Source organism: Flavobacterium sp. AK-301, from assembly GCF_058310215.1.
The window spans coordinates 230686-288356 of the sequence record NZ_JBZEES010000003.1; the positions used below are offsets into that span (position 1 = coordinate 230686).

The window sequence follows — 57671 nt, forward strand, 5'->3', positions numbered from 1 at the left end:
AATAGTTGCTGATCAGCAATACTTTCTTTCCAGCTATTCTGAATTTCTCCTTCAAAAACTTTTGACTTTGATCCGCTTCCGTATGCTAAAAAACCAAATTTACTTCCACTGATTTCATTTTGGTTTTTATAATGATAACACAAAGTAGATAATAAAGCCATAAATATAGATCCGGTGTATAGATTTCCAATATTTGAAGAAGCTATTTCAGCAGGCATTAATTTTTCTTCAACAAAATCTTTATAGATCTGTGTTTTGCTGATACTTTTCAGTTGATTTGGGTAGTCAGGAGTATTGGTAGTTATTTTTGTAGTTTCAGAATTGCTGTCTAAAGCAAAGATCTCCGATAACATTCGTCTTCCCTGAAAAGAATATGGAAGGTGCATTATAATACTTTTCCAGTCTTTATATAAAGTTTCTTTGGTATTTTTTAATTCTTTAAAAGAAAAATAAGCTTGACGTGTTCTGTCCATATAACACTGGTTAGAATATTGTCCGTCAAAAACGGGTTGATCCTGATGTACTTCAATTTCATTTTCTAATATTCCGAACCAGACGTCATTATTCGAATTCCCTGTAATGGTCTCTTTGTTGATAGATCGTCTCGGTTTAAAGAAATCAAAAACACCTTTCGTACTTGTCGCCCAGAGATTATCAAAAGCAATTAGTTTTGGATCTTTTGAAAGAAGTATGGCAACAGCACCAGCTCCCTGAGTATATTCTCCGGTAGATTCAAGATCATATTTAGCAATATCAGTTGTAATAACAATTGCTTTTTTACTTGGGTTTACACGAATAAAATCAATGCAATTCTGTAAAGCATCTACACCCGCAATACATGCAAATGTAAAATCAACAACATCACATTCAGAAAAACTGTTTTCTCCAAACTGTTGTTCCATTAAAGCAACAATATAAGAAGCTATAGGTTTAGCACTATCAACCGCACTTTCGGAGCCAACATAAATTCTTGCTATTTCTTTCGGATTTATTTTTTCTGTGGTAAGCAACTTACTTATCGCATTCGCTCCAAATACTACTGAATCCTGATGAGCATCTGGGATAGTCATGTTTAAAAGCCCAAGTCCTTTTTCCAGTTTTTCAGGTTCTATATTTCTTGCTATAGCTAACGTTTTGATTGGCAGATGTATTTTAGGTAGATCAAATGCCAAAGAATCAATTCCAATTTTCATTTCTATTCTGTTCTTTTTGTGAAGATAAAAATAACACATAATAAGCAGAATCCGGTTAAATGAACTATAAAAAGAGAATATTTTTAATTCAGAACAGAAAAACTTATTTAGTTTCATTATAAATAATAAAGAAATCCTATTTTTGTCACTCAATCTATTAATTTGATTTCCATGAAAATAAATAAGACTTTACTGATATTTTTATGTTTGATAACAACAATAATTTCTGCTCAGAATAAACAGGCTTATCAACTATTTGATAAAAAAGGGAAAAAAATAAGTTATGAAAAAATGCTTAGAAGTATATCAGGTTCAGATGCAGATGTGCTTTTGTTTGGAGAGTTTCATGATAATCCAATCGCGCATTGGCTACAATTTGAATTAACAACTGATCTGATGAGATCAAAACATTTGATTCTGGGAGCAGAGATGTTTGAAGCAGATAATCAGCAGGTTTTAAATGATTATTTAGCAAACAAAATAGATCAGAAAGGTCTGGATACATTAGCGAGACTTTGGAATAATTATAAAACAGATTATAAACCATTAGTGGATTTAGCAAAAACAAATAAAATTCCTTTTATTGCTACGAACATACCCAGAAAATTTGCCAGTCTGGTTTATAAAAAAGGTTTTTCTGCTTTAGATACATTAAGCAGTACAGAGAAAAAATGGATTGCTCCTTTACCAATAGCTTATGACGCTACATTGCCCGGGTATGTCAGAATGTTAGAAATGATGGGTGGTCATGGTGGAGAGAATTTACCAAAGGCTCAGGCAGTAAAAGATGCTACGATGGGCTATTTTATTTTAAAGAATATTCAGGAAAACACGCTCTTTATTCATTATAACGGTTCTTTTCATAGTGATTATTTTGATGGAATAAACTGGTATTTAAAGAAAGGAAATTCAGATATAAAGAGAAGAACAATTGCTACAGTTTCTCAAAAAGAAGTATCAAAATTAGCAAAAGAAAATATAGGTAAAGCAGATTATATTATTGTTGTAAATGAAAATATGACAAAAACATTTTAAAAAGGGTTTACATTGGTTTGAGGTTTTTATAATGGATATAATTCAATTTGAAAAGGACAAACTTAAAAACAGGTTTGCCCTTATTTGTTTAAGACTGTTGTTTACCTAAAATAATTAAAGGTATTATTCTTGATTTTGTAGTAAAAAACCCGTTAACGAAATGTCATTTTTAAAGTTAGCTAAGTTCATTTTTGTAACTTTGCCCATTAAAACAAGATAGGATATGACTGATATAAAGGTGTCGAAATGGCTTCCATGGGTGGCTGCTATGGCGATGTTTATGCAGTCTTTAGACGGGACAATATTAGCAACAGCTTTACCTTCAATAGCAAAGGATCTTAATAAGTCTCCATTAGAAATGCATTCTGTTATCATAGCTTATATGATTACTTTGGCATTATTAATTTCTCTAAGCGGATGGCTTTCTGACAGATTTGGTTCAAGGAATATTTTTATACTCGCAATAAGTATTTTTACTTTAGGCTCTTTATTCTGTGCTTTAGCAACCACACTAGATATGTTAGTTTTGGCAAGGGTTGTACAGGCTGTTGGAGGTTCCATGATGGTTCCTGTTTCAAGACTGGCACTTATTTATTCCTATCCAAAAAATCAATTATTAAAAGTAATTAATATTGTTACAATACCCGGGTTAGTTGGTCCTGTGATAGGTCCGACATTGGGAGGATGGCTGGTACAGGTTGCTACCTGGCACTGGATTTTTTTAATCAATATTCCCATTGGAATTATCGGAGTCTTTTTTGCATGGAAAATAGTTCCAAATTACAAAAGAGAAAATGGTAAGTTTGATTTTATGGGGCTGATTCTCTTTAGTGTAGGACTAGTTGTCCTTTCTCTGAGTTTGGAACTTGCCGGAGACGGGGTTTCAACATTACAGAACAGTATTATATTGTTTCTCGTAGGATTAGGTTTGTTGGTTTCTTATGTTTTATACTCTAAAAGAAAAAAGAACCCTTTGATTGATCTGAATTTATTAAAAATAAGAACTTTAAGAGTAGGACTTTTAGCCAATTTATTTACTCGTTTGGGAATTGGAGGTATTCCTTTAATGTTACCATTAATGCTTCAGCTCGGATTTGGCAGATCACCATTTATTTCAGGAATGATGCTGATTTTTTCTGCAGTGACGACTATGGCTGTAAAATCGATTGTAGTACCTCTGGTGCGATATTTTGGGTATAAAAAACTATTGATCTATAATACAATTGCTTTAGGGATTACCATTGCCCTGTTTGCTTTGCCTGATAAAGAAACCCCTTTGGTTTGGTTGATCCCTGTTTTAGTGATATACGGAGGATTTAATTCTGTTCAGATGACTTCAATGAACAGTATTTCTCTTGCTGATTTAACAATGAACAATGCCAGTGGAGGAAATACAATGCTTTCTATCACTCAGCAGCTTTCTATGAGTTTTGGAATCTCTTTCAGTTCCATGCTGCTAATGAGTTTTAGTGCTTCCGATTTGTTCGATGACCTCAGTATCGCTTTTAAGGTTACTTTCTTAGTGCTTGGACTGGTAACAATATTTTCTTCAGTAATATTCCGGTTTTTAAAACTAAATGATGGTAGTGAAATGTCCGGAGTTAAAGTAGAAGAGGAATAAAATACCTGTTTTATTATTTGATTTATCTACATTGAAGAAGATATTTTTCAGACGATAAATCTGTTTTAAAGAATAATTAAGAATTCTCCGTTGAAAGTTTATTATCTTGTGTATCCAACTTTAAAAATTTCAACGTAAAATGAAAAACAATATATTATTTAATCCGTTCAGTATTAAAAATGTAGTACTAAAGAACAGAATAGTAATGGCTCCCATGACCCGTTCTTTTTCTGTTAATGGTGTTCCGAGAGAAGATGTTGCAGAATATTATAAACGACGAGCACAAGGAGATATCGGTCTGATCATAACCGAAGGAACAGTTATTAACAGACAGGCTTCGTCTAATGATCCCGACATCCCTCATTTTTATGGAGAAGAAGCATTAAACGGGTGGAAAGCTGTCGTTGAAGCAGTGCATAAAGAAGGAGGGAAAATCATGCCTCAGTTATGGCATATGGGAATTGTCTCGAAAATAAAAAAATGGGATCCTCCTTTTGAATTTGAAGGACCTTCAGGATTAATCATGCCAGATGTAAAAGGCGGTCATACAATGACCGAAGAAGACATACAGGATACTATTCGGGCTTTTGCAGAAGCAGCACTTAATGCAAAGAAATTAGGTTTTGATGGTATTGAACTACATGGAGCACATGGTTATTTAATCGATCAGTTCTTTTGGGAAGGTATGAATAAGCGAAAAGACCAGTGGGGAGGCAGTACCATAAAAGAACGTAACCGATTTGCAGTAGCTGTAATAAAAGCAGTTCGTGAGGCTGTGGGAGAAGATTTTCCTGTCGGGATCAGACTATCTCAGTGGAAACAACAAGATTACACGGCTAAAATTGCAAAAACTCCCGAAGAAATGGAAGAGTGGTTGTTGCCATTATCAGAAGCCGGAGTAGATTTGTTTCATTGTTCACAAAGGCGTTTTTGGGAGCCTGAATTTGAAGGTTCAGATTTGAATTTTGCCGGATGGGCAAATAAAATAACCGGAAAATCTTCCATTAGTGTTGGTTCCGTTGGACTGAGTGGTGAATTTACAGGAGCTTTTAAAGGAGAAGGTTCTTCCCCTGAATCTATTGATAAATTGCTGAAAAGAATGAATAATAATGAGTTTGATTTAGTAGCAGTAGGAAGAGCATTACTTGCAGATCCAGAGTGGTTGATAAAAATAAAAACAGAAAAAACAGATCAGTTAAAAGGATTTAAAAAAGAAAACCTGATGGAATTGTATTAATTGAGATTCGTTTTTCTGTTTTCTAAAAAAACATTAGATTGTCAAATTTTCGATTAATAAATAAGTACAGAAAATAAATAAAAGCCTGTTTTAAAATCCTTAATATCCGGATTTTAAAACAGGCTTTTATTATGATATTGTTTTTTGTTCTGACCATTTATCTGTTGTGTTTAATCACAAAAGATTTTCAATTTAGTGAAATTATAAAAAACACATAACAAAGATTTTTTTTTAAAGATTATTCTATATGCTATGGTTTTTTTCTTTTTCCACGTAAGTTTTTTTGAACAAATAAGATAATCTTTTTCTTGTTTTTCCAGTATAATAATTCTTAATTTCAGTATAATATAAGCCTTACAGGTAGTACTTTATATTCATTATAAATTAGCTGTGGTGTTTTGAAATAAGGAGGGATATACCGTACTTTTGTGAGTAATCTTATTTTATAAATAACACAATCAAAATATTTATGGCAAAATCTGCACTTTTAAAGTCATCATTAGCAAAGAAATATTGGATGGCTTTTACAGGTTTATTTTTATGCTTGTTTTTAGTTGGGCATTTAGCTGGAAATCTTCAGTTAATTTTCGGGACTGCATTACAGTTTAACGAATATGCATTATTCATGACAACAAATCCAGCTGTAAAAATATTATCTTACGTAACTTATATCTCGATTATTTTCCATGCTATTGATGGAATAGTTCTGACTATTCAGAACAAAAAGGCAAGACCAATTGGGTATGCGAAAAACAATGCAGCTGCAAATAGTGCTTGGTCTTCAAGAAATATGGCAGTTTTAGGAACGCTATTATTAGTCTTTATCGTAGTTCACATGGCTAACTTTTGGGCTAAAATGCATTTTGATGAAAAAATGCCTCTGCAAACTATCAGTATTGAACAACAAGGTCAGAAATTTGATCTTTATCTGACACCAACAGTTGGAAAATTTATTCCGCTTTCAGATTTTCATGAAAACGGTCTTGTGATTAAAAACAGAACTGAATTTTACGATGCTCAGGCAAATGTAAAAGTAGCAGAAGGATTAAAAGATTTACATAAAATAACAATAGCATTTTTTAAGGATGCTAAATTTGGATTAATTGCTACTATATTATATGTTTTGGCAATGGGTGTCTTGGCTTTCCACTTATATCATGGTTTTTCAAGTGCTTTCCAATCTATTGGATTAACAAAATATAATTCATTCATTAAAGGGTTTGGAAAAGGGTTCGCTATAATTGTGCCGATTCTTTTCGCTATTATACCTTTATATATTCATTTTATTTTAAAAGCATAATTATGGCATTAGATTCAAAAATTCCAAAAGGTCCTATTGCTGATAAATGGACAGACTATAAAAACCATATCGATTTAGTTAACCCTGCTAATAAACGTAATATAGACGTTATAATTGTTGGAACAGGACTTGCAGGAGGTTCTGCCGCTGCAACATTAGCTGAGTTAGGTTATAACGTAAAAGCATTTTGTTTTCAGGATTCTCCACGTCGTGCACACTCAATTGCTGCACAAGGAGGTATCAACGCTGCAAAAAATTATCAAGGAGATGGTGACTCTACATTCCGTTTATTTTACGATACCGTAAAAGGAGGAGATTACCGTGCTCGTGAAGCTAACGTTTATCGTTTAGCTGAGGTTTCTGCAAATATTATCGACCAGTGTGTGGCTCAGGGAGTTCCTTTTGCTCGTGACTATGGTGGATTATTAGATAACCGTTCTTTTGGTGGTGTGTTAGTTTCAAGAACTTTTTATGCAAAAGGTCAGACAGGACAACAATTACTTTTAGGAGCTTATTCTGCGATGAACCGTCAGATTGGTCGTGGAAAAATCCAGATGTATAACCGTCATGAAATGCTTGATCTGGTTATTGTTGATGGTAAAGCAAGAGGTATTATTGCAAGAAACTTAGTAACAGGAGAAATAGAACGTCATTCAGCACATGCTGTAGTAGTTGGTTCAGGTGGATACGGAAACGTATTTTATCTTTCAACAAATGCTATGGGAAGTAATGCAACTGCTGCATGGAAAATATATAAAAAAGGAGCGTTTTTTGCTAACCCTTGTTATACACAAATTCACCCTACCTGTATTCCGGTTTCAGGAGATCATCAGTCTAAATTGACGTTGATGTCAGAATCGTTAAGAAATGATGGACGTATCTGGGTTCCAAAAGAAAAAGAAGATGCAATAGCAATTCAGGAAGGTAGACTGAAAGCGGTAGATTTACCGGAAGAAAAAAGAGATTACTATTTAGAGCGTCGTTACCCGTCATTTGGTAACTTAGTGCCTCGTGACGTTGCTTCACGTGCTGCTAAAGAACGTTGTGATGCAGGCTACGGAGTAAATAAAACAGGACAGGCTGTATTTTTGGATTTTGCAACTGCAATTTCAAGATATGGTCATGAACAGGCTCATATCAAAGGATTGGATGAAAACGATAAAGTTTTGGTTAAAAAACTGGGAACAGAAGTAATCGCTAATAAATACGGTAACTTGTTCCAGATGTATGAAAAAATCGTTGATGAGAATCCATACGAAATGCCAATGAAAATTTATCCTGCCGTTCACTATACAATGGGTGGAACATGGGTAGATTATAATCTGATGACGACTATTCCGGGATGTTATTCAATCGGAGAAGCAAACTTCTCAGATCACGGAGCAAACCGTTTAGGTGCTTCAGCATTAATGCAGGGATTAGCAGATGGTTATTTTGTATTACCGTATACAATTGGTGATTATTTATCAAAAGATATCAGAACAGGAAAAATTCCAACAGATTCACCAGAATTTGATGCTGCTGAGAAAAATGTAAGAGATCAGATCGAAAGATTAAGTAAAAATAACGGTAAATACTCTGTAGATCATTTCCATAAGAAATTAGGAAAAATCATGTGGGATAAAGTAGGTATGGCGCGTAATGCACAAGGACTTACTGAAGCAATAAGTGAAATTGCTGCTTTACGTGAAGAATTCTATAAAGAAGTAAAAGTACCTGGAGATATTAATAGTTTCAACCAAGAGTTGGAGAAAGCAATGCGTGTAGCTGATTTCATTGAATTAGGAGAGTTATTCGCTAAAGATGCTTTACACAGAAACGAATCCTGTGGAGGTCATTTTAGAGAAGAATACCAAACAGAGGACGGTGAAGCATTGAGAGATGACGAGAACTTTGCTTATGTTGCGGCATGGGAGTATAAAGGAGATACAAGTGAGCCGGTATTACATAAGGAAGACTTGGTTTATGAAAATATTAAATTAGTAACTAGAAGTTATAAATAAGATTTGAGTATAGCGAATTGAGAGTATTGTAAAATACTTCTCAGTACCCAATACTAAATACTAAAATCTACAGCGTTATGAAACTTACATTAAAAATATGGCGTCAGAAAGATGCTAAAACAGAGGGGAAAATTGTCGAATATAAAATTGACAATATTGAACCGGATATGTCTTTCCTTGAAATGTTAGATATATTAAATGAAGATTTAATTAATAAAGGAGATGAGCCTGTTGCTTTTGACCATGATTGTCGTGAAGGAATTTGCGGAATGTGTTCTCTTTTTATTAATGGAGAAGCACACGGACCGGATAAAGGTATTACAACCTGCCAGTTACACATGAGAATGTTTAAAGATGGTGATACGATCTTTATTGAGCCTTTCCGTGCAAAAGCTTTCCCAGTCATAAAAGATTTAGTTGTTGACAGATCAGCATTTGAAAGAATTCAGCATGCAGGTGGATTTATTTCGGTAAATACATCAGGAAACACACAAGATGCTAATAATATTCCAATTCAGAAACATGATGCAGATACAGCATTTGATTCAGCTACCTGTATTGGTTGCGGAGCATGTGTTGCAACCTGTAAAAACTCTTCTGCTATGTTATTCGTTTCAGCAAAAGTATCTCAGTTTGCATTATTACCACAAGGTAAAGTAGAAGCTGCTGACCGTGTGTTGAACATGGTACATCAAATGGATACAGAAGGCTTTGGTAACTGTACAAATACAGGAGCGTGTGAAGTAGAATGTCCAAAAGGAATCTCTCTTGAAAACATTGCACGTATGAACCGTGAGTTCTTAAAAGCAAGCTTTTAAGTAATAAGAAAAGAGTAAATTTGATAAAAAAAAGAGACTGTTGTAAAACAGTCTCTTTTTTTATTGTGAAAAGTGAGAGGTTGCCATTAAATACAATTCAGATACTACCTCATTTTCAAATCTTCAAATCTTCAAATCAATAAATATTTTGTAGATTCGTAATTACGATACTTTGTATGCAGGAGATTAACAGAATGTATGTATTGTTTTATTATAATTAAAAAACGAAATCTTTATTTATGAAAATAGCTTTAATTCAGAGTTCTTTAGTCTGGGAAAATCCGGAGGTCAACAGAAATTATTTTGAAAATAAAATTACTGCTTTAACCGAAAAAGCGGATCTGATTGTATTGCCGGAGATGTTTACCACAGGTTTTACAATGCATCCGGAAGCCGTAGCAGAGACCATGGACGGAGTAACCATAAACTGGTTAAAAGAGATGGCTGTATCAGGTTCTTTTGCAATAACAGGCAGTATTGTGATTAAAGAAGCAGGAAACTATTATAATCGATTGTTTTTTGTTTTCCCTGACGGTACTGTTGAGTATTATGATAAAAGGCACCTGTTTACTCTCTCAGGAGAAGAAAAAGTATATAAGGCAGGAGATAAAAGATTGATAATCGATTATTTAGGATATAAAATATGTCCTCTTATCTGTTATGATCTTCGCTTCCCTGCCTGGGCAAGAAATACAGAGGACTATGATCTTTTGATTTATGTAGCAAACTGGCCACAGGTTCGTGTTAAAGCATGGGATGCTTTATTACAGGCAAGAGCTATAGAGAATGTATGTTATGTAGTAGGAGTGAACAGAATAGGGAATGATATTCATGATTATTTCCATTCCGGTCATTCACAGGTAATTGATTATTTAGGAGAATATCTGGTGGCACCTAGTGAAAAAGAAGGTGTTTTTATAACTACTATAGATCGTTCAAAAATGTTGCAACTCAGAGAAAAGACCAGTTTTTTAAAAGACAGAGATACCTTTAGTCTGAGCTGAGGCTAAAAGGCTGATCAATATCCCAGTTTGCCCGTACATCTACTTCTTTCGGGAAGTAGATCACTTCTTCCGGCTGACGTTTTTCAAGATAGCTTCCCGTATCCCATATTCCGTTTTTATTCTCATCATAGATGATTCTGATGGTGTACAGTTCAGGGGTAATATTGTTGAAATTAATTACCGATTCATTTTCACTGTAAGCAGAAGCCAGTATATCCCCTTTTTTATTGGTCAGTTCTATAATAACAGGAAAACTTTTTACATTCAGTAAAGTAAGTATGAGATTACCGTAATCAGATGTACTCTTTGTAGAAAATTTATAAATCAAACTGTCGTTTTTCTGTTCGAGATAATCTGTTAAAGCTCCCGGTAAAAGAGTCAGTGTATATTTTTCCAGAGGCTCAGGGATAAAATCAAAAGTCAGTTTCTGATTAGACACCTCATATTTAGTTGTAAAAGGAACTGTTAAGGAGTCTTTATTAATCAGGTTCATTTTAGTAGAATCAAAATGAATCAAAGGAACAGAAGATATGATTGCAAATCGGTCTCTCAGATTTAAAGTTGATTGTTGGTCGGCATTCAAATTCAGAGTGTCTTTTTTCTGATCTTTTATTTTCACGGTAAAATCGGCGGTATAGTCCTTTTTCGTAACCTGAAAATGTAAAGAATCTGCTTTTATTGCCGGATACCAGACCTGAACAGAATCTTTTCCTTTAAAATCAGTAATGATAGTCGGAAGAATAGTGCTACCATTTTTCAGTGTTACTTTTACATCCTTTTGATTTCCTTCATATCCCATTAACAGACGGTTTCCCGAAGCCTGAGAAGGGCGGACAGCTTTAAATTTCAGTTCTTCTTTAAATAGTTTTACCTCATAAGAAGTTTCGCTTGGTATAGTAATATATTCTTTTAGAAAACCAATTTTATCCTCTTTTGGGTCAAACTTATGATTGCCATTTTTGTCTTTCATGGCGATCAGAAGATATTTCCCTTCTTTCAGGTTTTCCAGTTTAAATGTTTTTAAACTGTCCAGTGTATTGGTAATATATCTCGGGTTCTTTTTAAAAATAACAGAGTCATTAGTGTTCTCATTTATTTCATAGAGCATAACAGAAATAAATGATTCCGGGTTTTTTTCAAAAGCATCTTTTACAGAACCACTTAAAGAAAGAGAATCAATATAAGTTCCTGTAGAAAAGATATATTTGAACTGTTGCAGAATATTCCCTTCATTATTATCCTGAATACTGTTACCAAAATTAAAACTATAGGTCGTATTAGGCTGTAAAGTGTCTGCTAACTTTATTGTAATATATTTACTGGCAACCGTTGGTGTTATAAGAGGCTGTTTCTCTAAGGGAGGAGAAATGATTAGTTGTTTCTGTACATCTTTCAGTTTGATATATTCATCAAAGGTCAACTTAATGGTATTACCTTTAAATCCGGTACTTCCGTTTTCAGGAGAACTGTATTTCAGAATAGGAGGAGTAATATCTTTTTCTCCTCCGGTAATAGTACCTCGCTTAGCACATCCGGCAATTAAAATTGACAGAATAATAAAAATATATAGATTTCGGGTATTCAGCATGAAAGTTTATTTAACAACTTACAAAATAACAATTATATTTAGTCTAAATGAAATGTTTTTTGAAATGTTTACCATGACAGAATCGATTTTATCTAAAATCAGGACTGAGACATTGCGATTGTGATAATACTAAGTTTTGCATCAGGAATTTTCAGTAGTGCTTTTCCGCAGTTTTCCAGTGTAGAACCAGTTGTTAAAACATCATCAATTAACAGAAAGTGTTTACCGTGATCTTTCTCCATAAACTGTACTTCAAATATTTCAGAAGTGATTTCAGATCGGTTTAGCAGTGATTTTTTGGTTTGTGTGTCGGAATATACTTTTCGGAATAAAAGAGCTTCATTCAGAGGGATATTCAGCCCTTTTGTAATAGACCGGGCAAATGTGGTCACCTGATTATATCCTCTTTCTTTTAATCTCTTTTTATGAAGAGGTACAGGAATCACTTCATCAATAGAGTTTAATAAATGTTTAATATCATTACAATACCAGTCACCAAGTAAAGTGCCTATTTCCTGATGTCCCCGATATTTCAGGTTATGAATGAGTTGTTGTACAATTCCTTTTTTATGAAAATACAACATAGCAGAAATATACTCCAAAGGCAGTCTGCCGTAGAATTTTCTGAAGGCAATATTTTCAGCATTAGTATGAAGCAGAGTTAAAGGCAGTTCATGCCTGCAGGAAGTACATAGTACGGTTTCATTTAGCACTAGAAAAGCATTACATCCAGTACAGGTTTTTGGAAAGAACAGATCGGTTAAAAAGTGAAGCATTAAAAAGAAGTTCAGAGTTATAAAGTTACAGCAGTTTAGAGAACTAAAGAGGGAAAGTTACAAAGATTCTCAGAATACCGGGATAAAGTTTTGAGTTTAATTGCTATATGAATGTGAGTTTGCGTTAAGAAAAGAAAAATTAAAGAGGTTGTTTCAAAACTTGTGAAACAACCTCAAATGAATTATTTTATTTTGTCAGATGCTTTACTGCCAGTGAAAAAGCATGTTTTACACAATAATTCTGAAAAATTGGATGAAGATCGTTTGTATCCGTTTCCGCAATTTGTGTTTCCCATGAATATATTGGAGTTTCATTATTATCTATATAACCGTAAGATAAAATGTAGTTTTTCTTTGTCATATTATGAATAATACGACATCGAATATTAAATCCGTTGGTATAAGTATAACTGATTTCTCGTAGCTGATCACCATTCCATTCCTGATAAAAACAAGTGATATTTTTAGTCTTTTTCAGAATGTGTTTGTGTCCTTCTTCCTTTATTTCAGGGAGACTGAATACTTTTTCAAAACCGTCTTTAAGTTGTTTACAAAAATCAGCATGAGTAAAAATCGGTATTTTGGTCTCGTCTACAATAGATTTTCCCTGTAAAATAGAATTAATCACTCCTGTTTTCCCATTTTCTTTTAAAATTGTTTTCCCGTTCTTTTTTACTTCATAAAGTTTGTCTTTAATAATGTCCTGAACATTACAGGTAGATGTAATGTAGTTCTCATCATAAATTATAGTATCATTTTCATCAGTATATCGATTCAGGAGCAGAACATCAGGATGGTGAAGATTCAGAACTGCTCTGATCTGCTGGAAATGTTCAAAAGACATTTGCATATCATCCGCAAGGACTAGCAGACACTGTGTTTCCCCTTTTACATAGAGTCCCCCATGATTATATTTGCCATAAATCGTTTCACAGTTTAATCCATTACCAATATAGTGTGTACAGCCAAACAGATGTACATTTTTACAGACAACCTTTCCTAATACGATTAGAGGAGGAGAGAAATCCAGATCTAAAGCCATAATATAGGACTTTGCTACTAGATTCTTACTGAAAATAAACCCTAGAATTTCCAAAGCTTCTGTTTCTTTCTCTAATTTCAGCTCTAATTTATCTGTTTCTGCATTCTCTTCAGCCAGCAGAAAAAAACCGGTTTTCATACTTTCCTTATCTCCGTCTGTAGAATGCATTTCATAAGGATCATAAAGAGTATTACCTGAAAAGTCAGTTAAATTACCTATCAGAACTTCTGCTTCCTGTCGATTAATCACTTTAAAATCTATTCCGTAATGTGTAATTCTTTCAATCGGTTTTAAAGGAGGATTCTTTTGATATTTCTTTCTTCTTTTGGCTTTGTTATCAGCTTCTTTTTTTTGTTTTTCTTCTTTCTTTTTTTGTTTCTGTAGATATTTTTTGTTTTCTATTCGGGTTGAATAATCTGCTTTATTGTACCATTTAACAGCTTCCATATAATATTCCCAGTCATAAAGAAAAACAGCTTCACTACTTTTATTATAACGATCTTCATTCTGCCCAGTTTGACTGGAACAGTATTTCAGTAGTACTGAGGAAGGATTATCAATCTGATTTAAATGAAAATAATATTTTCTGTAATCATCAGAATCGTCTCTAAAAAACTGTCGAGCTATAACCAGTATGCCGGGAAGTTCTCCTTCTCCGCTACGATTAAATATAAAGTTAAAGTTATGTAACCAGAAACCATTTTTATCGCTGTCCCAATAATCATTGTATTTTTTCTGTACAACCGGCAAGTTCAAAAATCTTAAAATATCAGCTGTTTTTACTGTTTTTTGAAACTCCTGATAATAATATATTCCTTTTTCAGTCCGGTTCAGTAATTCTGCCCAGATTCTTTCTAACTCTTTTATAATAGATCCAGGAGTTTCTGGTCTGAACACGTCTTCAAATTTTTCGGTTGTGCTATCCTTATAAATACAGTAAAGACCTTCCTGAATTTCGTCAGATTTAAATATTTTATTCAGAAGTCCCTTTTGTTTTTCTTTCCATTTTATGAGCTGAATAAAGAATTGTAAACCATTTTTATGCTGTACTTTTATATGATTGGTTTTATAGAGGCCTTCACCTTCTTTATCTTCATGATGAACAGTAATAAGATAATCTTTCCATTCAAATTCCTGATCATTCTCAGGATGTACTTTGGTTATTTCAAATAATTTATTAAAATTATCCAGCTGATCTTTAGTGCTTTCTCCATCTGTAAAATGGCTGTTTTCAAAAATAACAGGAATTGTTTCTGTTGTTTTTTGTGCGTTTAGTATAGTGTCCGGTCTGATAATCGTTTTTCCTTCTTGTATCAGTTTTATTATTTTTGTTCTGTTCAGCCATTCTCCCCATGAATTTAAGAATCGTTTGTCTGAGTCTTCAGTCGGGATCACCACTTCTTTTGTAAAAATAGCAGAAGGGACTGACTGGTCAAAATTATTAGAGGAATGAGCCTCTTCCTGATCGGATAAAGTATATTGTGCAGAAAAGTGATCTTTATTATAGTAGAATTCTCCGGTTATCAGGTTTACTTTACAATCTGACTTTCCTTTTATAATTAAACTTCCGTATCGATTCTTTCTCCAGGAAGATTCAGAATAAAGAATGTCATATTTTTTTTCAACAGGGTCTATTTCCATAAAAACATCAACAGAATTACCATCATCATAGTGTCCCCAGAAACAGTTTTTTACAGATAAGTTTTTTTCGATGTAAATTTCCTGTCCACCTACAATCATATTAGTAACCTCAGCATTTCCCAGAACGGCAAGCCCTGTGCTTTCAAGGGTTTTATTATTATAAATATTCTGAGCACAGAGGTTGCCTTCTGTCAGGATTAATTGTACTGGCTTTAATCCGGTAAAAGGAGTATTTAAATCCAGGTTTTTTAGCTCCCAGTCATTTTGAATGTATAAAACCGGCTTTTCCTCCATATCATAATCATAGAATTCGTCTTTGTAGCATAAAGAATATCCTTCTGGCAGCAGGTGTTCGATGGTGCTGAAAGGAACGAGCTTTGCAGAAGTAATAGTATGAGAATTGTAAAAATATACTTTTATGCTTTTATTCAGAAAAGCTGCAATCCCTTCCATCTGACCGTCTTCGAGTGTGATCTCTTCCAGATTTTTACATTCCAGAAGCGGACTCAGATCAATATCAGATGGGACGCACGCATTAGGGGAATACTCTTTCAGATTAGGAAGCAATTTTACATCCTCAATAGAAGTAATTTCAAATTTACTGCCTTTTCCGTCCCATCCCGGCATCAGAGAATAATAAACATCATCTGCGCCATCTGGTGTAAAATCAGTGATCATTGTCAGTTGTTCAGGAGTAATGATTAGATCTTCATAGAACTTTTTTATCTCAGGAATGATCTGAAAATACAGATCTTCATTTTTATTATTCCAATATTTTTCTTTCAGGACATTTAATTCCGCATCAAAAATATTTTTACCGATCAGCTGTGTAACAATATGTAGTTTAAAATTGAAATCTGTGAACATTATTATAGTACTTGAAATAGGTCTTTCTAAAGTAGGAAGCCGAATTGTATTTTTCAAAAATAGATATAAATTTCTAAAAGCATATAGTTAGTCTGAAAAAACCCCGGAAGTTCAAAGAATACAAGGATGAAGTTTTAGGATTAATTACCCTAATTTTCAAATCTAATTTGTATGCTCTACAATATTAGTGTTTTGTTCTGATTTTTGTTAAAATTGCTTTTTATTTTTTATTTAAAAACAGATTAACGAAAAATAATTTAATTATAACCGTTATTTTGGTGAATTCTAGTGCAGAAATCACCATTTTTTATTATCCATTTTTTATTATCCATTAAAACTTATATTTTTGCAACATGGCAAAACAAGAAGATTTATTTAAGAATGTAGTTTCGCATGCAAAGGAATACGGATTTATATTTCCGTCAAGCGAAATTTATGATGGTTTAAGTGCAGTATATGATTACGCTCAAAACGGAGTAGAGTTAAAAAGAAATATTCGTGAATATTGGTGGAAGTCCATGGTTCAGATGCATGAAAACATTGTGGGTATTGATGCATCAATCTTAATGCATCCGACTACATGGAAAGCATCCGGTCATGTTGATGCTTTTAATGATCCTTTAATTGATAATAAAGATTCAAAGAGACGTTACAGAGCCGATGTACTGATCGAGGATTATGCTGAAAAACTGAATCAGAAAGCACAAAAAGAAATAGAAAAAGCAAGAGTGCGTTTTGGTGAAGCCTTTAATGAAGAAGAATTCGTCTCTACCAATGCTCGTGTAGTTGAATATAAAACAAAGCAAAAACAGATTCTGGAACGTATGGCACGTTCGTTGGAAACGGAGAATTTGGCGGATGTAAAAGCGCTGATCGAAGAACTGGAGATTGCCTGTCCGGAATCGGGATCACGGAATTGGACAGAAGTACGTCAGTTTAACCTGATGTTCGGTACAAAATTAGGTGCATCGGCAGATTCTGCTATGGATTTGTTTCTGCGTCCGGAAACAGCACAAGGTATTTTTGTGAACTTCCAGAATGTTCAGAAATCAGGAAGAATGAAAATTCCTTTTGGAATTGCTCAGACCGGAAAAGCATTCAGAAATGAGATCGTAGCAAGACAGTTTATTTTCCGTATGCGTGAATTTGAACAAATGGAAATGCAGTTTTTTGTACGCCCCGGAGAAGAAATGACTTCGTATGAGTACTGGAAAGAGACCCGATTAAAATGGCATCTGTCCTTAGGTCTCGGAAAAGAGAATTATCGTTTCCATGACCATGAAAAACTGGCACATTATGCTAATGCGGCAACCGATATAGAGTTTAATTTTCCGTTTGGATTTAAAGAACTCGAAGGGATTCATTCCCGTACCGATTTTGATCTGAAAGCACACGAGCAGTATTCCGGTAAAAAATTACAGTATTTTGATACCGAGTTAAATAAGAACTATGTTCCTTATGTAGTGGAAACCTCAGTGGGTCTGGACAGAATGTTCCTGGCGGTATTCTCTAATTCTTTGAGAGAAGAAACCTTAGAGGACGGATCAGTAAGAACCGTTCTGAAACTGCCTGCCGTTCTTGCGCCTACAAAAGCAGCTGTTTTACCATTAGTGAAGAAAGACGGATTGCCGGAGATCGCAAAAGAGATTATTGAAGACCTGAAATGGGATTTCAATGTAGCTTATGATGAAAAAGATGCTGTGGGAAGACGTTACAGACGACAAGATGCACTGGGTACACCTTTCTGTATTACAGTAGATCATCAAACGCTGGAAGATCAGACCGTAACCATTCGACACAGAGATTCAATGGAACAAACCCGGGTAAAGATATCAGAAGTAAAAGGTATCATAAACGAGGAGGTTTCAATGAAGAACTGGTTGTTGAAAATGAATCAATAGATAGCATTCAGAAACAACAAAAGCTCCCGATCAGGAGCTTTTGTTGTAAAAAGACAGAAAATAAAAACCAATACATAATAAAAAATGGATCATTTAATTAATCATCCCGGATTGATAACCGCCTTTGCTGTTGTAGTTGTGGTAATGCTTTTACTGGATTTGGGAATTTTCAATAAAAAAAGTCATGTTATTTCTAACAAAGAAGCACTGGTCTGGTCTGTAGTCTGGATCAGTATATCCATGATTTTCAGTGGATTTATTTATTATACTATGGATGTGGAGAAATTCTCTCAGTTCCAGTCTGCTTACTGGATTGAAAAAGCACTTTCCGTAGATAATCTTTTTGTCTTTATTATGGTATTCGGGTTTTTCAATGTACCAAGACAACATCAGCACAAGGTACTGTTTTGGGGAATCGTAGGAGCATTAATACTAAGAGCCTTTTTCATTTTTGCAGGAGTAGAGCTGATTAAAATGACCTATCTGCCGGAAATGACAATACAAGGATGGAATTTCGTTCTGGAACATGCAGAAGGAGTAGCGATCAATTATGAAAATAAAGAATTTTTCAGACCTAATATAATACTCACTCTGTTTGGTATATTCCTGATCTATGCCGGAATCAAATCCTGGTTTGCAAAAGACGATAATGAGGAAGAGAAAGACTTTACTAAAAGTCCGGGAGCAAGAATGGTTTATAAACTGTTCAAGGTAAGTAAAGATTATGATGGAGATAAGTTCTTTACAATAGAGAACGGAAAGAAACTGGCAACACCGTTACTAGTAGTAGTTGCGGTTATAGAATTTACCGATTTACTTTTTGCAGTCGATTCCATTCCTGCTATTTTTGCCATAGCACCAGATGATCCTTTTATCCTTTATACCTCTAATATTTTTGCGATATTAGGATTACGTTCCCTGTACTTTCTGCTGGCAAACTTTATTTATCTATTCAGTAAATTAAAATATGGTCTGGCAATTATATTAGCTTTTATAGGAATCAAAATGGTCATTGCACCATTTTTCCATATTACCTCTTTATATTCTTTACTGGTAGTGGGAGGAGTGTTGATCGGTTCTGTACTGGTATCAATTGCTTTTCCTGAGAAAAAAGAAACAGCAGAGTAATTAATTATTTACTGTAATTGTTTTTTTTATTTAACCTAACCGGTACTATATATATATTATAGCTTTATAGAATTCCCTTTATGGCAGATGTTATAAAGGGAATTTTTTATTGTACAGATTTAATAAAGATAAATTTATATATAGCAAAGCAGGAGAAGATTCTCTTCGGAGATGAGATCTATACTTGTTTTCATTCGGAAAAGAGCTGTAAATTATACTATTAGGTAAATGATTGTATTTTAAAAAAGTCTGTAAAAGATATTTTTCCTTTGTAAATTTGTAAAAAGAGAAAAAAATACCAGATAAAAGATTTATTTACTAATAAGTATCACCCCCTGTTTTACCAGCTTTAAAAGAAGAAGAACAGGCGATCTGTTGGTTAAATAACAAAAAAAGAGGACATTCATTACAAGGTCTTCTTTTTTTACTTTGATTTATTGAAAGCGTTGTAATTATAAGGGTTTCAGCCGATTTCAGCCAGAATATTATCTTTGATTTTTAATCTAATTATTTGTTATTTACAGTTTATGAAATACCCTTATATCATTATAGATAATGACGTTATAACCAGTAGGGAAATAAAATCTATATTAGGTGATTTCACAAATTTTTTATATGTTGGAACGTCAAATAATTATGATGACGGACTAAATCTGATTCTGGAACACAGTCCGGAGCTGGTTTTTTTAGAAGTGGAATCTGTTATTAAAGAAGAGGGTAAACCCTTTGCTCTGATACAGGAACTATCCGTTTATCTTAATATCCTGCCTAAGTTTGTTCTGGTTACCTCCGGTAAACAGTGGGCTTATGAAGCTATCCGGAATCAGGTATATGATTATTTGTTGAAACCGCTGGATGCAAGTAATTTAAGAAAAATAATTCTACGTTTTGAAGAGGAGTTAAGGGTTCGTTATAGTAAAGAAAACTGCGTTTCAAAGTCCAGATTCAAGATCGGAAAAAACCAGATACTTTGTTTAAAATCCTATGGTGACTACCGATTTATAGAAACCAAAAAGATCTTATATCTGAAAGCAGATAATAGTTCGACTGATATTATCCTGAAAGGAGATATCACGGTAACAGCCTTTAAGACCCTAAAATATTTTGAAAATACACTCCCTATACAGTTTGTCAGAATTCACAACAGTTATATTATTAACAGTTCTCGTATTTCCAGAATACAGTTTGCCGTTTCTCTCTGTTTTATAAAGAATACCAGTATCAGAATCCCTTTTTCCAGAACCTATAAAAAGAATATTTATCTTATTATACAGCGTATTTCCAGTCTTGATTATTAATACATTGTTAAGGACTACTCCCATAGAGCAACAGTATACAAAGCAACGGTACACATCTACAACATTCGCTATAAATTTTGTTACATTTAGATTTTTCTATAGTAGTTTTGTGGTGTGAATACTTCTTTTTCAGTTATTTACAAAAAGAAAAAGAAGTATTCCGTATATAGAAGAACAATAAAAACTCATAAACAAAAACCAGTATGAAAAAAATTACTTTAATTTCGGCAACATTTTTATTTGTATTCCTGTTAAACTCTTGTAGTGCAGATGAAATAGAAGGACAATCTCAAAAAACAGATTTAGAAACGGTAAAACCGGTAACACCAACAGTCCCTAATAATGGAATGTCAACTTATAAGGGAAATGCAGGTTCTGATACAACAGGTTCAGGAAAACAAGATGAAGTAGCAATATTTAAAAATAAATAGTTAAAGAAGCTTGATCTTGAAAACTCGATAAAAATAAGCAGTAATAGGTATTAGTACTGAAAAGATTCATAAAGAACACGAAAAGTGTTAATTTATATATAGAGGGGGGTAAATACTTTTTGCCCTCTTCTTCAGTTTTATTATTTTTAAAGAAACTACCTTTTGATCTTAAAAAAAATATACTCTTCTTTTTTATTCTTTTTTTGTTGTATGATAAGTTATTTTTCCAATAAACAGAAAAACATTTTAGTTTCTGGCACAGTAGAGGACTTTAATATACCTTATTATTCCGGTATAATTTGTACTTTACGCTCTTATAGAAAAATAAGAGCGTATGAAAATGAACCTTTTAATGGTAGATGACCATCCCACTATGATTGATGGCTATAAAAGTGTCCTGCCTTTTAATACTTCCGGTTCCGAAATAGAGATTACAACCGCTTTTACCTGTGAAAAAGCATTTGAGATTATTACCGATAGTAGTACCTATCCATTTTTTGATATGGTTTTTCTGGACAGGAGCATGCCTCCTTTTAAAGCTAAAAATATCAATTCGGGCGAAGATCTGGCGTTATTGGTCAGAAAGTACCGTCCGGACAGTAAAATCATTATGCTGACTTCACATATAGAATCCTTTATTCTGTATGCAATTATAAAGAATATTAATCCGGAAGGACTGTTGGTAAAAAGTGATTTTGACGGCGAAGAGCTGCTGCGTGCTTTTGATGCCGTTCAGAACGGAGCGACCTATCACAGCATAACCGTAAGAGAGAATATACAAAGTATCCTTGCGAACGAGATTCTTCTGGATACGTATAACCGTCAGATCCTTTCGCTGATAGTACAAGGTATACAGACTAAAAATATAGCCGCTCATCTTCCGCTTTCGGTTAGTTCCATAGAAAAACGAAAAGCGCAGATTAAAGATGCCCTTGGTATAAAGGGAAATGATGAGGTTCTGATTCTTCAGGTCAGGGAAATGGGACTTGTTTAGTTGTTGTTATGTGAGATGTTTTTTGTAAAAAGTAAAAAGTTTAAAAGAAGTATAATTCTGTCTTTGCGACACACGTCTTACATTTCACATTTTACAAAAAACATTTCACTTCTTTTAACAAATTCTGCTGAAAACCCGTAATCCTGTTCGGGAATAAAAAATTAGGTTTGTAAGTGAAGAACTTAAATTTTTTTTGTGATGAATCATATAGGAAAAAGAATTAGGATGATTCGGGAAGCAAAATCATTATTACAGGAATATATGGCAGAGGAGCTGGGAATCAGTCAGGCATCATATGCCCGGTTTGAAAATCAGACTACGCGTATAACTGTAGAACGGCTGAACGAGATAGCAAAGATACTGGACACCGATATCGGCGTTTTACTGGGGTTAAAAGAACTGGTAATCGAAGAGAAAGTAAAATAGCTTTTTATTAGTTGATAATTTTTAGTTGATAATTGACAGTTTGTCATACCGGAAACTGAAAACTGATTTGACTTTTAGACTAAAAAAAGTTTCTCGCAAAGTCGCAAAGACGCAAAAGCGTTCTGAATACTGAGAACTGAATACTACATTATAGCAGTCTGTTTGATCCATAATTCATGATATTTTCCTTTTTTGGCATAAAGTTCCTGATGGGAACCCTGTTCGATAATCGTACCGTTTTCCAGTACGATAATAGTATCCGCATTGGCAATAGTACTTAGCCGATGGGCGATTACGATGATGGTTTTTCCATCCGCTTTAAAATCGTCTATTACTTTTTTTACGATTTGTTCCGCATTAGTGTCCAGTGCTGAGGTGGCTTCATCCATTAGCAACAGATCCGGATTTTTATATAGAGCCCTTGCAATGGCGATCCGTTGTTTTTGTCCGCCGGAAAGTAAAGTTCCGTTTTCGCCGATTTGTGTTTCAAAGCTATTTGGCATTTTTTCTACAAATTCGGTGATTCCCAGTTGTCCGGACAGTTCGAGGATTCGCTGTATATCGGGCAGAGTATCTCCCAGAGCAATATTATCGATTACTGTTCCGGAGAATAAACAGACCTGCTGCGGAATAACCCCGATTTTACTGCGCAGATTCTGATAATGAATATGGTTCAGGTCATGATCCCCTATCCGGATTTTTCCTTCCTGTAGCGGATATAAGTTTTGCAGTAAAGCAATTAAAGTTGTTTTTCCACTGCCACTTTCGCCAACTACAGCGGTGGTTTCATTTTTTTTAAAAACAGCATTAAAATCTTTAAATACTTCTGTCCGTGTACCATAACTGAAACAGACGTTTTCAAAAGTAATATCTCCTGTATCGCCCTGTTGCAGGGTAATCTTATTGGTGGTCTTTTCCCGTTCCAGATCCATGATTTCAAAAAGACGGTCCGCAGCGATCAGTGCATTCTGAATCGTTTTGTTCATCGTGATTAGAGAAGCGGCAGGTGAAGTAAAATAACCGATCAGTGCATAGAATGAGAATAGCTCTCCCGGAGTGATCTCCTGATCGATCACATAACCCGAACCGATCCACAGCAGGATTACCGTAAACAGAGATGCTAGAAACTGAGTGGAGACTCCTGAAAAAATACTGTTCCTGCCGGAGGTATAGGTTGAAAAAAGCAGTTTTACAAACCGATTTTCTGTTTTCAGATTAGAGAAATCTTCTATTCCAAACTCCTTGATTGTACGGGCATTATGAATTGATTCTACCAGCTGGGTTTCCAGATCAGCTGCATTTTCCATAATACGGCGTTCCGTTCTTTTGTTCAGATAATTAATAATCAGATAAACAGCAGTATAGAGCGGCAGTACCAGAAGGATAATCAGTGCCAGTTTCCAGTAATAGGTAAACATCAGAGCAAACGAAAAGACAACAATAAAGATATTAACGATCATATCAATGGCAGTTTCATTAATAAATGCCCTTATTTTTACCGCATCATTAATTCTGGAAGTAATCTCACCCACCTGCATCGTATCAAAAAAACGCTGTGGAAGTCGAAGCAGATGTTTATAATAACCCAGAATAAGTCGGGCATCGATAAGCTGTCCGGTTTTCAGAATAAAGATGCTTTTTTTAGAGCCGATATAAGACTGTAATAGAATAATCCCAATCATGATACAGCTTAGCAGATTCAGCAGTTTTCGATTACCGCTCACCAGCACATAATCGGTTATTTTCTGTACATAAATCGATATTGCAAGTCCCAGTAGTGTAAAGATCACTGCACCGAAAAGGCACTGCATCAGGATTGTTTTATGCGGTTGTATCAGATCCCAGAAGCGTCTAATTGGTGAGACCCGCTCATTATAGGTTTTAAAAGCATCATTTTTAGCAAAAAGAATCAGTACACCGGTCCAAATTTTCAGAAATTCTTCAATAGAGTAGGTTACCATTTTCCCGTAACCGGGGTCCATTGCCTCTATGGTTCCGCCGTTTTTAGAACGGGTTACCTTATAAATAACGATATAATGGTGCAGTTCGCCCTTTACAATAACATGTGCAATGGCGGGAAGTGGAATCATATCGATAGCATCCGGACCTCCTTTTACACCTTTGGCACTAAAGCCCATCTGTTCCGCACCCTGAATAATTCCCAGAACATTAGTCCCTCTTTTATCTGTTCCGGAAAATTGTCGGATTCTTGCAATCGGCAGTTTTACATTATAGTAATTCCCAATAGATGCCAGACACGCCGCTCCACAATCCCGGATATCATGTTGTTTTATTTTGATGCTCATTTTTTTTAGTTAATAGTTGATAGTTTTTGTGAGAGGTGAAATGTTTTTTATAGTTCTGCAGATGACAGTATTGCTTTGAAAACTGAGTACTGGAACTGAGTACTCTACATCTTTTTTCTTGACTCTTTCTTCTGACTTTAAAGCTTTTGATTAATTTCTTTTTCTATACTAATTCTGATGTTAGATATTCGACTTCAATAACTATCAACTATCAATTGTAAACTATCAATTAATTATAGGGTTCAGCCAGTTATCCACTTTATCAAACAGGAGGTCAAACAGACTTCTTCTGGTAATATAAAAACGGGAGGTCAGTGTCATTCCTTTTGAGATCGAAGCTTTATAACCGTTTTTCAGTTGCAGGTTGATGGTGTCTATGGTACATTTTACTTTAAAAAAAGACTGATCTTCCTGAACGGTAATATTATGATCAATTTCGATTACCTTTCCTGTAAGAAGTCCCCATTGATTATAATTAAAGGCATCAATCTGAAAGTTTACAGTCTGATCTGGTTGTATCAGACCGATATCCGAAGCAGATACATAATTCTCTACGATTAGCCGATCCGAAGGGGACAACATCGCAAGCGTCTGGGAAGCCGAAACAGAAGAACCCGGTTGTATGCCGACAGCACTTTCGATCGTGCCGGAAAGAGGCGCGATAACATAATAGTTCTGTTCTTCGACTTCGATCTTCTGAATAGCCCCTTTCAGATTTTTCATTTTTTCTTCCAGTTCTCTTTTTTGATTTTCCCAGCTGGAGAACTGCTGTTTGTCAAAAGAATTCAGAGCTTGTTGTGCTGACTGTAGCTCAAACAGGTATTTCTCATATTCCTGTTTTGCAATAACCCCTTTTTCATATAACGGCTGATAACGGTTATGGCTGATTGTAGCCTGTGTGATCTTACTTTGAAGTTCCGTTCGCCGGGTCTGATAGCTGAAAAAATCTTCCTGAACCGTTCGGGTTATGAATCCTTTGCTGTGTTTATTAACCAGTAACGTTACGTCTTCCAGTATTGCTGCCATATCTTCCGAAAGAGTCTGATTTATAGCTTTTTCAGTCTGTAAACGTTCCGTTTCGATGATTAGCAGCGTATCACCCTTAGTGACTTGTTGGTTATTATAAAGTGATGTCCGAATCACTTTACCGTTTACAAGAGAAAGAACAGGAACCGCATCGGCAGTACTTCGGATCATACCGCGACTCTGACTGCTGATGTCGATTTTTATAACCGGAAGCAGCATAACAGAAAGCAGTACAGTCAGTATAACTGCGAGATAGATTGAAAAAGGATTAATTCGGTTTCGGGCAATTAAATTCTCAACATTATTTTCTAAATCATTACCTAGAGTGATCATAGCAGTAGTTTATATTATTCAGAAAACCACAGTTGTATAACCCGTAATTTCCTTTTACAATAATACAGGGAAACCGATATAAACCTTATTCAAAAATCGTATAATGTGCATTTAGTTGAAAGTCCTGTCATCCCGTTACATCTTACATTTCACATAAAACATTTTACAAAATTCTCAACTAATATAAAGATTCTCCGTTTAGATTTGTAGACAATACATCACTCATATAATCAAAAAACGGACGCATAGCGTTGAAAGTGTTCAGTACTTCTTTTTTAAAATCAGGGCTTAGCACTTCCTTATCCGACAGGTCTCGGGTAATTAGAAATTGTTTTTTTCGGATCAGGTCTATAGCGGGATGGTTTTTGTCAAAACCTTTGGGAGCAGTTTTTAATTCATCTCCTTTTAGTTCTCCAAAATATTTTTTAAAAAGAGGATTGGCAATAATCTCACGGATTTCAGTAGCATCGATTTCAAATTCTTTGCGAATTCGGTTGAGATCCGCACCATTCGGTTCCCAGAAACCACCACCGATAAAACTGGCTCCCGATTCGATCTGCAGATAATAGCCACCTCTCAGTAAAGGTTTAGTACGGGTAAATCCACCACTGAAGTGGCTCTTATAAGGTGTTTTATCCTTAGAAAAACGAACATCCCGGTAAATTCTGTAGAGACGGAATTTTTCGATACTGTCCTGTTGGTTCAGTCCCTGTTCGATTTCCTGAAAGAATGATTTTACTGCTTTTTCCTGTTCCTGAAAACGTTTCTTGTTCTCAGTAAACCAGTCCCGGTTATTATTTTTCTTTAGCTCCAGAAGAAAATCAAGCGCTGCCTTTGTAATCATTTTTTATTTTAAAAATACGAAAAAAGAAGATAGAACCAAGAGTCAAGAAAAAAGAATTTGTGATATAATGGTAAGAAAGATATAAAGTATTCCGTTTTCGGTATTCCGTCACAGGACGGAATATTCAAAAAACTTTGCGAACCTTGCGTAAGTCTTTGCGTTCTTTGCGGTTAAATCACCGGTTCTGCAAAAAACGACCAACTACTCCACGTTTTAAGGTCTGGCTAATGTTGCTCCCAGTTCTTGTCCTTTTTCAAAGAAATAAGCTGAAAGAATTAATGATATTGCAAATAGAAATAAAATAAGTCTAACAGTTTATTGTTTTGTTATAACTATTATTTTTATTGAAGATTAATAAATTAATTAAAAGCATGAAATAATGTAGCGCCTAGATCAGTTCCTATACACCATGTGATAACCAAAGCTATAATTATAGACATTGTTATATAAGAAAGATGATGTGTTTGCTTTTTCTTCATAGTTGTAATGTTATTGAGCGAATACTCTGCCATAATAAAATCCTATTCTAAATAGAACAAATCCAATTGTTGTGGCAAAAAGGACAACGAGTATTACATTTTCTTTATTTTTAAAATATTCTTTTATTCTCATGATAAAGTTATTTCATTGTTAGATTTTAAAAGAGATGGTATTATAAGAATACCATCTCTTTTGTTTTAAAATGAAAGAATAAAAAAAACTCTTTAATGAAGAAAATGTAGAAGAGCTTCTCCAACAGCCTCTCCAATCAAATATGAAAATATAATAATTATCATTGTGTATAGTAATATCTCTCCAGTTCTTGAAATAGTTTTTTTCATGATTTCAATTATTTATTATAGTGTCTAAGACCTTCTCCAACTGCTTCTCCTGCAACATAAGCTGCACCAATAAGAGCAATAGCAATTAGTATGAATCCTCCATTAGTATTATTCATTTCTTCAAATGATAATTCTTTTAAGTTACAATTTTTCATAATATTAGTTTTATCTGTTATAAGCATTGTATACACCTAATCCAAATGCCCATGCCATTGGGTTTGCTGCTAATGCTAAAATTACTGGAAAAATTCCTCCCTCAATTTCTCTTACTTCGACAGTCGTAAGCTCTTCTAAATTCATTTTTTCTAAATTCATAATAAAAAGTTTTTAAAATTAATAATTAATATGTGTTTGCAAACCACATTACAATATTAAGTATGAATTTGTAAAAACCTTATACATTTTTCGTATAATATATAATTTTATAAACGTATTCATTTTTTGTATATATTCCAAATACTTTTTTAAAATAATTAAAATCAGGGGAGCAGTAAAGAAAATTAAAATTGGAAGAACAAATTACTTTAGGACTGATTTATTTTATGTATTTTTATTTTTGTGCCTTATTGAATACCTTTAAATCATTAACCTTTGTCTGTTTTGAGAAAAATAATTTACTTTTTTATTTTGGGTCTGGTTACACTAAGTTGTAATCCTGAAAAGGAGAAAACAAATGTGAGTTCCGGTTTGTCCGATAGTTTAGACTTCTATTTTAAAAAAGCAAATGATAAAACGCTTTCTCAGCAACAGCGATTGTTATTTAACAAAAAAGCCGAAGTGATTGTATTACAAAATAAAAAAGATTCACTTTATCTAAAAAATCTTTTTAAAGTAGCCAATCGTTACTATAATATAAAGGAGATGGAAGACTATAAAAAGATTTCCGGAATAATAGAACAGAAAGCTTTTCGTATAAAAGACAGTGTTAATCTAGCAAAAGCATATAGTTATCTGGGAGATTATTTTAGTAATGAATTGACTAGTGATAGTGCTTATTTTTACTATTTTAAAGCAGAAAAACTTTATATAGGTTTAAAAGATAGAGAGAGTATAGGCAGAATGCATTTAAATAAAGCTTATGTTCAATATAATGAAGGAGATTTTCAGGGATGTGAAATATCCATTTTTAAAGCGTTAGAGCGTTTTCGAGAGAGTGATAAAAGCATGCTTTATGGAGCTTATAATACTTTAGGGAATGTATTTAATGAGTTAAATGAGTTTGATAAAGCAATTGAATATCATAATAAAGCTTTAGCGGTTTTAGATAAGATTACTATAAATGGTACTTTTCAATCTAAAGCAACTTCTTTAAATAATTTAGGTTTAGTATATCAGGATAATAGTAAAAATAAGGAAGCTATTGTCTATTTTAAAAAAGGATTAAGAGAAAAAAATTTATCTAAAGAAAAACCGATTATATATGCTATGCTATTGGATAATTTAGCGTATTCTCAATTACAGTTAAAAGATTATTCCCAATTGCCGGATCTATTTTATAAAGCATTACATATTAGAGATAGTTTACAAGTTATTCCAGGAATTGTAATTAATAAACTACACTTATCAGAATACTATCAGGATCAGAACGATACGATAAAAGCAGTACAGTTTGCACAGGAAGCCTATGATGTTGCCGTAACAAAAGGAATAGATACCAGAGATATTTTACGTTCTTTAAAACAGTTAGCAGTTGTGAATCCCGTTAAGGGAGCTATGTATTCTAAAGAATATATTACTATATCCGACAGTTTACAGCAGGCAGAGCGAAAGATCCGTAATAAACTGGGGCGTATCGCTTTTGAAACAGATGAATTGGTAATTCAGAAAGACAGACTGGCGGAGCAGAACCGAAATATCATGATCTGGTCTGGAATTCTGATCTTTATCGGGATGTTGCTGTTTGTAATCCGTTATCAGCGTTCCAGAAACAAGGAGCTAAAACTAAAGGAAGCACAACAGCAGGCAAATGAGGAAATCTACAGTTTACTGCTTTCACAACAGGATAAAATAGAAGAGGTAAGACAATCCGAGAAAAAACGTATTGCACAGGAACTACATGACGGTATTATGAATAAACTAGCCGGTACACGAATGAAATTATATGTACTGAACAAAAGAACCGATACGGAAACGATACAAAAATGCCTGACTTATATTAAGGAGATTCAGAATATCGAAAAAGAGATTCGAACCATTGCACATGATCTGGATCATGTGGCGTTTTCCGGAAAAAGTGATTTTAAAAACCTGCTGATGACATTGGTAAAAGAACAAAAAGAAGTTTCGGAGGTTCATTATCTGTTAACTATAGACTCTGTTATAGTATGGGATACCATAAAAAACAATATAAAAATACATTTGTATCGTATTATGCAGGAAGTTTTACAAAATATATATAAATATGCTCAGGCTGAAAAGGTAATAATTAGTATTTTTAAAATAGAGAATCAGCTTGAAGTACGAATTACGGATGATGGTATCGGATTTGATACAAAACAGGAACGCAACGGAATGGGTCTAAAGAGTATAAAAAACAGAATAGAGGCTCTTTATGGTGCAGTAGAGATAACTTCCGGTATAGAGAAAGGGACTTCTATATGTTTTAGTATTCCATTATAGGTTGTGCTGTTTTTTAAACTATAAAAATAATATCTGTTTTGAGAAAAATAATTTACTTTTTTATTTTGGGTCTGATCACGCTAAGTTGTAATCCTGAAAAGGAGAAAACGAATGGGAACTCCGGTTTGTCCGATAGTTTAGACTTCTATTTTAAAAAAGCAAATGACAATTCTATTTCATCAGAACGGCGTTTGCTTTTTACTAAAAAAGCGGAAGCAATTGTATTACAAAATAAAAAAGATTCGCTCTATTTAAAAAATCTTTTTAAAGTGGCAAATCGTTATTATAATATAAAGGAAATGGAAGAGTACAAAAGAACTTCCGGAATAATAGAACAAAAAGCTTTTCAGGCTAAAGACAGTGTTAATTTAGCTATGGCGTATAGTTATTTAGGAGATTATTATAAAAATAAAACCATTAGTGATAGTGCCTACTTCTATTATTTTAGAGCTGAAAAACTATATATAGGATTAAAGGATAGAGAGAGTATAGGCAGAATGCATTTAAATAAAGCTTTTGTTCAAAATAAAGAAGGGGATTATCAGGGATGTGAAATATCAACTTTTAAGGCATTGGAATATTTTCGAGATATTGAAGATAAAGGTGTAATATATGAAGCATATAATTTGTTAGGAGTTGTATTTAATGAATTAAAAGAATATAATAAAGCAATTGAATATCATAATAAAGCTTTAGCGATTTTAGATAAGATTGCTATAAATATTACTTTTCAATCTAAAGCAACCTCTTTAAATAATTTAGGTTTAGTATATCAGGATAATAGTAAGAATAAAGAAGCTATATTTTATTTTAGAAAAGCTTTAGAGGAGAATAATTTATTTAAAGATAAGCCAAATATTTATGCAATGTTATTGGATAATTTAGGGTATTCTAAATTACAGTTAAAAGATTATTCTCAATTGCCGGAACTATTTTATAAAGCGTTACATATTAGAGATAGTTTACAAGATATTCCGGGGATTATAATTAGTAAATTACGTTTATCGGAATACTATCAGAATCAGAATGATATGGTAAAAGCAGTGCGGTTCGCACAGGAAGCCTATGATCTGGCAGAAACAAAAGGAGCAGATGCCCGGGATGTTTTACTTTCTTTAAAACAATTAACAGTTGTGAATCCTGCTAAGGGAGCTGTATATTCTAAGGAATATATTGCTATATCGGATAGTTTACAGCAGGCAGAACGCAAGATCCATAATAAACTGGGGCGTATCGCTTTTGAAACAGATGAATTGGTAATTCAGAAGGATAGACTGGCGGAGCAGAACCGAAATATTATGATCTGGTCCGGAATTCTGATCTTTATCGGGATGTTGCTATTTGTAATTCGTTATCAGCGTTCCAGAAATAAGGAATTGAAATTAAAGGAAGCACAACAACAGGCAAATGAGGAAATTTACAGTTTACTGCTTTCACAACAAGATAAAATAGAAGAAGTAAGGCAATCTGAGAAAAAACGTATTGCACAGGAACTACATGACGGAGTACTGGGACGTTTGTTCGGTACAAGACTAAATCTGGACGGACTTAATAAAAAAGAAGGAGAAACAGCTGTTCAGAACCGGAGTACTTATATTAATGAGTTAAAAAGTATAGAGCAGGATATTCGGGAGATTTCTCATGATCTGAGCAGAGAGAAAGAGATGGTTACGAATAACTTTATTGTCATTGTGCAAAATCTGATAGAGAAACAGGAAAATCTGAGTGGTATAAAAGTGAATCATTCTGTCGATCCGGCAATTCAGTGGGAAATGGTAGAGAATACGGTAAAGATCAATCTGTACCGTATTATTCAGGAGTCGTTCCAGAATATCAATAAGTATGCTCAGGCTAAAAAGGTTATGATTACGGTTCATAAAGTGGACAATATCATTCAGCTGGTCATAGAGGATGACGGTGTTGGTTTTGATACCTATAGAAAGATAAAAGGGATCGGCTTGCAGAATATGCAGTCCAGAGCGCAGAGTATGGGAGGTGTCCTTACTGTAACTTCCGCAAAAGGGAAAGGCACAAAAATTGAGGTACATATAACAGTAAAATAAATAAGGATATGAAAAAAGAACTAAATATTTTAATGGTAGATGATCACCCTTTTATAATTGAAGCATATAAAAATATTCTGGCAGATTATGATTCGGAGCAGTATAATATTAAGATCACAAAAGCAAACAGTTGTCAGACCGGTTATGAGGCGATAACGAATGTATTGGGTAGAGAAGTTTTTGATATTGCGTTTTTTGATATCAGCATGCCTCCTTATGAAGAGAAAAAAATACTTTCCGGTGAAGATCTGGCAATTTTCATACAGGGCAAAATGCCAAAATGTAAAGTAATTCTGCTTACCATGCATACGGAAGCATTAAGGATCAGTAACATTATAAAGAATATTAATCCGATGGGTCTTATTGTGAAAAACGACCTTACGTTTGATGAATTGCGACATGCTTTTCAGAAAATACTGGACGGAGGTCGCTATTACAGTCAGACGGTTATGAATATTGTTTTGACGACCGTTAATAATTCGGTTTCTTTTGATGATTATGATCGACAAATTTTATATCATATTTCTAAAGGAGTAAAAACAAAAGATATTCCTGAGTACGTTTCTTTATCACTCAGCGCAATCGAAAAAAGGAAATTACAGATCAAAGATTTCTTCAAAATTAAGGGTGGTAGCGATGAGGATATCATCCGGGAAGCCCAAAAAAGTGGATTTTTATGAAAAACCCCCTTAAATTACGGTTAAACCGTAATAAATATACGGGATTCACTCAGTATGTTTGTGGTAAAAACGTATCCGACTAATTCGATTATCACCGTATCTTAGCAATGGTATTTGAGACAACAGAAATCAAATTTTATTATTTTTCATTTGATTTCGATTCATTAAAGAAAACTAAGGAAGTTAGTTATATTTTGTTTTCTTTTGATGAGTTAGACTTTTAAACAAGCAGTCAGTAATGGGAAGTCCATATCCTAAATCGACCTAACCAATACCTATTAAGGACTGCTTGTTTTAGTTTTTTTAAATTTGTGCAAAAAAAGCGTTACAACCTAAACTTGTAGCGCTTTTTTAGTTTACAGAAATCAGGAAATTAAGTTAGGGCATTCCAGCCTCTTGCTTTTAGTTGTATTTTTGTATTGGCACGAGTTACCAGATGAGATCCTTCTGACGGAGCAGTCATATGTCCGATAATACTGAAATTCGGATTTCCTTTTATCTTTTCAAAATCACCCATAGGGATTGTAAAGAGCAGTTCGTAATCTTCACCGCCATTAATAGCAACCGTTGTACTGTCAATATTAAATTCTTCGCAGGTACTGATTAGCTGCGGATCCAGTGGTAATTTATCTTCAAACAGATTACATCCCACATTTGACTGTTTGCACAGGTGAAGAATCTCTGAGGATAATCCGTCAGAAATATCAATCATCGAAGTAGGTTGTATTTCCAGTATTTTCAACAATCCACGTACATCTTTCCTTGCTTCTGGTTTCAGCTGACGTTCAATAAGATAGGTGTAATTGTCCAAATCAGGCTGGTTATTCGGGTTCACCTGAAACACCTGTTTTTCACGTTCTAGTACCTGTAATCCCATATAGGCAGCACCAATGTCACCGGTAACAACTAATAAATCATTTTCGTTTGCTCCGCTTCGGTAAACGATTTCTTCTTCATCTGCTTCTCCAATAGCAGTGATGCTAATGATCAGCCCTTTTTGTGAAGAAGTGGTATCACCTCCCACAACATCAACATTATAGATTCGGGATGCCATAGTGATCCCTTCAAAAAGCTCTTCGAGTGCTTCCAGAGGAAAACGATTAGAAACCGCAACAGAAACAGTAATCTGTGTGGGTTTTCCATTCATGGCATAAATATCTGAAAGATTGACTACAACAGCTTTATATCCCAGGTGTTTTAACGGCATATATGCCAGATCAAAGTGAACTCCTTCAATCAGCAGATCAGTAGAAACAAGTGTTTTTTTGTCCTGAAAATCCAGAACCGCTGCATCATCTCCGATTCCTTTGATTGTAGTAGTCTGACTGATCTCGAAATTCTTAGTTAAATGGTCTATTAATCCAAATTCTCCTAATTCGGATATACTGGTACGTTGAGGTGTTTTATCTTCTATCATAGTACAAAAGTAATCACAAAGTTGATTAGTTACAAAGGTTTGTTTTTATTCGATGGTTTGATTTTTGGATAGTTCGATTTTTAGATTATTTGAAGTTGAAGAGGAGTGGTGTTTTTCTTCGAATCATCTAAAAAAGTTCCTAAAAAACCGGATAATCAAGGATCACCCGGTTTCATTTATAATTCAGAATTTAAAATAATTCTTAAATATTAGTCGTTCAGTTTCAGAACTGCCATAAAAGCTTCCTGAGGAATCTCTACGTTACCGATCTGACGCATACGTTTTTTACCTTTTTTCTGTTTTTCCAAAAGTTTACGCTTACGAGAAATATCTCCTCCATAACATTTTGCCGTAACATCTTTACGTAACGCTTTAATAGTTTCTCTGGAAATTACTTTTACTCCAATGGCTGCCTGAATAGGAATATCGAATTGCTGTCTCGGAATCAGCTCTCTTAATTTCTCACACATTTTTTTACCAATGTTGTACGCATTATCTACATGGATTAAAGAAGATAAAGCATCTACTAATTGTGCATTTAAAAGGATATCTACTCTTACCAGATTCGATTCTCTCATTCCGATAGGAGAATAATCGAAAGAAGCATATCCTTTAGAAACGGTTTTTAAACGGTCATAGAAATCGAATACGATCTCAGCTAAAGGCATATCAAAACTAAGTTCAACTCTGTCAGTTGTCAGATAGGTCTGATTGGTAATAAGTCCACGTTTTTCAATACATAAAGACATTACGTTTCCTACATAATCGGATTTTGTAATGATAGTTGCTTTAATAAAAGGCTCTTCTACACGGTCCAGTTTAGAAGGTTCCGGCAGATCCGAAGGGTTATTTACAACCATAGGAGTGTCCGGATTTTTCTTGGTATACGCTAAATAGGAAACGTTAGGAACCGTAGTGATTACAGTCATTTCAAACTCACGCTCCAGACGCTCCTGGATAATTTCCATATGCAACATTCCTAAGAATCCGCAACGGAAACCAAAACCTAAAGCGGCAGAACTTTCGGGTAAGAACACCAGAGAAGCATCGTTCAGCTGAAGTTTTTCCATTGAGTTACGCAATTCTTCATAATCTTCAGTGTCTACAGGATAGATTCCTGCAAAAACCATTGGTTTTACGTTTTCAAAACCGGCAATCATATTCGTTGTAGGTACTTTGGCGTCTGTCAGAGTATCTCCTACTTTTACTTCTTTTGCTTCTTTAATACCGGAGATCAGATATCCTACATCTCCTGTGCTGATCACGGTTTTAGGAACCTGATTTAATTTTAATGTACCAATTTCATCGGCATAATATTCTTTATCGGTAGCCATAAATTTAATTTTCTGACCTTTTTTGATTTCACCGTTTATTACTCTGAAAATCACCTCAATTCCACGGAACGGGTTATAAACAGAGTCAAAGATAAGTGCTTGTAATGGTTCTTCCGGATTTCCTTTTGGAGGTGGAATTCTTTCGATGATTGCTGCGAGAATCGCTTCTACTCCTAAACCGGTTTTTCCACTGGCAGGAATGATGTCGTTTATATCACAGCCTAAAAGGTCTACAATATCATCACTTACTTCTTCTGGATTAGCACTCGGAAGGTCTACTTTATTTAATACCGGAATAATTTCCAGATCATTTTCAAGGGCTAAATATAAATTGGATATTGTTTGTGCCTGAATACTTTGTGCAGCATCAACAATTAACAGAGCACCTTCACAAGCAGCAATAGAGCGAGATACTTCATAAGAGAAATCGACATGACCGGGAGTGTCTATCAGATTCAGAATATATTGTTCACCTTTATAAGTATATTCCATCTGGATAGCATGACTCTTGATCGTGATACCACGTTCACGTTCCAAGTCCATATTGTCAAGCAACTGTGCCTGTTTTTCACGAGCGGTTACTGATCCCGTAGCATCCAGTAATCGGTCGGCAAGTGTACTTTTTCCGTGGTCAATGTGTGCAATAATGCAAAAATTTCTAATATTCTTCATCTTCAGTCTGATATCTGTTTTTATTGGTGCGTGTTTGTTGTCGGATAACAGATTTTTGAAAGTTTCTGACCGCTTCTGAAACTTCAGAAGAACACGCAAAACCATTTTCAATAAATGGGATTAGTGTGCAAATATAATTTAAAGATTTGAATGATGAACATTTGTATTGTAAATCCGTGCATTATAATGATTTTTTGATGGTTATATTTTTTGATTATTGGATAGTTCGATCTAAATAAAAAAAACTTAAAAATCCAGGTTTTGTTTTACAAAAAAGTGGTTTGCGAAGCAATATCAAAAGGTCTGATTATCCAATAATCTAAAAATCTAACCCTCTAACTATCAATTTTTCGTAATTTTGCAGGAAATTAAGGATAATGATTAAGATTGGCAACATAGTATTAGAGGAATTTCCATTGCTGTTAGCACCTATGGAAGATGTGAGTGACCCGCCGTTTCGCAGATTGTGTAAACTGCACGGTGCGGATATGATGTATAGCGAGTTTATCTCATCGGAAGGACTGATTCGTGATGCTATGAAAAGCCGTCAGAAACTGGATATTTTCGATTATGAAAGACCAGTAGGGATTCAGATATTCGGAGGTGATGAGGAGGCGATGGCGTTATCGGCAAAAATTGTGGAAACAGTGCATCCGGATTTGGTAGATATTAATTTTGGTTGTCCGGTGAAGAAAGTGGTTTGTAAGGGAGCCGGAGCCGGAGTGCTAAAAGATATTGATCTAATGATCCGGTTAACGGAAGCGGTAATTAAAAGTACAAGTCTTCCGGTTACTGTAAAAACCCGTCTGGGATGGGATGAAAGCTCTATTAATATTGATGAAGTAGCAGAAAGGTTACAGGATATAGGGGTTCAGGCACTGACAATTCATGCGAGAACTCGTGCGCAGATGTATAAAGGGGAAGCGGACTGGACTCATATTGCGCGTGTAAAAAATAATCCGAGAATAACAATGCCTGTTTTTGGAAACGGAGATATTGATTCGCCGGAGAAAGCGCTGAAATATAAAAATGAATACGGTATTGACGGTATTATGATCGGTCGGGCAGCTATTGGTTATCCATGGATTTTTAATGAGATCAAACATTATTTTAAAACCGGAGAGCTTTTACCGGGACCTACTATACAGGATCGTGTGGAAGCGGCTAGGAACCATTTGAAATGGGCTATTGAGTGGAAAGGTGATCGATTAGGAGTTCTGGAAACGAGAAGACATTATACGAATTATTTTAAAGGAATTCCGAACTTTAAGGAATTCCGCCAGAAATTGGTTTCTAATGATGATGCAGTAGATGTATTTGCTGCTTTGGATACTATCATAGAGAAATACGGGGATTATAAATTTGTATAGAGAATATTCTGTTTCTAGAAGAAAGAGTCAAGAAGAAAGAGTCAAGAGTCAAGAAGAAAGATAAGATGTAAAGTATTTAGTTTCCAGTATTCAGTCACAGTAGCCAAAACAACTTTACGTCTCTACGAGAAATAATCTTTTGTGAACCTTGTGTAAGTCTTTGCGCTCCTTACGGTTAAAAGCTGATTTTCAGAACCTGAAATAATTTATTTTACCAGTCGTTTTGTAATGCTTCCGGCAGCAATTCCGGAGGCGATAAAGCCAAGCACCATAATGGTTGCCAGAACAATAAGTATATTCTCTACAGTGAATTTCACGGGATAGGCAAAAGATGAATTAATCATTACCAGTTCCAGATGTTGTTGTAATAAAATAACGCCTACACCCAGAATAATTCCGACAGCGGAACCGACAAGACATAACAGACTTCCGTGAAAAAGGAATATTTTTCGCAGACTGTTTATTTCTACACCCAGATTGAACAGCGTTTTCAGATTGCCCTTTTTATCCAGTATCATCATGATAATAGCACCTATAAGATTGAATAGTGTAACAATGATCACAAGTGTGAAAATAAGGTAAACCGCAATGTTTTCGGTGTTCAGCATTTTATATAAAGCATCGTTGAGTTGGGCTCTGTTCTTTATATTCAGTTTGTTGTCGAATATGGTATTAATCTGTGTGATTATTTTCTGATCGGAAACACCCGGTTTTAGTTTGAATTCAAGTGCGGTGATCTGATTGGGTTTCATTTCCAGCAGATCTTGTGCCAGTTCCAGATCTGAAAAAACATATTTGGAATCAATAGCTTCTTCTCCTACATTATAAACACCCATAGGTATTAGTGCAGATTTATTAAAAGCATCTTCGGGATTTTCGACTCTGCCTTTTCCCGGTTTTGGAACAAAAACTTCCAGAGGATGATTGAAATCGAATAACCCCATTGATAGTTTTCGGGTAATATTATAACCTGCTACAACCTGATTAGTTTCAGGAGAAAGCCATTCGCCTACAAGGATATTTTTTTGAACCTGATTTACATTGATAAAATTACTGTCGACTCCTTTTAAATAAGCAACTTGCTCCTTACCATTAAACATAAAAAGAACTCTTTCTTCCGCTACTTTGCTGTAAGAGGCAATTCCTTCTATTTTGTTCAGCTTTTTTTGTTGCTGTTCGGTAATACCAAAATTCTTTCCTAATATACTGATCGCTTTCAGATCGGGATCAAATGCATTAGTAAAGGATAAACTGAAATCTTTCAATCCGCTGAATACGGAAAGCACTACAAACAGAGCCATTGCACCTACTATAATTCCTAAAGAAGCAATTCCGGTAATAATGTTGATCGCATTATTTTTACTGAAACTGATAAGATACCTTCTGGCTATGTAAAAAGGGAAGTTCAATTACGATTTTTTGCGTTTTTCTAACAGTTCTCTGTTCTCAATTGGGTTTTCTTTGCTGGCAAGAGCATTGTCGATCTTTTCGATATAATCTAAAGAATCGTCAATGTAAAAACTAAGATTAGGAACTTTACGAAGTTGTAATTTTACTCTTTGTGAAAGATCGTGCTTAATTAGTGGACTGTTTGATTTTACAGCTGCCAGAATTTCTGGTGCTTTATCCTGAGGGAAAACACTTAAGTATACTTTTGCAATAGATAAATCCGTAGTCACACTCACTTTAGAAACAGAGATCACTAAATTACTGATTCCGTTTTTTCTCACTTCTCCCTGAAGTATATCTACAAGATCTTTCTGTAGTACCCCACCTATTTTTTTCTGTCTATTTGTTTCCATGGTGCAAAAATACAATTTTTTAGAGTATAATTAGATTTGAGTAGTGAGATTTGAGTAATGAGAGTAAAAGGATTGTTTGATTATTGGATTTTTAGATGAGGAGAAGTTACAGAGTTGCAAAGATTCAAAGTTACAGAGAATTTAATAATCAAATACCCGAGTTTGGAAAAGTGAACGAACGGAGTAATCGAATAATCTAAGAATCGAACCATCTGAATAAATATTTTCTTTACTTTAGTTCTTTAAAACGAATCATACAGATGAAAAAAATTGAACATATAGGAATTGCAGTAAAGGACCTGAAGGTTTCGAATGCTTTATTTGAAAAGCTTTTTGGAGCGCCTGCATATAAAATGGAATCTGTAGAAAGTGAAGGGGTAAATACTTCTTTTTTTCAGAATGGACCTAATAAGATTGAACTACTGGAAGCTACAAACCCGGAAAGCCCAATTGCAAAATTTATCGAGAAAAAAGGGGAAGGGATTCATCATATTGCTTTTGATGTCGAGGATATTGTAGCAGAAATTGCCCGCTTAAAAGAGGAGGGATTTACAGTATTAAATGAAATACCCAAGAAAGGAGCGGATAACAAACTGGTTGCTTTTTTACATCCAAAAGGTACGAACGGAGTACTGATAGAGTTATGTCAGGAGATCGTTTAGAGTGATATTAGGTTTTTTCTGAGAGAAGATAAGTCTTTAATATTCAGCTTATCGAAATTTCAGCTCTTTTAATTTTGAAAAAAATTAGAATCTAATTCAAAAAATATTTGGACGTTATTGAAAATTATGGTAATATTGCATCCTCTTAACTGGTCCTATAGCTCAGCTGGTTAGAGCACCTGACTCATAATCAGGTGGTCCCTGGTTCGAGCCCAGGTGGGACCACATCAGTTAAAAGTAAAAGCCTTTCAAGTAATTGAAAGGCTTTTTTTGTGGAGATCACCTATGTGTTCTGAACAGCTTTAAGTATTGTACTAAATAATAATATTTACAATGTTTACTCAATAATCTCTCTCTAGTAGTTCAATAACTTCTTTTTTAATTATACTTTTGCTTGTCATTGTTTATGAAATAGCGACTGTTGGTATAGTAATCAGAATTTAAAAAGAGCAGATGTCCATTATTAAAACAAGAAAATCATTACCGGCTATACCGGCTGTTCTTTTATCAATGATAAGTGTTCAGGGAGGTGCTTCGATCGCAAAAAGTCTGTTTCCTGTGTTGGGAGCAGGCGGAACTTCTTCATTAAGAATCGGAATATCAGCAGTTATACTATTTGTTTTTAATCGTCCAAAGTTGTCTAAAATAACTTCTGTTCAGTGGTTGTACTGTCTGGGGTATGGGTTTTGTCTGGCGGTGATGAATCTGGTGTTTTATTATGCGATTAAAAGAATTCCTTTAGGTTTAGGTGTTGCGGTAGAATTTGTGGGACCATTAACTTTAGCTTTATTGAGTTCCAGAAAAATGCTGGATGTTCTTTGGGCTTTTCTTGCCTTTCTGGGGATTATGCTTATTGTTCCCTGGCAGCAAAATAACGGAGTTGACATTTTGGGACTTTCGCTGGCTTTATTAGCGGGTGTTTTCTGGGCTTGTTATATTGTTCTGGGCGGGAAAATATCAAAAATAATGGAAGGAAGAGAAGCGGTAACGGTAGGAATGGTTTTTGCTACTTTATTTATTGTTCCGTTTGGAATTATCAGTGGTGATCTGGACGCTTTGAACTGGCATTTATTGCTAATAGGTTTTGGAGTAGCAGTATTATCCAGCGCTATTCCTTTTACGTTGGATTTTATAGCATTTGGGAAAATATCGTCAAAAACGTTTAGTATATTAATGAGTCTGCATCCTGTTTTTGGCGCTTTATCAGGATTGCTTTTTTTAAATGAGTATTTAACACTGAATCAGTGGCTTTCCGTTTTTTGTATTATCGTAGCAAGTATGGGTGCTACACTCTCTGTAAAAAAACGAAAACCGTAAAGTTTTGAACCGATGAATTTAGTAAGAACAAAAGCTTTTCGTTAATAAAAGGCTTTTGCTCTTAGTGTTTTAATTTGTTGTCAATCCTCCGTCAACTGAAAAAATGCTTCCTGTGATCCATTTTGCTTTCTCTGAAGCTAAATAGAGTGCCATTTCTGCAATATCATCTGCTTCTCCTATTTTCCTCAATGGGTAAATGGTTTGTACCATCTCTGTAAACAGGGTTTGTTTTTCAGTGGAGAGTTGTTTCAGGTTGTGTTTGAGCTGAGGGGTGTTGATGCTTCCCGGAGCGATAGCATTTATTCTGACACCAATCGGTCCAGCTTCAAAAGCAAGAGCTTTTGTAAAAGAATCAAGAGCTCCTTTTGTAAGTGAATAAGCAGTCGAATCTCTTCCGTATAACATTCGATTTGAAAAATAAGATGAAATATTGATTACACTTCCTTTCCTTTGTGATAATGACTGAAATAAATATTGTGTGATAAGATAAGGGGCTTTTATATTCAGATCAAGAATCGTATCTAAAGCTGCTTCATCCATTTTAGAGAAAGAAATAAATTTTCCTATGCCGGCATTATTTACCAGAATATCAATTCCGGGAAATAATTCTAGTATAGAATGCACTACAGATTCTATTTCAGATGATATAGACAGATCTGCTTCCAGTGTTTGAATATCAGTTTTATATATAGATAATTGTTGTTTTGCCTGTTGTAGTTTTTCGTGATTACGAGCGATTAGGATTACATTAGCTCCGTTTTTTGCAAAAATTTTTGCAATAGCAAAACCAATTCCTTCACTGCTACCAGTAATTACAGCATATTTATTTTTTAACATCGTATGTTTTTTAAGTTAAAGTAGTATTGTGTTATCCCCACGGATTTTCTGTGTATTGATGATAAGTTTTTGCTACAATCTTCCAGGTGTTTTCAAATTTTAATAGCAGAAAATAATCAGTGAACAGAAGCTCGTTATCTCTGAATAAGTTTAGCTTTACACAGGCTGTATTTCCAGTTATATCAATAGAAATAAACTCATGTTTCATATTTCGTAATCCTGGTTTTTCATTATTGTTTTCTTTATAATCCTCAATAATTTTTTGCCATTGTAACAGAGGAACTCTTTTTAATTCGGTACTGTCAGAAAAAAGAATGGCAAAATCTTTATGATAGAGTTTAGTCATTCTCTCTGTATGCATTTCATTAAGTGCTCCCTGAATATAGCAGCTTTCTATTAATTTTTTCAGTTTTGTAGCTTCCGTATTTTCATTTTGATTGCATGAAGTCAGACTTAATGTTGCCATGATAATCACGGTTAAATATTTTTTATAATTCATGATTATTTTTTTTACTGGATAACCAGTTGTCATGTAGCCATTTTTCTGTTTTCCGTTGTTGTTTTACAGTATCCCATATAATATCCCTTTCAAAAGTGATAACAGAACTGTCATTAGCGATAATTATCCAAGTATAATCATTATTTGATTTTCGATAACATTTGTATTTCATTCCGGTAATGTTTACCTTCTCGTTATTTACTAAAATTTCTTCATCATGTTGGTCTATCCATTGATTCACAAGATCTTTATCCAGCTGAGGATCCAGTTTTTTTAAAAAAGCTCTTGCCACTTTCTCTGTTTCTTTCTTAGAGAGAAGTCTTGAACTGTTATATTTTGCATCCATAAAAGTGACTCCCAGTATTTTAAAAGGTTTCTCCGTAACTATAAAAGAGAAATGTTCATTCCCTAACCCTGTTCCGGATGCTTTTTCATAACGAAATAAATATGCACTAACATTGTTTGGAGATACAGAATGTAAACTTTTAAAAGAATAGCCTTGGGGTATACCAATTTCTTTCTGAAAGAAAGCCAAAGGTTCTTTCCCCTGCTCTAAATTCATTTTTTGTGCCTGATGATTTGTTGTCATAAGAATTGTAATTAAGATTAAAAATTGCTTCATAGTTTCATTTTTTGTCGATTATATTCTTTTATTGTAACTTACTTACAATTGCAAAACAACAGAATATTTTTTATATTTGCAACAATAATTGTAAATAAATTACAAAGTGGCAAAAAGTGAAGATCTGTCGTTTGATTATGATTTTTTAGATAAACTAATAGTCGGAATAGGAGAGGTAGCTCAGATAACCGGAATTCCAACAAGACAAATTCGGTACTGGGAAGAGAAAGGGATCATTACAAGTCTTACTGAACAAGAATGTAAGAACAGACGATATGACTATAAGAGTATAAAGAAAATGCTCCTTGTCAAAGAGTTACTGGATGAGGGTTATACTCTGGATGCAGCAGCAGAGAAAATAAAAAACAGACTGGTGATGATTGAAGAGACATTGAGAAAATTAAAGAAAGAAACAGGTTCTGATACTGACGAATAATTTGTTCTGTTTTTAAAATTAACATTCTTTTGAAAGAAACCTTACAATTGTATTGTATCTTTAAAGGTATATAAATAAGGATGTTATGAAAAAGATGTATCACTATGCTACTGTATCCAAAGCGTTGAGCGAATTGGAAAAAAAAGGATTTACTATAGATTTTAATCTGTATGAGGAACGCATCAGGAATCATCCGCATGAGTTTAAGATAGAAGAGATTTATCGTTATGAAGGAGAAACTGATCCTGCTGATGAAGCTACAGTTTATGGCGTAAAGTCGTCCACAGGAGAAAAAGGAGTTTATGTAGCCGGTTATGGTGCTTATATGGAAGGAAGTGCCGCAATAATATTACACAATCTGACAATTGTAGATCCTGATGTATAAAAAAAAGACCTCTGATATTCAAAAGTCTTTCTTGTTTTTATGCGTTGCTATTTAAAGAATGCAGTCTTGCAACATATTTACCTATTACATCAAATTCAAGGTTAATTTTTGTGCCGACTTTAAAAGTGTTGAAGTTAGTGTGTTCATAAGTGTAGGGTATAATCGCTACACTAAATTCATTCTTTTTTGAATTAACAACTGTCAGACTTACGCCATTTACTGTAACAGAACCTTTTTCAATAGTAATATTATTTAGTTTCGGATCATATTCAAAAGTGAAGTAATGACTTCCGTTTGCGTCTTCTATTTTTTTACAGATTCCGGTCTGGTCCACATGCCCCTGAACAATATGTCCGTCTAAACGGTCATTTAATTTCATTCCTCTTTCCAGATTGATACTATCTCCGATCTTCCAGTCTGACAGATTTGTTTTCTCAATTGTTTCCCGAATAGCGTCAACCGTGTATTCATTACCATTGATTGCTGTGACAGTCATACATACTCCATTATGAGATATACTTTGATCTATTTTAAGTTCATTAGTTATGGGCGATGATATAGTAATAATAAGATTATCATTTTCTTTCACTATATTTTTGACTGTTCCTGATGTTTCGATGATTCCTGTAAACATTGCTTAATTTTATTTTTGTAAATTTGCAATACAAAATTACCAATAAATTATAAGTACTCATGATTAAAAAAGCAGAAAATATTATATTAGGAATTTCAATAGGAGATTTGAACGGTATTGGAAGCGAAGTGATTTTGAAAACATTTGAAGATGTTCGTATGTTTGAGATGTGCACACCTGTTCTGTTCGCTAATATAAAAATTCTTTCTTTTTTAAAGAAAAATTTGGAACTGACTACAAATCTTCAGGGAATCGATAAACTGGATCAGCTTGTTCCGGGCAAGCTGAATGTTTTAAATGTTTGGAAAGAAGGAGTAAATATAGAATACGGTACATTAGATGATAATGTTGGAAAGTATGCTATAAGGTCTTTTACGGCAGCAACGAAAGCTCTGAAAGAAGGAGGTATTGATGTGTTAGTAACAGCGCCAATTAATAAATACAATATCCAGTCGGAAAATTTCAAATTTCCCGGACATACCGATTATTTAAATCAGGAACTGGAAGGGGATGCGCTAATGTTCATGGTTCAGGATAATCTGAGAGTAGGACTAATCACAGATCATATCCCTGTCAATGAAGTTTCAAAACATTTAACAGAGGCTTTAATCATAAAGAAAATAGAAACAATCAGGAAATCACTAATACAGGATTTTGGGATTAACAAGCCGAAGATTGCTGTTCTGGGATTAAACCCACATTGTGGAGATAACGGTGTTATTGGGGAAGAAGACGATGTTTTGATACGACCAACTATAAAAAAAATATTTGATGCCGGGACTTTAGTTTTTGGTCCTTTTTCAGCAGATAGTTTCTTTGGAAGTAATCAGTATGAGAAATATGATGCAATTATTGCTCCCTACCACGATCAGGGGTTAATTCCGTTTAAAACTCTTTCTTTTGGTAGAGGAGTGAATTATACAGCGGGTCTTAATAAAGTTAGAACATCACCGGATCATGGGACAGCCTATGATATAGCAGGAAAAGGAATTGCGGATTTCACTTCTTTCAAAGAAGCGGTTTATCTGGCAATAGATGTTTATAATGAGCGAAATGAGTATGAAGAGATCTCTCATAATCCTCTAAAAACCAAATAAAAACGGTTATTAACAAAAAAATGTTGGTAACACGATTGTTATTCCAATAATTTTATATCTTTGCACGCTCAAAACTGTTGTTGTATGAAAAACACAAAAGATTTTTTAATCCCGTTTATAGGATTGAAGTTAGGAAAACATCAGTTTGAATATCAAATAAATAAAACGTTCTTTGAAAACTTTGAATATGACGAATATGACGATGTCAATATCAAAGTTAATGTGGTTTTAGAGAAAAAAAGCACCATACTTGAGCTGGCTTTTAAACATAAAGGAACCGTAAATGTTCCGTGTGATTTAACAGGAGAATCTTTTGATCTGCCGATACAGGGTAAGATTAAACTGGTAGTTCAATTCGGAGAGGTTTATAATAATGATAACGAGGAGTTACTTATTTTACCTCATGGAGAGCATCAGATAGATATATCACAATATATTTATGAGATGATTGTGCTTTCCGTTCCCTCTAAAAGAGTTCATCCAGGAGTAAAGGACGGAAGTATAAGTACGGAAGTTCTGAAAAATCTGAGTGGATCGTTACCCAAAGAACAACAAACTGAAAAAGAAGAGAATATAGATCCCAGATGGGATAAATTAAAACAACTATTAACGGATAAATAATATAGTAAGATGGCACATCCTAAGAGAAAAACCTCGAAAACAAGAAGAGATAAAAGAAGAACACATTATAAAGCATCTGTTCCTCAAATTGCAACATGCCCTATAACAGGTGAAGCGCATTTATACCACAGAGCTTACTGGCATGAAGGTAAAATGTACTATAGAGGACAAGTTGTAATCGATAAACAAGAAGCGGTTGCTTAATAAGTTTTTATAGTTAAAATTTAAACTCTCACCCTTGTGGGAGTTTTTTTTGTTTACTTAAGTCAGTAGTCATTTTTACAGATGATTATTGCAGAGGGAATGATAGTATTACGTAAAATGGCTTATTAAGTCATGGCGTTTGGATTTTTTTTTGTAATTTCCACCTCTTTTTAGATTTCAAATTAGATAAGAAAACAGATTGTTTTATGAATAAGATTACAGCCGCAATTACCGCTGTTGGTGCTTATGTACCAGATTATGTACTCTCTAATGAGGTTTTGGAAACAATGGTTGATACCAATGATGAATGGATTACCTCCAGAACAGGGATTAAAGAAAGACGTATATTGAAAGAGGAGGGAAAAGGAACTTCTTTTTTAGCTATTAAAGCAGCAAATGATCTGATTCAGAAATCAGATCTGGATCCAAAAGAAATTGATTTAATTATAGTAGCAACTGCTACTCCGGATATGTTTGTAGCTTCTACAGCCGTATATGTTGCAACAGAAATAGGTGCAGTTAATGCGTTTGCTTATGACCTTCAGGCGGCATGTTCCAGTTTTTTATATGCTATGTCCACAGGAGCAGCTTATATTGAATCCGGCAGATATAAAAAAGTATTAATAATAGGAGCAGATAAAATGTCTTCCATTATTGATTATACTGATAGAGCAACGTGTATTATATTTGGAGATGGAGGAGGAGCTGTTTTGTTCGAGCCGAATCAAGAAGGGTTAGGGTTACAGGACGAGTATTTAAGAGGAGACGGCATTGGTCGTAGTTTCTTAAATATGGAAGCAGGAGGATCTATTCTTCCGGCATCACAGGAAACGGTTCAGAACAAACAACACTTTGTTCATCAGGATGGAAAAACAGTGTTTAAATATGCTGTAACCAATATGGCCGATGTAAGTGAATTAGTCATGAAAAGAAATAATCTGACGAATGAAACTATCGACTGGTTAGTTGCACATCAGGCAAATAAGAGAATTATTGATGCAACAGCTCACAGATTAAACTTAGATGATTCTAAAGTATTAATGAATATTGAAAAATATGGCAATACTACATCTGCAACGTTACCTTTATTGTTAAATGACTTTGAAAAGAATTTTAAAAAAGGGGATAACCTTATTTTTGCTACTTTTGGCGGAGGTTTTACATGGGGAGCAATTTACCTGAAATGGGCCTATAACAAAAATTAAACTAAACAAAATTACAGATATTATGGATTTAAAAGAAATTCAAAACTTAATTAAATTTGTAGCCAAGTCCGGTGCAACTGAAGTTAAATTAGAGGTGGACGATTTTAAAATCACTATTAAAACTACTGCAGAGGGAAGCCAGGCTGAAACTACTTACGTACAAATGCCTGTGTCGAATGTATTACAACAAGCAGGAGCACAACAACCGATATCTCCGGTAGAAACTACACCGCAAGACACAGTTGATTCTAAATATGTAACTATAAAATCGCCAATTATTGGTACATTCTACAGAAAACCGTCTCCTGATAAAGCTCCTTTCGTAGAAGTTGGACAGACAATTGCTAAAGGTGATGTATTATGCGTAATTGAAGCAATGAAGTTGTTCAATGAGATTGAATCTGAGATTTCAGGAAAAATAGTAAAAGTGTTGGTTGACGATTCTTCTCCGGTAGAATTTGATCAACCTTTATTTTTAGTAGATCCGTCATAAATAATACCCTAATTTCATTCCGCATATTGTGGAACAGAAACCAAATGTTTTGAGTTTGGTTTTTGTTGTTGTAATTGATTGTAATTCAAAAACTTATGTTTAAAAAAATACTAATTGCAAATAGAGGAGAGATAGCACTTCGTGTTATCAGAACCTGTAGAGAAATGGGTATCAAAACCGTTGCGGTATATTCTACTGCTGATGCCGAAAGTTTGCACGTACGTTTTGCAGATGAAGCAGTTTGTATTGGTCCTCCGCCAAGTAACCTGTCTTATTTGAAAATGTCAAATATTATAGCAGCTGCAGAAATTACAAATGCAGACGCAATCCACCCGGGATACGGATTCTTATCAGAAAACGCTAAATTTTCGAAAATATGCGGAGAGCACGGAATTAAATTTATCGGAGCTTCACCGGATATGATTAACCGAATGGGAGACAAAGCATCGGCAAAAGCTACCATGAAAGAGGCAGGAGTCCCTACTATTCCGGGATCTGAAGGACTTTTAGAATCCTATGAACAAACTCTGAAACTAGCCAAGAAAATGGGTTATCCGGTGATGCTGAAAGCAACTGCCGGAGGAGGAGGAAAAGGGATGAGAGCTGTCTGGAAAGAAGAAGACCTTGAAAAAGCATGGGAAAGTGCACGTCAGGAAGCTGCGGCAGCTTTTGGAAATGACGGAATGTATATGGAAAAGCTGATCGAAGAGCCTCGTCATATTGAGATTCAGATTATAGGAGACGCTTATGGAAAAGCCTGTCACCTTTCTGAAAGAGACTGTTCTGTACAGAGACGTCATCAGAAATTAACAGAAGAAACTCCTTCACCATTTATGACAGATGAACTGCGTAATAAAATGGGTGAAGCGGCTGTGAGAGCAGCAGAATATATTAAATATGAAGGTGCAGGTACAATCGAATTCTTAGTAGATAAACATCGTAACTTCTACTTTATGGAAATGAATACTCGTATTCAGGTAGAGCACCCTATTACAGAACAAGTAATTGATTATGATCTTATTCGTGAGCAGATTTTAGTAGCTGCCGGAGTGCCAATTTCAGGAAGAAATTATTTCCCGAAGATGCACTCTATAGAATGTCGTATCAACGCAGAAGATCCTTATAATGATTTTCGTCCGTCACCGGGAAGAATTACGACTTTACATGCCCCGGGAGGTCATGGAGTACGTTTAGATACACATGTGTATTCCGGTTATTCTATTCCTCCAAATTATGATTCAATGATTGCTAAACTGATTACAACTGCACAAACTCGTGAAGAAGCGATCAGTAAAATGAAAAGAGCTTTAGATGAATTCGTTATTGAAGGAATAAAAACAACGATACCATTTCATAGACAATTAATGGATGATCCGGATTATGTAGCCGGAAATTACACTACAAAATTTATGGAAAGTTTTGTAATGCATGATCCAGCAGAATAATAACAGAAAACGCCTCACGAACCTGAGGCGTTTTTTTTATTTCTCCGATCAGAGTATAATTTAAGACCTATTTTTTTTTAAATTAAATTGTCAGTTCAAAATATTTATATATATTTGATAACAGAAATAATTACAAAACAATGTATCTAAATCAATTACATCATCATTTACACTTTATTCGTTCTCACACGAAGTGTTGATGGTATGTATATAAATCATATTTCAAAACCCGTTTGAGTACATCAAACGGGTTTTTTTATTTCTCATTTGGTGTATTCATTTTTAAAAACAACTAAGATGGATAGATTAAAAATTGCAGTTCAGAAATCAGGAAGACTGAATGAAGACTCCTTAAAATTATTAAGAGACTCCGGTATTTTAATCAATAACGGACATGATCAGCTAAAAGTTTCAGCTACTAATTTTCCTTTGGAAATCTTTTTTCTGAGAAATTCAGATATACCGCAGTATCTTATTGATGGAGTGGTGGATATCGCTATTCTGGGAGATAATCTTTTAGCAGAATATGATCAAAAAATAGATACTGTTCAGAATCTGGGTTTTTCCAGATGTCGTATTTCAGTTGCTGTACCCAATAAAATGCCGTACCGTACAATAGAAGACCTGAGAGATGCCAGGATAGCTACTTCTTACCCTAATATTGTAAAAAGGTATTTTGAATCTAAAAGAGTACCTGTTTCTATTCATATGATTTCCGGTTCGGTTGAGATAGCTCCTAATATTGGTCTTGCTGATGCAATTGTTGATATTGTTTCTACCGGCAGTACCTTATTTAAAAATAATCTGAAAGAAGTAGAACAGATATTGGAAAGTGAGGCTGTTCTGGCTGTTTCTCCAAAACTACAGGAAGCGAGAAGAAATACGTTAGAAAAATTGCTGTTCAGATTACGATCTGTACTGAAAGCAAGAAACTCAAGATATATACTAATGAATGTTCCGAATGATAAAATTAATATTATCAGTACCATTTTACCAGTGTTAAAAAGCCCTACGATTATTCCTTTGGTTGAAGAAGGCTGGAGTAGTCTGCATTCCGTTATTAGTGAAGATAAATTCTGGGATATTATTGACCGATTGAAAGAAGAAGGAGCAGAAGGAATATTAATCTGTCCAATTGAGAAAATGGTTTTATAAAAGATTTAAAAAGTATACTATAATGAAAAAAATATATAATCCGGGGAAAGCAGAATATGATCAGATTTTATCCAGACCTGCCAAATCATCTGCAACGATAGAAACTGTTGTACAGGAAATTTTTAGTGAAGTGAAATTAAAAGGAGATGCTGCTTTATTGCGATATACGTCATTATTTGATGGAGCTGTCTGTGATTCCATTATTGTTTCCGATATGGAAATAAAAAAAGGAATATTATCAGTAAAAGAAGATCTGAAAAAAGCAATTGAACTAGCAAAAAATAATATTTATACTTTTCATAAGGCACAGAAAACAAATCGTATAGAAGTGGAAACAGCTGTAGGAGTTACCTGTTGGCAGGAAAAAAGAGCCATTCAGAAAGTAGGTTTGTATATACCGGGAGGAACTGCACCATTATTTTCTACTGTTTTGATGCTGGCTGTTCCGGCACAGATAGCAGGATGTAAAGAAATTATTTTATGTACACCACCGGATAAAAAAGGAAATGTGAATCCGGCTATTCTGTATGCAGCACAATTATGCGGTATTACTAAAATAATTAAAGTGGGTGGTATTCAGGCAATAGCCGCAATGACGTTTGGAACAGAGAGCGTACCTAAAGTATTTAAAATTTTTGGTCCCGGAAACCAATATGTAACTGCTGCGAAACAATATGCAACAAAACGGGGAGTAGCAATCGATATGCCGGCAGGACCATCCGAGTTATTAGTAGTAGCAGATACTTCTGCAAAAGCTTCCTTTATTGCCTCAGATTTACTTTCTCAGGCGGAACACGGAGCCGACAGTCAGGTGCTGTTTATTACTACTTCAAAAGAAATGATGGAGGAAGTAGACATAGAAGTGCAGAAGCAGCTTCGACTATTACCCAGAAAAACAATTGCAGAAACGGCTATTATGAATTCAAAACTGATCTATGTTGATGATGAACAGACTGCGCTAGATCTAATCAACGAATATGCTCCCGAGCATTTGATAATCTGTATGGATAATGAAGATTATTTTATTGAAGGAGTGCAGAATGCCGGTTCGGTATTTATAGGTAATTATACACCGGAAAGTGCCGGAGATTATGCTTCCGGAACGAATCATACTCTTCCGACTAATGGATATGCTAAAAGTTACAGTGGGGTAGGTTTGGATAGTTTTCTAAAAGCGATGACCTTTCAGAAAATAACAAAAGAAGGTATTAATACTATTGGTAAAGCCATTGAATTAATGGCAGAAGCGGAAGGGTTACAGGCACACAAAAATGCAGTTACACTTCGATTAAAAGAACAATAAAAAGTAAAAGATGAAAAAAGATATATCCGATCTGGTACGTTCCAATGTTCAGAAAATGAAACCGTATTCTTCTGCCAGAGATGAATTTAATGCTTCTGCCAGTACAGACATGATTTTTACAGACGCAAATGAGAATCCTTTTTATAATGGTATGAATCGCTATCCTGATTCTAAACAATCAGAATTAAAAAGGACATTGGCAGCTTTAAAAAAAATAAGCCCTGATCAGGTCGCATTAGGAAACGGAAGTGATGAAGTGATTGATCTGCTTTACAGAGTCTTTTGTGAACCTAATAAAGACAATGTAATTACAATGCCTCCTACTTATGGAATGTATGCAGTATTGGCAGAATTAAATAGTATTGAGAATCGGAAAGTTCTTTTGTCAGAAGATTTTGAATTAGAAGTTAGCTCAATTTTGGAAAAAGTGGATGCTGCTACTAAAATGATTTTTATCTGTTGTCCAAATAATCCAACAGGGAATTCTTTTTCTGAACGGGATATTGAACAGATTTTGGATGAGTTTAATGGAATTGTTGTAGTGGATGAAGCTTATATTGATTTTTCAGAAAATGAAAGCTGGATCAGTAAGATTAGTAAATACAATAATCTGGTAGTTATTCAGACTTTATCTAAAGCTTTCGGAATGGCAGGAATACGCCTTGGAATTTTGTATGCTTCGGAAGAAATAACAGAATATATAAATAAGATAAAACCGCCTTATAATATTAATGTTCTGACTCAGAAAACAGCATTGGAAAGAATCAGGGAATATGAAAAAGTAGAAGAGGAGACCGCAATTCTGATAACTGAAAGGAAAAAAATGGAAACCGCATTCAGTACTATTAGTTATATCAGAAAAATATATCCGACAGAGACCAATTTTATTCTGATAAAAGTAGATGATGCTAATACCCGATACCAACAGTTAATTGATAAAGGAATCGTAGTCAGAAACCGAACGACTCAGGCACAATGTGAAAATTGTTTACGTATCAGTGTGGGAACACCGGAGGAGAATAAGCAGATCATTGAAATTTTAAAATATATATAAATCATGGCACAAAAACTTTTATTTATCGACAGGGATGGCACTTTAGTTTTAGAGCCTGAAAATTATCAATTGGACAGTCTGGATAAACTGGAATTTTACCCCGGGGTATTTCAGTATTTATCTAGAATAGCAAAAGAACTGGATTATGAATTAGTTATCGTAACCAATCAGGATGGACTGGGGACAAAAAGTTTTCCGGAAGATACGTTCTGGCCGACACAGAATTTTATAATCAAAGCATTTGAGAATGAAGGAGTCCGTTTTAAAGAGGTTTTTATTGACAGAACCTTTCCTTCTGAAAAAGCAGTTACTCGTAAACCCGGGATTGGAATGCTTACAAAATATATCAATAATCCGGATTATGATTTGGCAAATTCATTTGTATTGGGAGATCGGTTAACGGATGTTGAACTGGCAAAAAATTTAGGTTCTAAAGCCTTTTTTATAAAAAATGAAGAAGGTTTGGGAGCAAAAGAGATCACATTTAAAGAAGAAGAATTACAATCGGTAATAGCTTTAACTACAAACAACTGGAAAGAAATATATGAGTTTCTGAAATTAGAGAATCGCTGTTTTTCTGTAAAAAGAAAGACAAATGAAACGGATATTGAAATAGAGTTAAATCTGGATGGTACCGGTAAGGCGACTATTGATACGGGAATTGCTTTTTTTGATCATATGTTGGATCAGCTTGCCAGACATGGACAAATGGATATAAAAATCAAGATTAAAGGAGACCTGGAAGTTGATGAACATCATACGATTGAAGATACCGGAATTGCTTTAGGAGAGTTGTTCAGTAAAGCTTTAGGGGATAAACTAGGTATTGAAAGATACGGATTTTGTCTGCCCATGGATGATTGTCTTGCTCAGGCAGCAATAGATTTCGGTGGCAGGAACTGGCTGGTCTGGGAGGCGGAATTTAAAAGAGAAATGATAGGAAAAATGCCTACGGAAATGTTCTTTCACTTTTTCAAATCTTTTACAGACGGAGCAAAGGCAAATTTAAATATAAAGGCGGAAGGAATTAATGAACATCATAAAATTGAAGCCATATTCAAAGCATTTGCAAAGGCCATAAAAATGGCGGTTAAAAGAGACCCTGAAAGAATGATTTTACCCAGTACAAAGGGAATATTATAGAGGTATACGATTGTTAGATTATTAGAAGAAAGAAATAAGAGCCAAGAAGAAAGAGGTAGAGTATTCAGTTTTCAGTCACAGTACTCAGTATTCAAAACAATACTGTCGAAAGTCAAAAGTCCAATGTCAGAATGAAAAATGATTCTGCAGGAAATTATCAATTATCAACTGTAAACTATCAACTATTTGCGTCCCTTGCGTAAATCTTTGCGGACTTAGCAGTTAAATCCAAATAACGAAAAAATGAAAATAGTAATAATAGATTATGGAGCCGGAAACATTAAGAGTATTCAGTATGCTGTTGAGCGATTGGGCTATACAGCAGAATTGAGCCGAGATATTAATAGCATTGAAAGAGCTGATAAAGTGATTTTTCCTGGTGTAGGGCAGGCAAGTTCTGCTATGAAAAAGTTGCAGGATTCAGGGTTAGATTTGTTACTTCCGAAGCTGAAACAACCTGTTTTGGGGATTTGCCTTGGAATGCAGTTAATGTGCAGGTCAACGGAAGAAAATAATACGAAATGTATGGGAATCTTTGATGCGGAAGTAATTCGGTTTCCGGACAGAGTAAAGGTACCTCAGATAGGTTGGAACACATTGTATGGTACAGATTCGGTATTGTTTGATGGTATACTAAATGATTCTTATATGTACTTTGTTCATAGCTATTATGTGCCGCTTAATAAAGATTCAGTTGGTAAAACGGATTATGGAATGGAATATTCATCTGCATTACAAAAAGATAATTTTTACGGAGTTCAGTTTCATCCCGAGAAAAGCGGTGATCCGGGTTCCCGAATAATAGAAAATTTTATAAAAACAATATCATGAAAATAATCCCGGCTATAGATATTATTGAAGGTAAGTGTGTTCGATTATCAAAAGGAAATTATGATACAAAAAAAGTATATAGTGAAAATCCTTTAGAAGTTGCTAAAGCTTTCGAAGCACAAGGAATACAGAATTTACATTTAGTAGATTTAGATGGAGCAAGATCGAATAAGATTGTAAATTATAAAGTACTGGAACAGATTGCGGGAGCAACTCGTTTATCCATTGACTTTGGCGGAGGATTAAAATCGGATGATGATTTGAGAATTGCTTTTGAATGTGGAGCATCTCAGGTCACAGGAGGAAGTATTGCGGTAAAATCTCCTGATGTTTTTATGAACTGGATTGATAAATACGGAACTGAAAAAATTATTTTAGGAGCTGATGCAAAAGAGGAGAAAATAGCAGTAAGTGGCTGGCTGGAAAGCTCAGAAGAAGAGTTGATTCCTTTTGTAAGCAGTTATGTCAAAAAAGGAATTCAGTATGTGATCTGTACTGATATTGCAAAAGACGGAATGCTTGAAGGACCTTCTTTTGAGTTGTATAAAAAGATGCTGAGCGCTATTCCAAACCTGAAACTGATCGCATCCGGTGGTGTCTCAGAATTTGATGAATTGCAGCAACTGGCGGATATAGGATGTTATGGTGTCATAATAGGAAAAGCGATTTATGAAGGGAAAATTTCTCTGAAACAATTAGAATACTATATTTTAAATAACCAATCAGGTATTTGTAAATAATAATAATAGATTAGTAATTAAGTTATAAAAATAGGTTATGCTGACAAAAAGAATTATACCCTGTTTAGATATAAAAGACGGACAGACTGTTAAAGGAGTTAATTTTATTAATCTGAAAACCGCAGGAGATCCTGTAGAGTTGGCAGAATTCTATGTAAAAGCAGGAGCTGATGAACTGGTGTTTCTGGATATTTCAGCTACGGAGGAAAGGAGAAAAACATTAGTAGAACTGGTTTCTAAAATAGCAGAGAAAATTAATATTCCTTTTACGGTAGGAGGAGGTATTTCATCTGTACAGGATGTCGAAATACTGCTAAAGAACGGAGCAGATAAAGTTTCAGTGAATTCATCCGCAATTAAAAATCCGAATCTAATAAATGAATTGTCCGAAGCTTTTGGAAATCAGTGCGTTGTTGTGGCTATTGATGCAAAACAAGTTGACGGAAAATGGAAAGTACATTTAGAAGGAGGGAAATATGCTACTGATCTCGATCTGTTTGATTGGGCTAAAGAAGCAGAATCAAGAGGTGCAGGCGAAATATTATTTACCTCTATGGATCATGACGGAACAAAAAAGGGATTTGCAAACGAAGCATTACAACAGTTAACAACTGTTGTCAATATTCCGATAATTGCTTCGGGTGGAGCTGGTTGTATTCAGGATTTTACAGATACATTTAAGTTTGGTAATGCAGATGCAGCATTAGCAGCTAGTGTTTTTCATTTTAAAGAAATTGAAATAGCAGAATTGAAAAAAGTATTGCAAAAAGAAGGAATACCCGTGAGATTATGATTATTGGATATTTGATTTAGAGGAAAGAAGCAAGATGTAAAGTTTTCAGTTTTCAGTCACAGTACTCAGTATCCAAAAGCATCTGCTCTGCAAAGTCTCTGACTTTTGCGAAGTTGGGAACTATCAATTATCAATTAAAAACTATCAACTTAAAAATATGGAAATAGATTTTACAAAGAACAGTGATGGATTAGTTCCTGCGGTAATACAGGACTATACTACTCAAGTCGTTTTGATGCTGGGGTATATGAATCAGGAAGCTTATCAGAAAACAATAGAAAGTCGGAAAGTTACTTTTTACAGTCGGACTAAAAACCGTTTATGGACAAAAGGGGAAGAAAGCGGAAATTATTTACAGTTAGTAGATATTAAGAACGATTGTGATAAGGATACTTTACTGATAAAGGTAATTCCTTCGGGTCCTGTTTGTCATACCGGATCAGACACCTGCTGGAATGAAGAGAACAGCACTCGATATGGTTTTATTTCCGAATTAGAAGAAACAATATCGAAAAGAAAACAGCAGAAAAACCCGGATAAAAGTTATGTGTCTTCTTTATTTGAAAAAGGGATTAATAAAATTGCTCAGAAAGTAGGTGAAGAAG

53 protein-coding genes and 1 tRNA gene (2 of these 54 only partly in view) are annotated in these 57671 nt (G+C 34.5%); 36 read left to right on the forward strand and 18 right to left on the reverse strand.

From position 1 onward, the window contains the following. On the reverse strand, positions 1–1193 hold the 5' portion of the coding sequence (locus AC4FQX_RS06875; RefSeq protein WP_491166942.1) for a hydroxymethylglutaryl-CoA synthase family protein. It extends 169 nt beyond the left edge of the window; only the first 1193 of its 1362 coding nucleotides appear in the window; the start codon lies at positions 1191–1193; its stop codon lies beyond the left edge, outside the window. Between the two features lie 171 nt (positions 1194–1364). On the opposite strand from AC4FQX_RS06875, the gene AC4FQX_RS06880 reads away from it, so the two are divergent. The 7 genes from AC4FQX_RS06880 to AC4FQX_RS06910 all read left to right on the forward strand — a co-directional run bounded on the left by AC4FQX_RS06880 (position 1365) and on the right by AC4FQX_RS06910 (position 10211). Beyond that, positions 1365–2228, forward strand: coding sequence for a ChaN family lipoprotein (locus AC4FQX_RS06880; RefSeq protein WP_491166943.1), 864 nt, complete (start codon positions 1365–1367; stop codon positions 2226–2228). Positions 2229–2451: 223 nt separating this feature from the next. After that, complete coding sequence (locus AC4FQX_RS06885) at positions 2452–3849, forward strand: DHA2 family efflux MFS transporter permease subunit (protein WP_491166944.1); 1398 nt, start codon at positions 2452–2454, stop codon at positions 3847–3849. Positions 3850–3988: 139 nt separating this feature from the next. Then, positions 3989–5086: an NADH:flavin oxidoreductase gene (locus AC4FQX_RS06890; RefSeq protein ID WP_491166945.1), complete on the forward strand. Its 1098-nt coding sequence runs from the start codon at positions 3989–3991 to the stop codon at positions 5084–5086. Between the two features lie 469 nt (positions 5087–5555). After that, a complete protein-coding gene (locus AC4FQX_RS06895; protein WP_491166946.1) occupies positions 5556–6386 on the forward strand; it encodes a succinate dehydrogenase cytochrome b subunit in 831 nt (276 codons plus the stop codon). A 2-nt stretch (positions 6387–6388) separates the two neighbouring features. After that, positions 6389–8389 carry a fumarate reductase/succinate dehydrogenase flavoprotein subunit gene (locus tag AC4FQX_RS06900; protein WP_491166947.1) on the forward strand — a complete coding sequence of 667 codons (2001 nt, stop codon included), beginning with the start codon at positions 6389–6391 and terminating at the stop codon, positions 8387–8389. Positions 8390–8466: 77 nt separating this feature from the next. Next, positions 8467–9207: a succinate dehydrogenase/fumarate reductase iron-sulfur subunit gene (locus tag AC4FQX_RS06905; protein WP_491166948.1), complete on the forward strand. Its 741-nt coding sequence runs from the start codon at positions 8467–8469 to the stop codon at positions 9205–9207. Between the two features lie 239 nt (positions 9208–9446). After that, positions 9447–10211, forward strand: a complete 765-nt coding sequence (locus AC4FQX_RS06910) for an amidohydrolase (RefSeq protein ID WP_491166949.1) — start codon at positions 9447–9449, stop codon at positions 10209–10211. Here the strand turns inward: AC4FQX_RS06910 and AC4FQX_RS06915 are convergent. The 3 genes from AC4FQX_RS06915 to AC4FQX_RS06925 all read right to left on the reverse strand — a co-directional run bounded on the left by AC4FQX_RS06915 (position 10198) and on the right by AC4FQX_RS06925 (position 16182). Then, positions 10198–11799 (reverse strand): Ig-like domain-containing protein, encoded by a 1602-nt coding sequence (locus AC4FQX_RS06915; protein WP_491166950.1) that lies wholly within the window; start codon positions 11797–11799, stop codon positions 10198–10200. The two genes, AC4FQX_RS06910 and AC4FQX_RS06915, sit on opposite strands and share 14 nt — an antisense overlap. A gap of 98 nt (positions 11800–11897) precedes the next feature. Further along, on the reverse strand, positions 11898–12575 hold the full coding sequence (locus tag AC4FQX_RS06920; RefSeq protein ID WP_491166951.1) for a ComF family protein: 678 nt from the start codon (positions 12573–12575) through the stop codon (positions 11898–11900). Between the two features lie 187 nt (positions 12576–12762). After that, entirely contained in the window at positions 12763–16182 is a 3420-nt protein-coding gene (locus AC4FQX_RS06925; RefSeq protein WP_491166952.1) for a DUF6892 domain-containing protein, read from the reverse strand. 296 nt (positions 16183–16478) lie between these two features. Between AC4FQX_RS06925 and AC4FQX_RS06930 the strand changes: the two genes are divergently transcribed. From AC4FQX_RS06930 to AC4FQX_RS06955, 6 genes are all read left to right on the forward strand, one after another. Then, entirely contained in the window at positions 16479–18026 is a 1548-nt protein-coding gene (locus AC4FQX_RS06930; protein ID WP_491166953.1) for a glycine--tRNA ligase, read from the forward strand. Positions 18027–18110: 84 nt separating this feature from the next. After that, a complete protein-coding gene (locus AC4FQX_RS06935) occupies positions 18111–19154 on the forward strand; it encodes a TerC family protein (RefSeq protein ID WP_491166954.1) in 1044 nt (347 codons plus the stop codon). 527 nt (positions 19155–19681) lie between these two features. Further along, on the forward strand, positions 19682–20452 hold the full coding sequence (locus AC4FQX_RS06940; RefSeq protein ID WP_491166955.1) for a LytR/AlgR family response regulator transcription factor: 771 nt from the start codon (positions 19682–19684) through the stop codon (positions 20450–20452). A 203-nt stretch (positions 20453–20655) separates the two neighbouring features. Further along, positions 20656–20883 carry a hypothetical protein gene (locus AC4FQX_RS06945; RefSeq protein WP_491166956.1) on the forward strand — a complete coding sequence of 76 codons (228 nt, stop codon included), beginning with the start codon at positions 20656–20658 and terminating at the stop codon, positions 20881–20883. 334 nt (positions 20884–21217) lie between these two features. Then, complete coding sequence (locus tag AC4FQX_RS06950; RefSeq protein WP_491166957.1) at positions 21218–21877, forward strand: response regulator; 660 nt, start codon at positions 21218–21220, stop codon at positions 21875–21877. Positions 21878–22075: 198 nt separating this feature from the next. After that, positions 22076–22303, forward strand: coding sequence for a helix-turn-helix domain-containing protein (locus tag AC4FQX_RS06955; RefSeq protein WP_491166958.1), 228 nt, complete (start codon positions 22076–22078; stop codon positions 22301–22303). A gap of 143 nt (positions 22304–22446) precedes the next feature. Here AC4FQX_RS06955 and AC4FQX_RS06960 read toward each other — a convergent pair whose 3' ends face one another. The 6 genes from AC4FQX_RS06960 to AC4FQX_RS06985 all read right to left on the reverse strand — a co-directional run bounded on the left by AC4FQX_RS06960 (position 22447) and on the right by AC4FQX_RS06985 (position 27933). Further along, on the reverse strand, positions 22447–24609 hold the full coding sequence (locus AC4FQX_RS06960; protein ID WP_491166959.1) for a peptidase domain-containing ABC transporter: 2163 nt from the start codon (positions 24607–24609) through the stop codon (positions 22447–22449). 225 nt (positions 24610–24834) lie between these two features. Continuing rightward, positions 24835–25968 carry an HlyD family secretion protein gene (locus tag AC4FQX_RS06965; protein ID WP_491166960.1) on the reverse strand — a complete coding sequence of 378 codons (1134 nt, stop codon included), beginning with the start codon at positions 25966–25968 and terminating at the stop codon, positions 24835–24837. 178 nt (positions 25969–26146) lie between these two features. Further along, positions 26147–26812 (reverse strand): DUF2461 domain-containing protein, encoded by a 666-nt coding sequence (locus AC4FQX_RS06970; RefSeq protein WP_491166961.1) that lies wholly within the window; start codon positions 26810–26812, stop codon positions 26147–26149. Positions 26813–27171: 359 nt separating this feature from the next. Then, on the reverse strand, positions 27172–27324 hold the full coding sequence (locus AC4FQX_RS06975) for a hypothetical protein (protein WP_491166962.1): 153 nt from the start codon (positions 27322–27324) through the stop codon (positions 27172–27174). A gap of 317 nt (positions 27325–27641) precedes the next feature. After that, positions 27642–27788, reverse strand: a complete 147-nt coding sequence (locus tag AC4FQX_RS06980) for a class IIb bacteriocin, lactobin A/cerein 7B family (RefSeq protein WP_491166963.1) — start codon at positions 27786–27788, stop codon at positions 27642–27644. A 10-nt stretch (positions 27789–27798) separates the two neighbouring features. Continuing rightward, positions 27799–27933: a class IIb bacteriocin, lactobin A/cerein 7B family gene (locus AC4FQX_RS06985; protein WP_491166964.1), complete on the reverse strand. Its 135-nt coding sequence runs from the start codon at positions 27931–27933 to the stop codon at positions 27799–27801. 300 nt (positions 27934–28233) lie between these two features. Here AC4FQX_RS06985 and AC4FQX_RS06990 point away from each other — a divergent pair, with 300 nt between their 5' ends. From AC4FQX_RS06990 to AC4FQX_RS07000, 3 genes are read left to right on the forward strand one after another with little or no spacing between them, the layout of a single operon-like run. Continuing rightward, positions 28234–30252 carry a tetratricopeptide repeat-containing sensor histidine kinase gene (locus tag AC4FQX_RS06990; RefSeq protein ID WP_491166965.1) on the forward strand — a complete coding sequence of 673 codons (2019 nt, stop codon included), beginning with the start codon at positions 28234–28236 and terminating at the stop codon, positions 30250–30252. Between the two features lie 38 nt (positions 30253–30290). Continuing rightward, positions 30291–32315: a tetratricopeptide repeat-containing sensor histidine kinase gene (locus AC4FQX_RS06995; protein WP_491166966.1), complete on the forward strand. Its 2025-nt coding sequence runs from the start codon at positions 30291–30293 to the stop codon at positions 32313–32315. An 8-nt stretch (positions 32316–32323) separates the two neighbouring features. Further along, positions 32324–32995, forward strand: coding sequence for a response regulator (locus tag AC4FQX_RS07000; protein ID WP_491166967.1), 672 nt, complete (start codon positions 32324–32326; stop codon positions 32993–32995). A 373-nt stretch (positions 32996–33368) separates the two neighbouring features. Here the strand turns inward: AC4FQX_RS07000 and thiL are convergent, their stop codons facing one another. Continuing rightward, a complete protein-coding gene (gene thiL / locus AC4FQX_RS07005; protein WP_491166968.1) occupies positions 33369–34412 on the reverse strand; it encodes a thiamine-phosphate kinase in 1044 nt (347 codons plus the stop codon). A gap of 209 nt (positions 34413–34621) precedes the next feature. Continuing rightward, positions 34622–36418 carry a translation elongation factor 4 gene (gene lepA, locus AC4FQX_RS07010; protein ID WP_491166969.1) on the reverse strand — a complete coding sequence of 599 codons (1797 nt, stop codon included), beginning with the start codon at positions 36416–36418 and terminating at the stop codon, positions 34622–34624. Positions 36419–36795: 377 nt separating this feature from the next. Between lepA and dusB the strand changes: the two genes are divergently transcribed. Continuing rightward, a complete protein-coding gene (gene dusB, locus AC4FQX_RS07015; RefSeq protein ID WP_491166970.1) occupies positions 36796–37788 on the forward strand; it encodes a tRNA dihydrouridine synthase DusB in 993 nt (330 codons plus the stop codon). 206 nt (positions 37789–37994) lie between these two features. Here the strand turns inward: dusB and AC4FQX_RS07020 are convergent, their stop codons facing one another. Both AC4FQX_RS07020 and rbfA read right to left on the reverse strand, forming a co-directional pair. Further along, positions 37995–39197, reverse strand: a complete 1203-nt coding sequence (locus AC4FQX_RS07020) for an ABC transporter permease (RefSeq protein ID WP_491166971.1) — start codon at positions 39195–39197, stop codon at positions 37995–37997. Then, positions 39198–39590 (reverse strand): 30S ribosome-binding factor RbfA, encoded by a 393-nt coding sequence (gene rbfA, locus AC4FQX_RS07025; RefSeq protein ID WP_491166972.1) that lies wholly within the window; start codon positions 39588–39590, stop codon positions 39198–39200. Positions 39591–39850: 260 nt separating this feature from the next. Here rbfA and mce point away from each other — a divergent pair, with 260 nt between their 5' ends. The 3 genes from mce to AC4FQX_RS07040 all read left to right on the forward strand — a co-directional run bounded on the left by mce (position 39851) and on the right by AC4FQX_RS07040 (position 41569). After that, positions 39851–40252, forward strand: coding sequence for a methylmalonyl-CoA epimerase (gene mce / locus AC4FQX_RS07030; protein ID WP_491166973.1), 402 nt, complete (start codon positions 39851–39853; stop codon positions 40250–40252). Positions 40253–40403: 151 nt separating this feature from the next. Next, positions 40404–40477 (forward strand) — tRNA-Ile (locus AC4FQX_RS07035). Between the two features lie 237 nt (positions 40478–40714). Next, positions 40715–41569, forward strand: a complete 855-nt coding sequence (locus AC4FQX_RS07040; protein WP_491167152.1) for an EamA family transporter — start codon at positions 40715–40717, stop codon at positions 41567–41569. Positions 41570–41638: 69 nt separating this feature from the next. On the opposite strand, the gene AC4FQX_RS07045 is transcribed toward AC4FQX_RS07040, so the two are convergent. Genes AC4FQX_RS07045 through AC4FQX_RS07055 form a run of 3 tightly spaced genes read right to left on the reverse strand, consistent with a single transcriptional unit; the run spans position 41639 to position 43527 of the window. Continuing rightward, positions 41639–42406 carry an SDR family NAD(P)-dependent oxidoreductase gene (locus AC4FQX_RS07045; RefSeq protein WP_491166974.1) on the reverse strand — a complete coding sequence of 256 codons (768 nt, stop codon included), beginning with the start codon at positions 42404–42406 and terminating at the stop codon, positions 41639–41641. 31 nt (positions 42407–42437) lie between these two features. Further along, entirely contained in the window at positions 42438–42905 is a 468-nt protein-coding gene (locus tag AC4FQX_RS07050; RefSeq protein ID WP_491166975.1) for a nuclear transport factor 2 family protein, read from the reverse strand. Beyond that, positions 42895–43527 carry a hypothetical protein gene (locus tag AC4FQX_RS07055; protein WP_491166976.1) on the reverse strand — a complete coding sequence of 211 codons (633 nt, stop codon included), beginning with the start codon at positions 43525–43527 and terminating at the stop codon, positions 42895–42897. The genes AC4FQX_RS07050 and AC4FQX_RS07055 overlap by 11 nt, the downstream gene beginning before the upstream one ends. Positions 43528–43633: 106 nt before the next feature. On the opposite strand from AC4FQX_RS07055, the gene AC4FQX_RS07060 reads away from it, so the two are divergent. Further along, on the forward strand, positions 43634–43963 hold the full coding sequence (locus AC4FQX_RS07060) for a MerR family transcriptional regulator (protein WP_491166977.1): 330 nt from the start codon (positions 43634–43636) through the stop codon (positions 43961–43963). A gap of 85 nt (positions 43964–44048) precedes the next feature. Then, the gene (locus tag AC4FQX_RS07065; protein WP_491166978.1) at positions 44049–44348 is read left to right on the forward strand and encodes a hypothetical protein; all 300 of its coding nucleotides are present in this window, start codon (positions 44049–44051) and stop codon (positions 44346–44348) included. A 37-nt stretch (positions 44349–44385) separates the two neighbouring features. On the opposite strand, the gene AC4FQX_RS07070 is transcribed toward AC4FQX_RS07065, so the two are convergent. After that, on the reverse strand, positions 44386–44982 hold the full coding sequence (locus AC4FQX_RS07070) for a riboflavin synthase (protein WP_491166979.1): 597 nt from the start codon (positions 44980–44982) through the stop codon (positions 44386–44388). Positions 44983–45041: 59 nt separating this feature from the next. Between AC4FQX_RS07070 and pdxA the strand changes: the two genes are divergently transcribed. The 14 genes from pdxA to hisIE form a co-directional block, all read left to right on the forward strand. Beyond that, complete coding sequence (gene pdxA / locus AC4FQX_RS07075; RefSeq protein WP_491166980.1) at positions 45042–46079, forward strand: 4-hydroxythreonine-4-phosphate dehydrogenase PdxA; 1038 nt, start codon at positions 45042–45044, stop codon at positions 46077–46079. 84 nt (positions 46080–46163) lie between these two features. After that, on the forward strand, positions 46164–46700 hold the full coding sequence (locus tag AC4FQX_RS07080; protein WP_491166981.1) for a YceD family protein: 537 nt from the start codon (positions 46164–46166) through the stop codon (positions 46698–46700). 9 nt (positions 46701–46709) lie between these two features. Continuing rightward, entirely contained in the window at positions 46710–46904 is a 195-nt protein-coding gene (rpmF, locus tag AC4FQX_RS07085; protein ID WP_108735870.1) for a 50S ribosomal protein L32, read from the forward strand. Between the two features lie 206 nt (positions 46905–47110). Next, positions 47111–48109, forward strand: coding sequence for a beta-ketoacyl-ACP synthase III (locus AC4FQX_RS07090; RefSeq protein WP_491166982.1), 999 nt, complete (start codon positions 47111–47113; stop codon positions 48107–48109). Positions 48110–48131: 22 nt separating this feature from the next. After that, a complete protein-coding gene (gene accB / locus AC4FQX_RS07095; RefSeq protein ID WP_491166983.1) occupies positions 48132–48602 on the forward strand; it encodes an acetyl-CoA carboxylase biotin carboxyl carrier protein in 471 nt (156 codons plus the stop codon). A gap of 95 nt (positions 48603–48697) precedes the next feature. Next, complete coding sequence (gene accC / locus AC4FQX_RS07100) at positions 48698–50047, forward strand: acetyl-CoA carboxylase biotin carboxylase subunit (protein WP_491166984.1); 1350 nt, start codon at positions 48698–48700, stop codon at positions 50045–50047. A gap of 297 nt (positions 50048–50344) precedes the next feature. Beyond that, a complete protein-coding gene (gene hisG / locus AC4FQX_RS07105; RefSeq protein ID WP_491166985.1) occupies positions 50345–51202 on the forward strand; it encodes an ATP phosphoribosyltransferase in 858 nt (285 codons plus the stop codon). A gap of 22 nt (positions 51203–51224) precedes the next feature. Then, positions 51225–52505: a histidinol dehydrogenase gene (gene hisD / locus AC4FQX_RS07110; RefSeq protein WP_491166986.1), complete on the forward strand. Its 1281-nt coding sequence runs from the start codon at positions 51225–51227 to the stop codon at positions 52503–52505. A gap of 10 nt (positions 52506–52515) precedes the next feature. Continuing rightward, a complete protein-coding gene (hisC, locus tag AC4FQX_RS07115) occupies positions 52516–53559 on the forward strand; it encodes a histidinol-phosphate transaminase (RefSeq protein ID WP_491166987.1) in 1044 nt (347 codons plus the stop codon). A gap of 3 nt (positions 53560–53562) precedes the next feature. Next, the gene (hisB, locus tag AC4FQX_RS07120; RefSeq protein WP_491166988.1) at positions 53563–54702 is read left to right on the forward strand and encodes a bifunctional histidinol-phosphatase/imidazoleglycerol-phosphate dehydratase HisB; all 1140 of its coding nucleotides are present in this window, start codon (positions 53563–53565) and stop codon (positions 54700–54702) included. 243 nt (positions 54703–54945) lie between these two features. Next, on the forward strand, positions 54946–55533 hold the full coding sequence (gene hisH / locus AC4FQX_RS07125) for an imidazole glycerol phosphate synthase subunit HisH (protein WP_491166989.1): 588 nt from the start codon (positions 54946–54948) through the stop codon (positions 55531–55533). After that, the gene (gene hisA, locus AC4FQX_RS07130; RefSeq protein ID WP_491166990.1) at positions 55530–56273 is read left to right on the forward strand and encodes a 1-(5-phosphoribosyl)-5-[(5-phosphoribosylamino)methylideneamino]imidazole-4-carboxamide isomerase; all 744 of its coding nucleotides are present in this window, start codon (positions 55530–55532) and stop codon (positions 56271–56273) included. Before hisH ends, hisA begins: the two co-directional genes overlap by 4 nt. A 37-nt stretch (positions 56274–56310) precedes the next feature. Continuing rightward, complete coding sequence (gene hisF / locus AC4FQX_RS07135; protein ID WP_491166991.1) at positions 56311–57066, forward strand: imidazole glycerol phosphate synthase subunit HisF; 756 nt, start codon at positions 56311–56313, stop codon at positions 57064–57066. 157 nt (positions 57067–57223) lie between these two features. Continuing rightward, positions 57224–57671: the 5' portion of a bifunctional phosphoribosyl-AMP cyclohydrolase/phosphoribosyl-ATP diphosphatase HisIE gene (hisIE, locus tag AC4FQX_RS07140; RefSeq protein WP_491166992.1), read on the forward strand. The gene runs 158 nt beyond the window's last position; 448 of the gene's 606 nt are visible here — the first part of the coding sequence; its start codon is at positions 57224–57226; the stop codon falls past the right edge of the window.

Excerpts from the sequence above, each read along its gene's own strand:
- hisG (WP_491166985.1), top strand. The coding sequence starts at position 50,345 with ATGGATAGATTAAAAATTGCAGTTCAGAAATCAGGAAGACTGAATGAA.
- AC4FQX_RS07070 (WP_491166979.1), bottom strand. The coding sequence starts at position 44,982 with ATGTTTACAGGAATCATCGAAACATCAGGAACAGTCAAAAATATAGTG.
- hisF (WP_491166991.1), top strand. The coding sequence starts at position 56,311 with ATGCTGACAAAAAGAATTATACCCTGTTTAGATATAAAAGACGGACAG.
- hisD (WP_491166986.1), top strand. The coding sequence starts at position 51,225 with ATGAAAAAAATATATAATCCGGGGAAAGCAGAATATGATCAGATTTTA.
- rbfA (WP_491166972.1), bottom strand. The coding sequence starts at position 39,590 with ATGGAAACAAATAGACAGAAAAAAATAGGTGGGGTACTACAGAAAGAT.
- AC4FQX_RS07045 (WP_491166974.1), bottom strand. The coding sequence starts at position 42,406 with ATGTTAAAAAATAAATATGCTGTAATTACTGGTAGCAGTGAAGGAATT.
- AC4FQX_RS06970 (WP_491166961.1), bottom strand. The coding sequence starts at position 26,812 with ATGATTACAAAGGCAGCGCTTGATTTTCTTCTGGAGCTAAAGAAAAAT.
- AC4FQX_RS06905 (WP_491166948.1), top strand. The coding sequence starts at position 8,467 with ATGAAACTTACATTAAAAATATGGCGTCAGAAAGATGCTAAAACAGAG.
- hisH (WP_491166989.1), top strand. The coding sequence starts at position 54,946 with ATGAAAATAGTAATAATAGATTATGGAGCCGGAAACATTAAGAGTATT.
- AC4FQX_RS07080 (WP_491166981.1), top strand. The coding sequence starts at position 46,164 with ATGAAAAACACAAAAGATTTTTTAATCCCGTTTATAGGATTGAAGTTA.
- AC4FQX_RS06965 (WP_491166960.1), bottom strand. The coding sequence starts at position 25,968 with ATGATCACTCTAGGTAATGATTTAGAAAATAATGTTGAGAATTTAATT.
- AC4FQX_RS07050 (WP_491166975.1), bottom strand. The coding sequence starts at position 42,905 with ATGAATTATAAAAAATATTTAACCGTGATTATCATGGCAACATTAAGT.
- accC (WP_491166984.1), top strand. The coding sequence starts at position 48,698 with ATGTTTAAAAAAATACTAATTGCAAATAGAGGAGAGATAGCACTTCGT.
- hisB (WP_491166988.1), top strand. The coding sequence starts at position 53,563 with ATGGCACAAAAACTTTTATTTATCGACAGGGATGGCACTTTAGTTTTA.
- AC4FQX_RS06945 (WP_491166956.1), top strand. The coding sequence starts at position 20,656 with ATGAAAAAAATTACTTTAATTTCGGCAACATTTTTATTTGTATTCCTG.
- AC4FQX_RS06900 (WP_491166947.1), top strand. The coding sequence starts at position 6,389 with ATGGCATTAGATTCAAAAATTCCAAAAGGTCCTATTGCTGATAAATGG.
- hisC (WP_491166987.1), top strand. The coding sequence starts at position 52,516 with ATGAAAAAAGATATATCCGATCTGGTACGTTCCAATGTTCAGAAAATG.
- AC4FQX_RS06940 (WP_491166955.1), top strand. The coding sequence starts at position 19,682 with ATGAAATACCCTTATATCATTATAGATAATGACGTTATAACCAGTAGG.
- AC4FQX_RS06910 (WP_491166949.1), top strand. The coding sequence starts at position 9,447 with ATGAAAATAGCTTTAATTCAGAGTTCTTTAGTCTGGGAAAATCCGGAG.
- AC4FQX_RS06950 (WP_491166957.1), top strand. The coding sequence starts at position 21,218 with ATGAAAATGAACCTTTTAATGGTAGATGACCATCCCACTATGATTGAT.
- AC4FQX_RS07000 (WP_491166967.1), top strand. The coding sequence starts at position 32,324 with ATGAAAAAAGAACTAAATATTTTAATGGTAGATGATCACCCTTTTATA.
- AC4FQX_RS06895 (WP_491166946.1), top strand. The coding sequence starts at position 5,556 with ATGGCAAAATCTGCACTTTTAAAGTCATCATTAGCAAAGAAATATTGG.
- AC4FQX_RS06975 (WP_491166962.1), bottom strand. The coding sequence starts at position 27,324 with ATGGCAGAGTATTCGCTCAATAACATTACAACTATGAAGAAAAAGCAA.
- AC4FQX_RS06980 (WP_491166963.1), bottom strand. The coding sequence starts at position 27,788 with ATGAAAAATTGTAACTTAAAAGAATTATCATTTGAAGAAATGAATAAT.
- AC4FQX_RS06960 (WP_491166959.1), bottom strand. The coding sequence starts at position 24,609 with ATGAGCATCAAAATAAAACAACATGATATCCGGGATTGTGGAGCGGCG.
- AC4FQX_RS07055 (WP_491166976.1), bottom strand. The coding sequence starts at position 43,527 with ATGAAGCAATTTTTAATCTTAATTACAATTCTTATGACAACAAATCAT.
- AC4FQX_RS06885 (WP_491166944.1), top strand. The coding sequence starts at position 2,452 with ATGACTGATATAAAGGTGTCGAAATGGCTTCCATGGGTGGCTGCTATG.
- AC4FQX_RS06930 (WP_491166953.1), top strand. The coding sequence starts at position 16,479 with ATGGCAAAACAAGAAGATTTATTTAAGAATGTAGTTTCGCATGCAAAG.
- hisA (WP_491166990.1), top strand. The coding sequence starts at position 55,530 with ATGAAAATAATCCCGGCTATAGATATTATTGAAGGTAAGTGTGTTCGA.
- thiL (WP_491166968.1), bottom strand. The coding sequence starts at position 34,412 with ATGATAGAAGATAAAACACCTCAACGTACCAGTATATCCGAATTAGGA.
- AC4FQX_RS06955 (WP_491166958.1), top strand. The coding sequence starts at position 22,076 with ATGAATCATATAGGAAAAAGAATTAGGATGATTCGGGAAGCAAAATCA.
- AC4FQX_RS07065 (WP_491166978.1), top strand. The coding sequence starts at position 44,049 with ATGAAAAAGATGTATCACTATGCTACTGTATCCAAAGCGTTGAGCGAA.
- AC4FQX_RS06985 (WP_491166964.1), bottom strand. The coding sequence starts at position 27,933 with ATGAATTTAGAAGAGCTTACGACTGTCGAAGTAAGAGAAATTGAGGGA.
- dusB (WP_491166970.1), top strand. The coding sequence starts at position 36,796 with ATGATTAAGATTGGCAACATAGTATTAGAGGAATTTCCATTGCTGTTA.
- AC4FQX_RS06880 (WP_491166943.1), top strand. The coding sequence starts at position 1,365 with ATGAAAATAAATAAGACTTTACTGATATTTTTATGTTTGATAACAACA.
- accB (WP_491166983.1), top strand. The coding sequence starts at position 48,132 with ATGGATTTAAAAGAAATTCAAAACTTAATTAAATTTGTAGCCAAGTCC.
- AC4FQX_RS06915 (WP_491166950.1), bottom strand. The coding sequence starts at position 11,799 with ATGCTGAATACCCGAAATCTATATATTTTTATTATTCTGTCAATTTTA.
- AC4FQX_RS06920 (WP_491166951.1), bottom strand. The coding sequence starts at position 12,575 with ATGCTTCACTTTTTAACCGATCTGTTCTTTCCAAAAACCTGTACTGGA.
- AC4FQX_RS06935 (WP_491166954.1), top strand. The coding sequence starts at position 18,111 with ATGGATCATTTAATTAATCATCCCGGATTGATAACCGCCTTTGCTGTT.
- mce (WP_491166973.1), top strand. The coding sequence starts at position 39,851 with ATGAAAAAAATTGAACATATAGGAATTGCAGTAAAGGACCTGAAGGTT.
- rpmF (WP_108735870.1), top strand. The coding sequence starts at position 46,710 with ATGGCACATCCTAAGAGAAAAACCTCGAAAACAAGAAGAGATAAAAGA.
- lepA (WP_491166969.1), bottom strand. The coding sequence starts at position 36,418 with ATGAAGAATATTAGAAATTTTTGCATTATTGCACACATTGACCACGGA.
- pdxA (WP_491166980.1), top strand. The coding sequence starts at position 45,042 with ATGATTAAAAAAGCAGAAAATATTATATTAGGAATTTCAATAGGAGAT.
- AC4FQX_RS07090 (WP_491166982.1), top strand. The coding sequence starts at position 47,111 with ATGAATAAGATTACAGCCGCAATTACCGCTGTTGGTGCTTATGTACCA.
- AC4FQX_RS06890 (WP_491166945.1), top strand. The coding sequence starts at position 3,989 with ATGAAAAACAATATATTATTTAATCCGTTCAGTATTAAAAATGTAGTA.